The 57,671-nt window shown below is 52.1% G+C and carries 44 protein-coding genes (2 of these 44 cut by a window edge); 42 read left to right on the top strand and 2 right to left on the bottom strand.

Features of this window, described 5'->3' with window-relative positions:
• The 3 genes from PAECUDRAFT_RS20450 to murA form a co-directional block, all read left to right on the top strand.
• A protein-coding gene (locus PAECUDRAFT_RS20450; protein ID WP_006040050.1) for a S8 family peptidase crosses the window boundary here: on the top strand, positions 1-354 show its final stretch. The gene continues 2,556 nt to the left of window position 1, outside the view; only the last 354 of its 2,910 coding nucleotides appear in the window; the start codon falls outside the window, past its left edge; it ends in the stop codon at positions 352-354.
• Between the two features lie 19 nt (positions 355-373).
• On the top strand, positions 374-643 hold the full coding sequence (locus PAECUDRAFT_RS20445; RefSeq protein WP_006040049.1) for a DUF1146 family protein: 270 nt from the start codon (positions 374-376) through the stop codon (positions 641-643).
• Between the two features lie 447 nt (positions 644-1,090).
• Positions 1,091-2,485: a UDP-N-acetylglucosamine 1-carboxyvinyltransferase gene (murA, locus tag PAECUDRAFT_RS20440; RefSeq protein ID WP_006040048.1), complete on the top strand. Its 1,395-nt coding sequence runs from the start codon at positions 1,091-1,093 to the stop codon at positions 2,483-2,485.
• Positions 2,486-2,887: 402 nt separating this feature from the next.
• Here the strand turns inward: murA and PAECUDRAFT_RS24950 are convergent, their stop codons facing one another.
• Entirely contained in the window at positions 2,888-3,730 is an 843-nt protein-coding gene (locus PAECUDRAFT_RS24950) for a hypothetical protein (RefSeq protein WP_006040047.1), read from the bottom strand.
• Positions 3,731-3,882: 152 nt separating this feature from the next.
• Between PAECUDRAFT_RS24950 and PAECUDRAFT_RS20420 the strand changes: the two genes are divergently transcribed.
• The 10 genes from PAECUDRAFT_RS20420 to PAECUDRAFT_RS20375 all read left to right on the top strand — a co-directional run bounded on the left by PAECUDRAFT_RS20420 (position 3,883) and on the right by PAECUDRAFT_RS20375 (position 13,445).
• Positions 3,883-5,433, top strand: coding sequence for an efflux RND transporter periplasmic adaptor subunit (locus tag PAECUDRAFT_RS20420; protein ID WP_006040046.1), 1,551 nt, complete (start codon positions 3,883-3,885; stop codon positions 5,431-5,433).
• Positions 5,430-6,173: an ABC transporter ATP-binding protein gene (locus PAECUDRAFT_RS20415; protein WP_006040045.1), complete on the top strand. Its 744-nt coding sequence runs from the start codon at positions 5,430-5,432 to the stop codon at positions 6,171-6,173. Before PAECUDRAFT_RS20420 ends, PAECUDRAFT_RS20415 begins: the two co-directional genes overlap by 4 nt.
• Positions 6,139-7,314 (top strand): ABC transporter permease, encoded by a 1,176-nt coding sequence (locus PAECUDRAFT_RS20410; protein WP_006040044.1) that lies wholly within the window; start codon positions 6,139-6,141, stop codon positions 7,312-7,314. Before PAECUDRAFT_RS20415 ends, PAECUDRAFT_RS20410 begins: the two co-directional genes overlap by 35 nt.
• A gap of 149 nt (positions 7,315-7,463) precedes the next feature.
• Positions 7,464-8,711 (top strand): stage II sporulation protein D, encoded by a 1,248-nt coding sequence (gene spoIID, locus PAECUDRAFT_RS20405; RefSeq protein WP_006040043.1) that lies wholly within the window; start codon positions 7,464-7,466, stop codon positions 8,709-8,711.
• 108 nt (positions 8,712-8,819) lie between these two features.
• Positions 8,820-9,542: a M23 family metallopeptidase gene (locus PAECUDRAFT_RS20400; RefSeq protein ID WP_006040042.1), complete on the top strand. Its 723-nt coding sequence runs from the start codon at positions 8,820-8,822 to the stop codon at positions 9,540-9,542.
• Between the two features lie 194 nt (positions 9,543-9,736).
• Complete coding sequence (gene spoIIID, locus PAECUDRAFT_RS20395) at positions 9,737-10,021, top strand: sporulation transcriptional regulator SpoIIID (protein ID WP_006040041.1); 285 nt, start codon at positions 9,737-9,739, stop codon at positions 10,019-10,021.
• Between the two features lie 141 nt (positions 10,022-10,162).
• Entirely contained in the window at positions 10,163-11,176 is a 1,014-nt protein-coding gene (gene mreB / locus PAECUDRAFT_RS20390; protein WP_006040040.1) for a rod shape-determining protein, read from the top strand.
• Positions 11,177-11,361: 185 nt separating this feature from the next.
• On the top strand, positions 11,362-12,228 hold the full coding sequence (locus PAECUDRAFT_RS20385; RefSeq protein WP_006040039.1) for a flagellar hook-basal body protein: 867 nt from the start codon (positions 11,362-11,364) through the stop codon (positions 12,226-12,228).
• A gap of 40 nt (positions 12,229-12,268) precedes the next feature.
• Positions 12,269-13,081: a flagellar hook-basal body protein gene (locus PAECUDRAFT_RS20380; protein WP_006040038.1), complete on the top strand. Its 813-nt coding sequence runs from the start codon at positions 12,269-12,271 to the stop codon at positions 13,079-13,081.
• A gap of 19 nt (positions 13,082-13,100) precedes the next feature.
• Positions 13,101-13,445, top strand: a complete 345-nt coding sequence (locus tag PAECUDRAFT_RS20375; protein WP_006040037.1) for a DNA-directed RNA polymerase subunit beta — start codon at positions 13,101-13,103, stop codon at positions 13,443-13,445.
• A gap of 148 nt (positions 13,446-13,593) precedes the next feature.
• On the opposite strand, the gene PAECUDRAFT_RS20370 is transcribed toward PAECUDRAFT_RS20375, so the two are convergent.
• Entirely contained in the window at positions 13,594-15,768 is a 2,175-nt protein-coding gene (locus PAECUDRAFT_RS20370; RefSeq protein ID WP_006040035.1) for an Ig-like domain-containing protein, read from the bottom strand.
• Between the two features lie 203 nt (positions 15,769-15,971).
• Here PAECUDRAFT_RS20370 and PAECUDRAFT_RS20365 point away from each other — a divergent pair, with 203 nt between their 5' ends.
• From PAECUDRAFT_RS20365 to flgL, 29 genes are all read left to right on the top strand, one after another.
• Positions 15,972-16,547 carry a CDP-alcohol phosphatidyltransferase family protein gene (locus PAECUDRAFT_RS20365; protein ID WP_040713597.1) on the top strand — a complete coding sequence of 192 codons (576 nt, stop codon included), beginning with the start codon at positions 15,972-15,974 and terminating at the stop codon, positions 16,545-16,547.
• A 179-nt stretch (positions 16,548-16,726) separates the two neighbouring features.
• Positions 16,727-17,158 carry a 3-hydroxyacyl-ACP dehydratase FabZ gene (gene fabZ, locus PAECUDRAFT_RS20360; protein ID WP_006040033.1) on the top strand — a complete coding sequence of 144 codons (432 nt, stop codon included), beginning with the start codon at positions 16,727-16,729 and terminating at the stop codon, positions 17,156-17,158.
• Between the two features lie 112 nt (positions 17,159-17,270).
• Complete coding sequence (locus PAECUDRAFT_RS20355) at positions 17,271-18,983, top strand: phospho-sugar mutase (protein WP_006040032.1); 1,713 nt, start codon at positions 17,271-17,273, stop codon at positions 18,981-18,983.
• A gap of 13 nt (positions 18,984-18,996) precedes the next feature.
• Positions 18,997-21,168 carry a DUF5693 family protein gene (locus PAECUDRAFT_RS20350; RefSeq protein ID WP_006040031.1) on the top strand — a complete coding sequence of 724 codons (2,172 nt, stop codon included), beginning with the start codon at positions 18,997-18,999 and terminating at the stop codon, positions 21,166-21,168.
• Positions 21,132-22,280: a polysaccharide pyruvyl transferase CsaB gene (gene csaB / locus PAECUDRAFT_RS20345; RefSeq protein WP_006040030.1), complete on the top strand. Its 1,149-nt coding sequence runs from the start codon at positions 21,132-21,134 to the stop codon at positions 22,278-22,280. The genes PAECUDRAFT_RS20350 and csaB overlap by 37 nt, the downstream gene beginning before the upstream one ends.
• A gap of 7 nt (positions 22,281-22,287) precedes the next feature.
• Complete coding sequence (locus PAECUDRAFT_RS20340; protein ID WP_006040029.1) at positions 22,288-23,082, top strand: WecB/TagA/CpsF family glycosyltransferase; 795 nt, start codon at positions 22,288-22,290, stop codon at positions 23,080-23,082.
• A 99-nt stretch (positions 23,083-23,181) separates the two neighbouring features.
• On the top strand, positions 23,182-24,330 hold the full coding sequence (locus PAECUDRAFT_RS20335; RefSeq protein ID WP_006040028.1) for a glycosyltransferase family 4 protein: 1,149 nt from the start codon (positions 23,182-23,184) through the stop codon (positions 24,328-24,330).
• 198 nt (positions 24,331-24,528) lie between these two features.
• Positions 24,529-28,620, top strand: a complete 4,092-nt coding sequence (locus PAECUDRAFT_RS20330; protein WP_006040027.1) for an S-layer homology domain-containing protein — start codon at positions 24,529-24,531, stop codon at positions 28,618-28,620.
• Between the two features lie 613 nt (positions 28,621-29,233).
• On the top strand, positions 29,234-31,792 hold the full coding sequence (locus PAECUDRAFT_RS20325; protein WP_040713596.1) for an S-layer homology domain-containing protein: 2,559 nt from the start codon (positions 29,234-29,236) through the stop codon (positions 31,790-31,792).
• Between the two features lie 181 nt (positions 31,793-31,973).
• On the top strand, positions 31,974-34,481 hold the full coding sequence (locus tag PAECUDRAFT_RS20320) for a hypothetical protein (RefSeq protein WP_006040025.1): 2,508 nt from the start codon (positions 31,974-31,976) through the stop codon (positions 34,479-34,481).
• Positions 34,482-34,547: 66 nt separating this feature from the next.
• Positions 34,548-35,063, top strand: a complete 516-nt coding sequence (locus PAECUDRAFT_RS20315) for a hypothetical protein (RefSeq protein ID WP_006040024.1) — start codon at positions 34,548-34,550, stop codon at positions 35,061-35,063.
• 108 nt (positions 35,064-35,171) lie between these two features.
• A complete protein-coding gene (locus PAECUDRAFT_RS20310) occupies positions 35,172-35,456 on the top strand; it encodes an alpha/beta-type small acid-soluble spore protein (RefSeq protein ID WP_006040023.1) in 285 nt (94 codons plus the stop codon).
• Positions 35,457-35,602: 146 nt separating this feature from the next.
• A complete protein-coding gene (gene metK / locus PAECUDRAFT_RS20305) occupies positions 35,603-36,805 on the top strand; it encodes a methionine adenosyltransferase (protein ID WP_006040022.1) in 1,203 nt (400 codons plus the stop codon).
• A 127-nt stretch (positions 36,806-36,932) separates the two neighbouring features.
• The gene (locus PAECUDRAFT_RS20300) at positions 36,933-41,300 is read left to right on the top strand and encodes an Ig-like domain-containing protein (protein WP_006040021.1); all 4,368 of its coding nucleotides are present in this window, start codon (positions 36,933-36,935) and stop codon (positions 41,298-41,300) included.
• Positions 41,301-41,477: 177 nt separating this feature from the next.
• Positions 41,478-44,201 (top strand): stalk domain-containing protein, encoded by a 2,724-nt coding sequence (locus tag PAECUDRAFT_RS20295; RefSeq protein WP_006040020.1) that lies wholly within the window; start codon positions 41,478-41,480, stop codon positions 44,199-44,201.
• Positions 44,202-44,322: 121 nt separating this feature from the next.
• Positions 44,323-45,486: a sensor histidine kinase gene (locus tag PAECUDRAFT_RS20290; RefSeq protein ID WP_040713589.1), complete on the top strand. Its 1,164-nt coding sequence runs from the start codon at positions 44,323-44,325 to the stop codon at positions 45,484-45,486.
• Positions 45,487-45,493: 7 nt separating this feature from the next.
• A complete protein-coding gene (locus PAECUDRAFT_RS20285) occupies positions 45,494-46,222 on the top strand; it encodes a response regulator (RefSeq protein WP_006040018.1) in 729 nt (242 codons plus the stop codon).
• Positions 46,223-46,320: 98 nt separating this feature from the next.
• Positions 46,321-46,938: an RNA polymerase sigma factor gene (locus tag PAECUDRAFT_RS20280; RefSeq protein ID WP_006040017.1), complete on the top strand. Its 618-nt coding sequence runs from the start codon at positions 46,321-46,323 to the stop codon at positions 46,936-46,938.
• Positions 46,938-47,567 carry a hypothetical protein gene (locus PAECUDRAFT_RS20275; RefSeq protein WP_006040016.1) on the top strand — a complete coding sequence of 210 codons (630 nt, stop codon included), beginning with the start codon at positions 46,938-46,940 and terminating at the stop codon, positions 47,565-47,567. The genes PAECUDRAFT_RS20280 and PAECUDRAFT_RS20275 overlap by 1 nt, the downstream gene beginning before the upstream one ends.
• A gap of 3 nt (positions 47,568-47,570) precedes the next feature.
• A complete protein-coding gene (locus PAECUDRAFT_RS20270) occupies positions 47,571-48,773 on the top strand; it encodes a hypothetical protein (protein WP_006040015.1) in 1,203 nt (400 codons plus the stop codon).
• Positions 48,766-49,518: a hypothetical protein gene (locus tag PAECUDRAFT_RS20265; RefSeq protein ID WP_006040014.1), complete on the top strand. Its 753-nt coding sequence runs from the start codon at positions 48,766-48,768 to the stop codon at positions 49,516-49,518. Before PAECUDRAFT_RS20270 ends, PAECUDRAFT_RS20265 begins: the two co-directional genes overlap by 8 nt.
• 632 nt (positions 49,519-50,150) lie before the next feature.
• Positions 50,151-50,621: a glycosyltransferase family protein gene (locus tag PAECUDRAFT_RS20260; protein ID WP_006040013.1), complete on the top strand. Its 471-nt coding sequence runs from the start codon at positions 50,151-50,153 to the stop codon at positions 50,619-50,621.
• 282 nt (positions 50,622-50,903) lie between these two features.
• Positions 50,904-53,231 carry a helicase-related protein gene (locus PAECUDRAFT_RS26480; RefSeq protein WP_006040012.1) on the top strand — a complete coding sequence of 776 codons (2,328 nt, stop codon included), beginning with the start codon at positions 50,904-50,906 and terminating at the stop codon, positions 53,229-53,231.
• Positions 53,228-54,130: a ComF family protein gene (locus PAECUDRAFT_RS20250; protein WP_006040011.1), complete on the top strand. Its 903-nt coding sequence runs from the start codon at positions 53,228-53,230 to the stop codon at positions 54,128-54,130. The genes PAECUDRAFT_RS26480 and PAECUDRAFT_RS20250 overlap by 4 nt, the downstream gene beginning before the upstream one ends.
• Before the next feature lie 114 nt (positions 54,131-54,244).
• Positions 54,245-54,658: a TIGR03826 family flagellar region protein gene (locus PAECUDRAFT_RS20245; protein ID WP_006040010.1), complete on the top strand. Its 414-nt coding sequence runs from the start codon at positions 54,245-54,247 to the stop codon at positions 54,656-54,658.
• A gap of 128 nt (positions 54,659-54,786) precedes the next feature.
• Positions 54,787-55,071, top strand: a complete 285-nt coding sequence (flgM, locus tag PAECUDRAFT_RS20240) for a flagellar biosynthesis anti-sigma factor FlgM (protein ID WP_006040009.1) — start codon at positions 54,787-54,789, stop codon at positions 55,069-55,071.
• Between the two features lie 24 nt (positions 55,072-55,095).
• The gene (locus PAECUDRAFT_RS20235; RefSeq protein WP_233516797.1) at positions 55,096-55,596 is read left to right on the top strand and encodes a flagellar protein FlgN; all 501 of its coding nucleotides are present in this window, start codon (positions 55,096-55,098) and stop codon (positions 55,594-55,596) included.
• Positions 55,597-55,608: 12 nt separating this feature from the next.
• Positions 55,609-57,135 carry a flagellar hook-associated protein FlgK gene (gene flgK, locus PAECUDRAFT_RS20230; RefSeq protein ID WP_006040007.1) on the top strand — a complete coding sequence of 509 codons (1,527 nt, stop codon included), beginning with the start codon at positions 55,609-55,611 and terminating at the stop codon, positions 57,133-57,135.
• An 85-nt stretch (positions 57,136-57,220) separates the two neighbouring features.
• On the top strand, positions 57,221-57,671 hold the 5' end (the start) of the coding sequence (gene flgL / locus PAECUDRAFT_RS20225; RefSeq protein ID WP_006040006.1) for a flagellar hook-associated protein FlgL. It continues 458 nt past the right edge of the window; 451 of the gene's 909 nt are visible here — the first part of the coding sequence; the start codon lies at positions 57,221-57,223; the stop codon falls past the right edge of the window.

Genomic DNA, 57,671 nt, shown 5'->3' with positions numbered 1-57,671 from the left:
CCGGCAAAGATTGATTTTCGCGATGTGCCGTCGCGGCACTGGGCCTTTGGGGCCGTGGCTGCGGCAGTAGGCGCAGGGTATATGAACGGCTATCCAGACAATCGCTTCGGGCCAGACCAGCTATTGACGCGCGCAGAGATGGCCGTTATGCTCGGTCAGGCTGCAGGCGTGCGTCCGGTCAGAACGCAGCAGCCGCCGTTCCGCGACGTGGCAGCGGACAATTGGGCTGCGCCGATGCTGACGGCGATGCTTGCGAAGCATATGATTGGCGGCTATGCTGATAATCGGTTTATGCCGGGGCAATCGGCGAGTCGTGCCGAGTTTGCTGCGATGCTCTATCGCATCCGACATTAGTCGACAGAGGACCTAATGAATGAAGGGAATTTTACCGATGAATATGGAAGATATTCAACTGAGCTACGGGATTAATGGCCTGCTTTCAATCGTGGTCGTGATCCTTAGCATTCTGTTGGCTTGGTTTGCGCTGCAAGAGCTAAAGCTCGAGACGCTTTTCCGTAATCCGCGAAGCCCGAAAGCCCGGTTGCTGCTGCTTATTCTGGCAACCGTGATCGGCCATTCCTTCGCATCTTTTATACTGGATTACGTGCAGTGGACGACGATGCTGAAGGGATTTGTCGAATAACATTTGCGAAACGTGTCAACAATGGGTAATACATGACGGAACGAAAAATGCAACTCGAGTCGAATAGTATGAAAACGGTTGTCAAAAAGGTACGTTTTGGCAGGCGAAACAGCTTTCGATTATCGCCCGGAAAACGCGAAATGGCGGGCTTTCGCACATTGCGGAGGCAAATAGCAAAGGCAGGCGCCGGAACAAAATAACGCTTGTCGATTCGTGTAGAGGAATGGTAATATGAAGGTTGGAGTAAACGACTATTGAGCGGCAGAGTTGGAACTAATTACCATCTACAAGACGGCATGTTGAAGACGCTCGTCCCGACTAGCATCGGGAAGTAAGGCAGCCGTTATACACCGTAATTAATCGAAGTCGAATACGCAGCTATAGACGTTTAAATAAAAGAAGAAGCGGCAGAGAACAAAAATGCAGCGTGCGGAGGGAATTCATAACATGAGCAAAATTATCGTCCGCGGAGGCCGACGGCTGTCGGGTACGGTTCGGATTCATGGTGCCAAAAATGCAGTACTTCCCATTCTTGCAGCCTCAGTGCTTGCAAGCGAAGGAGAAAGCGTCATCGCCGACGTTCCCCTCCTCGACGATGTGCTGACGATCCGGGAAGTAATCGCATCGCTGGGAGCGGATGTCCAGCAGGGCCCAGAAACGATGATCATTCGGGCAAACCGCTTAACGGCGAATGAGCCGCCAAGCGAGCTGGTACGCAAAATGCGCGCATCCATTCTCGTGATGGGTCCGTTGCTCGCGCGTACCGGACAGGTACGCATTTCATTGCCTGGCGGATGCGCGATTGGCATGCGGGCGATTGACCAGCATTTAAAGGGCTTCGAGGCAATGGGCGCCGAGATCACGCTTGGTCAGGGCTTCATTGAGTCGAAGGTGAACGGCCGATTGAAGGGCGCCAAAATTTATCTCGATGTTGCAAGCGTAGGCGCAACTGAGAACATCATGATGGCAGCTTCGCTGGCAGAAGGCACGACGACGATCGAGAACGCGGCGAAGGAGCCGGAAATCGTCGATCTGGCGAATTACTTGAACGCGATGGGCGCTCATGTGCGCGGAGCGGGCACGGACGTCATTCGCATTGAAGGCGTGGAGCGGCTGCAAGGCGTTCGTCATACGGTTATTCCTGACCGCGTAGAAGCGGGTACTTACATGATTGCGACTGCGATTACGGGCGGAGATGTATTTATCGAAGGCGTCATTGCTGACCATCTTGCTCCTGTTATTTCGAAGCTGCAGGAGATGGGCGTATCTATCGTGGCGACAGACAACGGCGTGCGTGTAACAGCTGACAAACCGCTGAAGTCCGTTGACGTGAAGACGCTGCCTTATCCGGGCTTCCCAACCGATATGCAATCCCAAATGATGTCGCTTCTGCTCGTCTCTGATGGTACGAGCGTCGTGACGGAAACAATCTTCGAGAATCGCTTCATGCACGTGGAAGAGTTCGCGAAGATGAACGCTCAGATCAAGGTGGACGGCCGCGCGGCTATTATTACAGGCGGGGCGCCGCTGTCCGGTGCGAAAGTATGCGCGACGGATCTTCGCGCTGGCGCTGCACTGATTTGCGCGGCATTGGTGGCTGATGGGGAATCGGAAATTACGGGTACGCATCATATCGATCGCGGATATGTGAATATTGCGGGTAAACTTGCTGCGCTTGGCGCGCAGATCGAACGGGTTGACTCGGCAGTAGCTCCGGCACCCGCTGCTGCGGTAGCTCCGGTAGCTTCACAAGAGCCAGCGGTTGTAACCGTGGTGGAGGCTGTGCCGTTCAAACGTGAGAAAGAAGTAGCGATGATGAACGTCCAGCCTACGTGGGCGTAATAAAGGAAGGCGATGCAGAATGCTGCATCGCCTTTTTTTGTTTTGGGGCAGCCCCGCTGGCGGGTAGTCTGGGGGAATAGGGAATAGAAATCTTCCCTATTGCCCCGCTGGCGAGCAGCCTGAAGGAATAGGGAATAGAAACCTTTCCTATTGCCCCACTGGCGAGCAGCCTGAAGGAATAGGGAATAGAAACCTTCCCTATTGCCCCGCTGGCGGGTAGTCTGGGGGAATAGGGAATAGAAACCTTCCCTATTGCCCCGCTGGCGAGCAGCCTGAAGGAATAGGGAATAGAAATCTTCCCTATTGCCCCGCTGGCGGGTAGTCTGGGGGAATAGGGAATAGAAATCTTCCCTATTGCCCCGTTGGCGGGCGGTCTGAGGGAATAGGGAATAAAAACCTTCCCTATTGCCCGACTGCTTGCCCATCCGCATTGGCATTACTGCTGCCATTGTCAGCGCCTTGCTGGCCATTGCCGCGGCGCTGGCCAAAGCCGCCGCCTCCGAAGCCGCCGCCAAATCCTCCCCGCAGCGACACGTATTCCGCCTCTTTTGTTCCTGTTTTGATCCAAATGTTGACGATATCGTCGGCCGCTAAATCTGCCAATTTGATTTGCTCATAATTCATTGTGCCTTGGTCATCGCGCACAAGCTTATAAATTGCCGCGCTCTCTGGAATTGTGATGGTCTGCTGTTCGCCCGTGAACAGATTCGGCATCTGTCTCCCGCCGCCCTGCGGAGCTTGTCCGTCAGCAGGGGGCTGCCCATTAGCGTCGCCTTGTGGCGCCTGTCCGTCAGCGGGAGGCTGCCAATTTGGATCAGCCTGTGGCGCCTGTCCGTCAGCGGGAGGCTGCCAATTTGGATCAGCCTGCGGAGCTTGTCCGTCAGCAGGAGGCTGCCCATTGGCCTCGCCCTGCTGCGCTTGACGGCCTTGGCCGTTGCCGCCGCGCTGCGGCATAGCGCTCAGGTCAGCGGCTTGAACGACAACGGATGTGCCGCTGATCGAGATAATTTTGGCCATCATATCGGCTTGCCGATCGGGCTGGTTCGGTGCGGCTGCCATTTGGAAGCCGCCTTGGCGGCCTTGCCCTTGCCCCTGTCCTTGTCCTTGCTGCTGCGCATAATCGCCTTGCTGCCCGTTCGCTGCAGCCGTATCGGCGCTGTTCTTCGATCCGCAAGCAGCGAGCAAGGCAGAGGCGAGAAGCAGCGCCGTTGCTGCTTTTAATCCGTTCGACCAACGTTTATTCATAGGATTGACCACTCCATTCTTTGACTCGATAATCGACATCCTACCACACAACGATGAACGGAATATGAATAAGCCTGTTCATGTTCTGTTCACGAACTTATGGTACCTTCACTTACGAGCAGGAATAGGGGAATGGGAAGGTGGAGCGGGCAATGAAGAAGTGGATACTGGTCGGTACGGCGGTCGTGTTGATCGCGGCATCCGGCACGCTGTATTGGTACACACGGGATGGACAGACCGAAGCGGCAGCCACCGTGCAGCCGACAGCGCGAGTAACGAAGGGGAATATTTCGGTTAAAATATCCGGGTCTGGCTCGGTCAACACGGTTGAGACGGTATCTGTGAGCGCAGGCGCACAGGGCAAGGTCAGCAAAGTGAATTTCAAAGCCGGCGATAAGGTAAAGAAAGGTCAGCTCCTGATCGCATTCGAGCAAGAGGACTATACGAACCAAATCGCAAAAGCTGAGCTTAATTTGAAGAAGCAGGATCTTCAATTGGCCAGCTTAAAGAAGCAATATATTGAGGCTTACGGCGATGAAGATCGCCAGGCGGACATCAAGCTCCAAATCGATAGCCTTCGATTGGACATCGAATCGGCCAATCTGGAACTGGCTGATCTTAAGGAGCAGGAGGCCGCAATACCGAGCGTAGTCGCACCTTCGGACGGCACGGTGACGACTGCGAGCGTTGCGGTTGGCGATCAGCTGAACGAATCCAAAGTAATTGCGGAGATCGTCGATTATTCGAAACTCCAATTTACGATGAACGTCGATGAGCTGGATATTCCCAAAATAAAAGTAGGCCAAGCAGCAGACATCGTGCTAAATGCGCTGCCGACCGAAGCGTTGACGGGCAAGGTGCTTTCCATTGCGCAAGAGGGCTCCTCCTCCAATGGCTCAGCATCATACGCGGTAACCGTCTCGCTGGATAAGCTGACGGGCGTCATTGCCGGCATGTCTGGCGAAGCCTCGGTCATCACGGCATCTAGCGACAACACGCTGCTCGTGCCGATTGCTGCTGTTCGTACAGTCGGCGGCCGGAGCATCGTTCGTGTACCGGAGTCATCCACAGCGGGTACTGGCACTACTACTACTGGTACGGGTGCGCGTACGCAGACACAGGGACAGGCGCAGCAGCCTGGCACTGGCGCAACCGAAACCGGGCAAGCTGCCAGGGGAGCTGCTGGCGAAGCTGGAGCAGGAGGGGGCGCGAATGGCGGCGCCCCATCGGGCAACGCCAATGGCAATGGCGGCACTGGCGCTGGAGCGGGCACTGGCACGCCAAACGGCCAAGCCGGAGGGCAGCAAGGGTTTGGCGGCCAAGGCGGACGCACAGGCCAAGCAGGCGCTTACGGCGGTTATGGCGGACAACGCCAGGCTGGGCAATTTGGAGGTCAACGCGGAGCTGGCGGCGCCGGTGCAGGGAATGCCGCGCAGCAAGCAGGCAGAATGGTTGAGGTTACAATCGGTCTGAGCAATGAAACCTACGTAGAAATCAAATCGGGGCTTACCGAGGGTGAAACGGTTTATCTGCCGATGCCGACGGTTAGCACGGCGACAGCTTCGAGCTCGCAGCAGCAGCAAATGAACTTCGGCCAGTTCGGCGGCTTCGGCGGCGCTCAATTCGGCGGCGGCGGGTTCACTGGAGGCGGTGGAGGCGGCGGTGCTCGCTTCAGCGCAGGCGGCGGAGGCGGCAGCCGATGAGCCGGCCCTCGAATAGCTCGCTGATCGAGATCGAGAAGCTGGTCAAGACGTATCGGATGGGCCAAGAAATCGTGACGGTGCTGCAGGAAGTAAGCTTGACGGTCGAGCGCGGCGATTTTATCGCTATTGTCGGCCCCTCGGGCTCAGGCAAGTCGACGATGATGAACATTATCGGCTGCTTGGATATTCCGACCTCCGGCAGTTATCGGCTGGATGGTACAGAGGTAAAGGGACTAAGCGATAACAAGCTCGCGGCGATTCGCAACCATAAGATCGGGTTTATTTTTCAAGGCTTTCAGCTTCTCCCGCGGTTGACGGCGATCGAGAACGTAGAGCTGCCGCTCATTTACCGGGGAATGACGACGCGGGAGCGGAAAGCGAAGGCGAGCGAAGCGCTGCGCAAGGTTGGGCTGGAGGATCGGATGCACCATAAGCCGAGCGAGCTGTCCGGCGGCCAGCAGCAGCGGGTCGCCATTGCGAGGGCGCTAGCCGGCGAACCGCCGATTTTGCTGGCGGATGAGCCTACGGGCGCGCTCGATACGCGAACCGGGCAGGAAGTGCTCGCCTTGATGGAGGATTTGCATCGCCAAGGCCATACGATCGTGCTCATCACGCATGATATGGATGTAGCGAAGCGTGCTGAGCGGGTCGTTCGAATGAAGGATGGCGTGCTTACGGAGGATATGAGCGGAAGGAGGAACCGGCGTGAAGCTATCGCAAGCATTCCGAATGGCGTTTAAGAGCATTTGGTCCAATAAGCTCCGAACTGCGCTATCGATGCTTGGCATGCTGATCGGCGTTGCGACGGTTATTGCATTGGTGGCGATGAGCGAGGGCTCCTCCAGACAGGTGCAAGCGCAAGTGGAAAGCCTTGGAGCGGCCAATATGCTGCAGGTGACCATTACGGGAAGAGGACTCACAACCTCGCTGACGAAGGATGAAGCGATGGCATTCGCGGACATTGCGAATGTGGAGGGCGTCTCGCCAATCGTAAACGGGAGCGTTACCGCCAAATTCGGAACGACGAGCGAGTCGTATACAGTGGAGGGCGTTACGCCGGAATACGAAACGGTTCGGGACGTTGGCTTTACCAAAGGGCGCTTTATCGTTGATTTGGACAACGTGAATTACAGCAAGGTCGCGCTTATTGGCGCTAATGTCGCAACGGACCTGTTCGGGACGGAGGACCCTGTCGGGGAAACGATTCTGCTTAACGGCAGCCGCTATAAGGTGGTGGGTCAGCTGGAGACGAAGGGGGATTCGATCAACGGATCTGCCGACGATAAAATTCTGATCCCGCTGGCGACGGGCGAGCGAATGTTCCAGTCCAAAGGCGTAAAGTCGATCTACCTGAAGGTGAGCGACACGGATCAATCCGAGCTTGTGCAAGCACAGCTGGAGCGGAAGCTCGCGGAGAAATTCCCGAATACGACGAATGCTTACCGGGTCATTAATCAGCAGGAAGCGATGGAGACGGTAGGCTCGGTTACGCAGACGATGACGTCGATGATGGCCGGCATTGCGGCGATTTCCCTCGTGGTAGGCGGCATCGGCATTATGAACATTATGCTCGTCTCGGTAACGGAGCGGACGCGCGAAATTGGCATTCGCAAATCGCTGGGCGCGAAGCGGCGGGACATTCTCTTGCAATTCCTTATCGAAGCAGTGGCCATTAGTGGCTTAGGCGGCGCATTCGGCATCGCCATCGGCTATATTGCATCGCATGTGATTGGCGTTGTGATGAGCACGGAAACAGCGGTTTCGTTATCGATGGTCGGCTGGGCGTTCGCATTTTCCGCGGGCGTGGGCGTTATTTTTGGTATATTCCCAGCGAACAAAGCCGCTAGATTGCGTCCCGTGGATGCGCTTCGGCACGATTAACAAGCGATTATTTGGCCCATTGCCTTCTAACCTATCATTCTCGTTCATATAGTAGAGCTATAGGGACGAAAGACTTAAGTCCGCGCCCATGCGCGGGCTTTTGTTTTTCCATGAGGCTACTTTACTCTGGGGAATGAAGGGAGCAGAATATGATCGGATCAATGAATAAGCTCGGATTCAAAGGATGGCGCCGTCGCAGGGCGGTAAAAGGTCCGCATCGCGCAGCTCATGCGATAGGCGGCAGGCTATGGTGGGTGTCGTTTGCAGGGGGGATCGTGCTGGGGGTAGCGCTGCTGCTTGCAGGGATCGGCCATTCGGCTGGATCGCGCAGCAAGCTCGACATAGAGGCGGATGAAGGGGCTGCTCTTGGCTTGCAACCGGCGCCTCGAACGACAGCAACAAGCGGCAAAGCCGTGTCCGAGCTATCCAACAAGCGAGATAAGACAAGCAAGCCAAGCTCATCAACAGGGGGATTGAACCAGCCATCGGCTTCAAAGAGCACAGGCCCAACGGACAAGCCCCATACGGGTCTGGAGAAGCTGCGCGTGCATGTCTATTTGACCAAAGAAGGCAGAGTGGAGACGGTGCCGCTTGAGCTGTACGTACGCGGCGTATTGGCAGGCGAAATGCCTGTCGACTTCGAGCTCGAAGCGCTCAAAGCACAAGCGGTTGCAGCGCGCACCTACATTGTGAGGCGACTGGCCGAGAAGGATAGAAGCGGCGTGCCCGGTGGGCAAGCAGATGTTACGGATACGATCGACCATCAAGTCTATGTGCCGTTGAAGGAGCTGGTTGACCGTTGGCCGGCTGGCGAGGAGCGGGAAGCGACGCTTGGGAAGCTGACGCGGGCGGTGGAGGAGACGCAAGGCCTCGTGCTCACGTATGGAGGACAACCGATAGAGGCGGCATTTTTCTCCACAAGCAATGGCTATACCGAGAATGCGGAGGATTACTGGCAGCTGTCGGTCCCTTATTTGCGCAGCGTAGCGAGTCCTTGGGATTCGGCCATTTCCCCTCGCTATAAGCAGACGGTGCAGATGGGAGAGAAGGAGCTGTATCGAAAGCTGGGCGTGAAGGATGACGGGAAAGCTCCGCGCGTACTGGAGCTGACGGACGGCAGGCGAGTGAAGTCCGTTGTGGTCGGAGGAGAAACCTTCACCGGCAGAGAGGTGAGGGAAAAGCTCGGCCTTGCTTCTTCAGAGTTTAGCTGGACGATCCAGGACGGGGAGGTGACGATTACAACGCTTGGAATGGGACATGGCATCGGCATGAGTCAATGGGGAGCGGATGGGATGGCGAAGGAAGGCGCGAGCGCGGAGCAAATCTTGCTTCACTACTATACGGGCGTAAAGCTGGAGCAAGCTTATAAGCTACTAGCCGCTTCATCGGACTCATAACCCGCGCGGGGCTTGAAATTTGTCGAATCTAAAACTTTATGAAAATACTTTCACCTCACGTATAAACCAAGATTAACTGGCAACAATGGCTGATGAGGTGATGAGCAAATGAATGAACAAAACAACAACAAGCCAAAAGAAACTCCCAAATCGATTCCGGGAGGCGCGGCAGCAGCCAAATCGAAGGGCTGGCGGAAGGTGTTAACGAGCAAATGGGTGACACCAGCGGCTTTCATGGCAGCGGCGGCAATTATCGTAACCTTAATGTGGCTCTATCGGGGAGATCAGCCGGATCAGACAACGACGACACCTACCGATACGGAAGTCAGTCAAGGTGAAGATGTGACGACGAAGCCGGCAGACGACACGATCGCGGTTACGGCAACTGGCGAAGAGATGCAATGGCCGGTAGCCAACTTCAATGACCTGGAAGTATCGCTCCCTTATTATGATGCCGCAGGCACGAATGAGGAGAAGCAAGCAGCGTTCGTTCAGCAGGACAACAAGTTCACTCCGCATGTAGGCTTGGATCTGCAGAAGCCGGACAACACGACGTTTGATGTGCTGGCGGCCCTTAGCGGCAAAGTGACGCATGTCGAGCAGCATCCGATCAATGGAGCAACGGTAGAAATTTCGCATGGCAACGGCCTTGTGACGATCTACCAAAGCTTGAGCGACGTGACGGTCAAAGAAGGCGACGAAGTGAAGCAAGGCACGGCATTCGCCAAAGCGGGCCGCAATGATCTGGAGAAGGAAGAAGGCATTCACCTTCACTTCGAAGCGCGTCAGGACGGCAAAGTCGTTAACCCGAACGAACTGGTCCAAAAGTAAGCGTACCCCGGCACCCGCTACTCCACGAGGAGAGCGGGTGTTTTTTTGATGCCCCAATAAGGCTTTATACCCATCGAACTAACAGAAAAATGAAAATTATTAGCCGTTATGGCTTGTCACGCTTGGCCTTAGAGCATATATACCCGCACCCCTCATATAATGTACCAAACTATCTCGAGTAGGGAGGCGGGAACGTGCACGATTACATCAAAGAGCGAACCATTAAAATAGGCCGCTGCATCGTGGAAACGAAGCACACGGTTCGGACAATCGCCAAAGAGTTCGGGGTTTCCAAAAGCACGGTTCACAAGGATTTGACCGAGCGATTGCCTGAGATCAATCCCGACCTGGCGGATCAGGTGAAACACATTCTGGAATACCACAAATCGATCCGGCACCTGAGGGGAGGAGAAGCGACCAAAATCAAGTATAAGAAGAGCAGCAAGAAGCGGGAAGTGTTCGCCGCCGCTAAGAGCTGATTGCATAAATTTTTCTACAAAAATAGAGGGATTTCGAGAAATTCAGCGAATACTGATCGTAAGAAGATTCTGCGTCCGTGTACGTGGAGATCTATCGCGATCGTTGCACCTTATTTTTATTCGTTGGAGGACTCAAGCCTTATGTTCAGCAAGGATATCGGAATCGACCTAGGCACAGCCAATGTATTAATTCATGTAAAAGGGAAGGGCGTCGTTCTTGACGAGCCTTCGGTTGTAGCTATTGAAAGTGACACCAAGAAGGTGCTTGCCGTAGGAGAATCGGCACATCGGATGGTGGGTCGTACGCCAGGCAATATCGTAGCGATTCGTCCGCTGCGGGACGGCGTCATCGCGGACTTCGAAATCACGGAAGTGATGTTGAAAGCGTTCATCGATCGAGTGGGGGGCCGCAATTGGTACGGGCGGCCGCGTATTTTGATCTGCGCGCCTACGAACATTACTTCCGTTGAGCAGAAGGCTATTCGCGAGGCGGCGGAACGCAGCGGAGCTCGTGAGGTGTTCCTGGAAGAGGAGCCGAAAGCAGCAGCGATCGGTGCGGGAATGGACATTTATCAGCCAAGCGGAAATATGGTCGTTGATATCGGCGGGGGCACGACTGACGTGGCCGTCCTTTCCATGGGCGACATCGTTACGTCCTCGTCGATTAAAGTCGCGGGGGACAAGTTCGACGACGCGATTATGAAGTATATCAAAAATAAGTACAAGCTCCTGATCGGCGAACGGACGAGCGAGGATATCAAGATCAAGATCGGTACCGTGAACACGGAAGGTCGCGATGACGAGATCGACATCCGCGGACGCGATATGGTAACGGGCCTGCCGCTCACGGTGACGATTCGTTCGGCGGAAGTGCGCGAAGCGCTATGGGACTCGGTCATGTCGATCGTTTCCGCTGCAAAGTCGGTATTGGAGCGTACGCCGCCTGAACTGTCGGCAGACATTATCGACCGCGGCGTCATTCTGACCGGCGGCGGTGCATTGTTGGACGGGCTCGACACGCTGCTCTCGGAAGAGCTGATGGTGCCGGTTCTTGTGGCTGAAGATCCGATGCACTGTGTCGTCAAAGGTACTGGCATTATGCTGGATAACCTCGACAAAGTCGCTAATTCGAAGAACAAAGGCTACAAAAAATAATAGCTCCGGCAGGTAGGGCGCTCGGGGGAGCGCGCCGAAGCCGGCTATTCCTTGGGATTGGGCCATGCCTTAGACATATTAAAGGTATGGCCCGATTTGCCGATATAAAGAGTTAGTAGGTATAGAGACAGATATCGCGCACACATTCGCCGGTGTGAACCGGACAAGCCGGGAGGATTTTTTGTATGCTAAGAGGGCTGTACACGGCTGCGGCCGGATTAACGACGCAGCAGCGCCGTCACGACACGGTGACGAATAACATATCGAACATTAATACGCCGGGCTATAAGCAAACGAACGAGGTTACAAGGTCGTTCCCTGAAATGCTGTTGGCGCTTACGGGAACGAACGACAACTCCGACAAGAGGATCGGCAAGCTTGCTACGGGCGTGTTTGCTGAGGAGAGCCTGTCCTTGCAGCTGCAAGGGGACTTGACGGAAACAAAGCGTTCCGGCGATTTTGGCCTGTCGGCTAACATTCAGGTGCCGGGCATTACATTCGACGAGTCTGGCAAATATGTTTCGGATACGGGCGAAGTGACGTTCCAGCCACAAGCGTACTTTACCGTAGAAGGCCAGGATGGCCAGCCGCGCTACACGCGCAACGGACGGTTTGACTTGGATCAGAACGGCTATTTGATCATGGCGGACGGCTCGCGCGTGCTCGGCAAGAACGGACAGCCTGTACAGTTCCAAGCAGGCACCAGTATGGACGATCTGCAGCTTACGGATGATTTCCGATTCATTAATACGGTGACCGGCGCAGATACGGGGCAATCGCTCCAGTTGACGAAGATCGCTGATCCGAATGCGCTTGTGCGCGAAGGCGACGGCAAGTTCCGTCTCGTAGGCGATGCGAATCTGGCAGAAGCTGTTGCGGCTGAGGATGGCGTTGTCGTCAAGCAAGGGTATTATGAACGCTCCAACGTTGATTCTGCCCAGTCGATGGTCGATTTGATGGCTGCGCTCCGAGCTTATGAAGCGAACCAGAAGGTCGTTCAATTTTATGACAAGAGCTTGGATAAGGCGGTTAACGAAATCGGGCGAGTCTAGCGTTTGCTAGTCATCGGCTACAGGCGTAGGAGGTTCAACGATGAACGGTTCAATGATTAATGCAATGGTATCGATGAACGGGCTGCAGCAGAAGCTCGACATTTTGGCGGACAATATCGCGAATTTGAATACGGTCGGCTATAAGCGCAAGGATGCGTCCTTTGAGGATCTGCTGACGAATGCCAAGCAGCAGCCAAGCGCATTCAAGGAGCCGGGCCGCATGTCTCCGATGAACTACACACAGGGCTGGGGCGTTCGTCTGGCGACGATCGAACCGGATCTCTCGCAAGGTCCGCTGCAGCAGACAGGCAACACGCTGGACATCGCGATTGAGGGCAACGCTTTGTATGAAGTGCGGACGCCGGACGGCACCGCGTACACGCGCAACGGTTCGTTCCAGCTCTCGCCTCTCGCGAACGGTAGCTCTGTGCTGGCGACGAGTGACGGCAATCTTCTCATGGGTGAGAATGATCAGCCGATTGTAGTGCCGGCTAATCATACGATTCGTGTCGATGCGGATGGAACGGTACAAGCAGTGGCGGGAGACGGTTCTGCAAGCCCGGTCGGCAAGCTTAAGCTGCTTCAGGCAACGCGTCCTTCTTTGCTGACAACGGTAGCCGATAACTTGTATGCGGTGGCAGAAGGTGTTAATGTAGAAGATGTGTTGAGAACCGTATCAGCCGGAGCGGATAGCAAGGTTTCGCTGCGTCAGGGCTATGTGGAGCAGTCCAATGTAGACATGACAAGCGAGATGACGGATCTCATTAACGTGCAGCGTGCGTATCAGTTGAGCGCCCGGGCTTTGACCTCGAGCGATTCGATGATGGGGTTTGCCAACAACTTGCGCGCATAAACGGAGTTGATTGATAGATATGAGTAAGGATTTACAGCAAACGATCGTTCGCGATAGCGAAGTTAGCCAACTGCGGAATTCCGTCCGTTCGGAGGAAGCGAGCGAGCAATCTGCTGAGTTGAAACGTTCTGGACGCGGCAGCGCGCCTGCTGCTTCGGGCAAGAAACGCAAGTCGAAGTCTAAGCCTAAGCGTAAGGCGTGGGTGACGCTCCTTCGCTGGACAGTGGTGCCCATTCTGTTGTTCTGGTCCATCATTGCCGGTCTGTACGTTGGTTACAGCGTACTGGGCAAGCAGCCAGGCGGCGAAGTGTTCCAGGTCGAGACTTGGAAGCATCTATACGATCTGATCTTTTCGAATTCGTAATGGACGTACAGGAGAAAGCCGTTGGCAGCGATGCCGGCGGCTTTTTTCGTTTGAGCAGAGCTTGGCGGGCGGGAACAGGGGATGAAAAAAGAGCACAGCGCGCATATGAGATGCACGCTATGCTCTATGGATGAAGGCGCTCGTTCGGCTATTTCACCGTAATGTGAACCGATACGATTTTGCCCTGGAAGGTGGCCTTGATGGAAGCCGTTCCTTTGCCAGTCGCGGTTACAACGCCATTCACAACAGTTGCAACAGATGGCTTGGAGCTTGTCCAATCCGATAACGTCGTTGCATCAATCCAGCTGCCGTTATCGTAGAAGGCTTTGACCTTCAACGTATAGGCAGCGCCTACTGCCATATTAACGGACTTGTCAGAACCGACGAACGTTTTGAGCTTCGGAACGACGGTCAGGGCGATCGTTACCGTTTTTCCTTGATACTCGCCCGTAATCGTTGTTGCGCCCACGGCTAGTGCTTTAATCGTGGATGTGGTCATTCTAGCTACGCTTTCGGAGCCAACCGTCCACTTCATTTTGGTAGCCAGCTGAATCGTTTTTCCGCTCTTGTAAGTGCCCGTTACTTTAACCGCTTTTGTTTTTCCGATGTTCAGGGTAAGGGCAGCCGGATCGACCGCGAGCTTGACGATTTCCTCTTCAATGGTAATGCGGATCGTAACGGATTTATTCAAGTAGGTCGCCGTCAGGTTAACGCGGGATGCGACGAGCCCTTTCATTTTGGTCGATTGCAGCAGCAGGTTATCCGAAGTGGATTTCCATTTGACCTTGCTTGTTACGTCTTCTTCCGTTCCGTCCACATTCGTTACCTTGATTTTAGGAAGATCGGTTTCTTTGCCAATAATTAAGCTCAGATCCTCGGAATCGGTAGACAGCAGCAATGGCTTCGGATAAACGGTGACGGTAACGGTAGCCTTCAGGGACCGTGCCGTAGCTGTCAGGACAGCGGTGCCGGCTTTCTTCGCCTCCCATTTGCCATCTTTAACCGTAAGCACTTCTTCGTCGCTGGATGTCCAATGGACGAGCGAAGTCACATTCGTTTTCTCGCCGCCAAATGCTGTTCCGGTTACGGTTGGAAGCGATTTGTTGTCGCCGATGATAGCGTCTAATTCTGTTGTGCTTACTGCGATCGATACGACTGGCGGATAAACGGTTACTTGCACTTCTTTGCTTAAGCCCTTGTAAGATGCGCGAATGGTTGCCGTGCCTGCGCTCATCGGCGTTACTACGCCTTCGCTAACGGTTGCAACCATGACATTGGTGGATGTCCATACGGCATCCTTGGTTATGTCTTTCGTTGCTCCCGCAGCGTCAAGTACCGAAACGGTAAGGCTAGCAGGCGAATCTTGCACGAGCATATCCAGGTTCGCGTCTGGCGTAATTTTCATCGCTTGGAACTCGGGGCGCACGACGACTGTAACCGTATCGGATACGCCATAGCGGGAAGCGGTAATGACCGCTGTGCCAGCTGCGACGGGTTCCACTTCGCCATCGTCAGTAACAGTAGCGACGGTTTCATTGCTGGATGTCCATACCGTGTCGGTGGACGTTGTTACATTTTCCGTACTGCCAGCAGCGGTCTTCACCGAAGCTGTGAGTTTAGCTGAGCTGCCCTCAACCTTCAGCTCAATCAAGTCGTTCGGGCTAATGGTAAGCGATTGGTATGGAGATTTCACTTGCAGCGTTACGGTGCTTGATTTTCCTTTATAAGCAGCTGTGATTGTGGTTTTGCCCGCGCCAACGAGCGTGATGGCGCCTTTCTCAACCGTAGCGACTGCGGTATTGGAAGACGACCATGTTGCGGAAGAAGTCAGATCGTTGGATGCGCTGTTCTTCATGCCGCTTGCGAGCAGCTTGAGCGTACTGCCCAATGTGGCATCGAGCGTATCGCCAACTGCAGCGCCGGTATCGGATTTGCTTAAGGAGATGCTGTCATAAGCATACGTAGCATTAATTTGGACCGTTGCCGAGAATCCGGCATAGGTAGCGGATACGCGAGCGGAGCCAGCGCCTACGATACGGACGCTGCCTTGGCTGACGGTAGCAACGGAGGAATCGGTTGTTTTCCATGTTGCGCTCGCTGTGACTTCGCGTTTATTGACATAACCTTGATAGGAGGCTAACGCCGACAGCTCGGTCGAATCTCCTACGAATAACGATAGAGTGGAGGACGCAGCGTCTAGCTCCAAGCCGTTGACGATGTCATCGGCTGCATATACGGCAGGTTGAATGCATACGAAAATTAGGACGGCAGCAAGCAGCACGGTCAATCGACCGCGCATCGAATGAATCGGGTTGTGACGCATAGGGAAGAAATCAGCCTCGCTCTCAGTTAGGATTGGAAAAATTACCTCTTCATTAATAACGGCATCGAGGGGGGGAGAATGAAGAGGAAGAGCAGAAGCTGCGGGGGTGCGCGAAAGGTTTTATTTTTTAATAGGTAGAGGTATAATGAGTTGGGTAACTTTGAAGCGGCATCCAATTAGTAGCGGGAAAAGGGCGTGAACGTTTGAATCTTCCGAATCTGCTTACGATATCGCGATTTTTGTTAATACCTGTGTATATCGTCGTTTTCGCAGGCGGAGAACGGATGCTTCCAGCGTTCGCCGTTATCGTTGCCGCCGGTATAACCGACGTATTGGATGGCTATATCGCGCGCAAGCGAGGCCAGATCACAGTTGTTGGCGCCATGCTCGATCCATTAGCGGACAAGCTGATGCTTCTTACGGTTATCTTGTCGTTGTTGGCAACTGGGCATATCCCGATTGCAGCAGCCATACTGATGTTCATTCGAGACATCGGCATGATTGCAGGGTCCGCTGTGTTTCATTTTAGCGGCAGAAAGACCGTGCCGGCCAACTGGATGGGGAAATTAACGACTGTGCTCTATTACGCTGCGATCTTCTTCATCTTCATTGAGGCTTCGTTTGCCCAAATGTATTTGTGGGGAGTTGTTGTGTTCTCCTTCGTTACATCCATTATGTATATGATCCAGATTTTCGCGATTAATCGGGATCAAGTGCAGCCTATCAGCCGCAGTCGCAGCCAGTTAACAGGAAAAACCGGTCAGCATCACGAACTATAGGAAGCATACACACAAAGAAGCCCGCCAATCCCGGACAATTATGCCGATGGACAAGCGAGCTCCCTTATCTTAACCTGCGCGAACTGCAGTTTTCGCGAAGGATAGAATTAGGTTGTCACCGATCGGACGGATTATGCTCCGCGCCGGTCTTTATTTTTACTATCCGTAGGAGGGATTATATGCTGGACATTAATGAAATTCAACAAATCATTCCGCACCGCCACCCTTTTCTGCTAATTGACCGAATTATCGAGGTGGAGGAAGGCGTTCGCGCAGTAGGCATCAAGAACGTAACGATGAATGAGCCGTTTTTTGCGGGTCACTTCCCTGGATTCCCGGTTATGCCGGGCGTATTGATCGTTGAGGCATTGGCGCAGGTTGGCGCGGTCGCGATCCTGAAAATCGAGGAAAACCGCGGGAAGCTGGCTTTTTTTGCGGGCATTGATGAGTTCCGATTCCGCGGGCAAGTGACGCCAGGCGATACGCTTCGCCTTGAAGTCGAGATCACTCGCCTGAAGGGCAAGATCGGCAAAGGCCATGCTACGGCGAAGGTGAATGATAAAGTAGTGGCCGAAGGCGGCATTATGTTTGCATTGTCTGATCCATCTTAATTAATAGCAGCATGATTGCGCAATCAACCTTGAACTAGAGAGACTAACCATACAGAAGCAAGATGAGTAGAGAAGCCTTGCGGCGAGATTTTGGGGAGAGAGGATTGATGATATGTCTATTAATGAAGCGGCAATTGCAAAATATGAAGCGTGGCTGAATGATACGGCAATCGACGAGACGACGAAAGAGGAGCTTCGCGGCATCGCCGGGAACGAGAAAGAAATCGTCGACCGATTTTATCGCGATCTGGAGTTCGGCACAGGCGGTCTTCGCGGCGTCATGGGCGCGGGCACGAATCGTCTTAACGCTTACACAGTTGGTAAAGCGACGCAAGGCTTGGCCGATTGGGTGCTCTCGCAAGGAGCGGAAGCCCCTTCCGTCGTTATAGCGCATGACTCGCGCAACAACTCGCCTGAATTCGCGCTCGACGCGGCGCTCGTGCTGGCGGCGAACGGCATCACGGCTTATTTGTTCCCGTCGCTACGTCCAACGCCACAGCTCTCGTTCTCCGTACGCGCGCTGAAGGCAACGGCAGGCATCGTTATTACAGCAAGCCACAATCCCCCAGAGTACAATGGCTACAAAGCATACAACAAAGACGGCTGCCAGCTTGTGCCGCATGAAGCAGAGCAAGCGATCGCACGCATTCAAGCGGTAACAAGCTTTGAGCAAGTGCGTACGATTTCGCGTGAAGAGGCGGAGTCGAATGGGCTGCTGCTCTGGCTTGGACAAGCCGAGGATGAGCAGTTTGCGGAGACGGTTGCAGCTTGCAGCTTAAATCGGGAGCTGCTTCAAAACGGGCTTGGCGAGCGAGTTTCGGTCGTCTTCACCCCGCTGCATGGCTCGGGCAACGTGCCGGTTCGCAGCGTATTAGCTAAAGCAGGCTTCAGCAACGTACATATCGTTCCTGAGCAAGAGCAGCCGGACGGTTATTTCAGCACAGTGAAATCGCCAAACCCGGAAGAACGCGAAGCGTTCACGAAGGCGATTGCGCTGGCGAAGCAAGTCGACGCCGATATTATTATCGGTACTGACCCGGATGCTGACCGCATGGGCGCTGTCGTTAAAAACAACGAAGGCGAATACGTCGTGCTGTCGGGCAACCAGTCTGGCGCCATTATGGTATATTACACGCTCAGCCAATTGAAGGAGCAAGGGAAGCTGCCAGCCAACGGCATCGTCGTTAAGACGATCGTTACGAGCGAGATGGGGGCGGATATTGCCCAATCGTTCGGCGCGTCTGTGACGAACACGTTGACGGGCTTCAAGTATATCGGCGAAAAAATGACGCAGTATGAAGCGACGGGCGAGCATACCTTCTTGTTCGGGTACGAGGAGAGCTATGGATATTTGACGGGCACTTACGCGCGCGACAAAGATGCCGTCGTAGCTTCCTTATTGATTTGCGAAGCTGCGGCATACTATAAAAATCAAGGAAAAACCTTGTACGACGTCCTCCTTGAGCTATATGCGCAATATGGCACTTATCTCGAAGGACTGCAATCCCGCACGCTCAAAGGGCTGGACGGCGTCCAGCAAATTGCGGCGACTATGGAGCAATGGCGGGACAATCCGCCGGCCGAGGTGGCAGGCGTGAAGGTTGACCGTTTGCTGGACTACAATACGGGCCTTGACGGGCTTCCTAAAGAAAATGTATTGAAATTTATGCTCGCCGACGGCTCCTGGTTCTGCTTGCGCCCGTCCGGTACGGAGCCAAAAATCAAAGTATACTTCGCTGTGCGCGGACAGTCTCCGGATGATGCCTCAGCAGCACTAGAACGCTTGACGACCGCAGTCATGGACCGCGTCGATCAACCCGCATAAGGAGAGAACATCCGTGCTTCAATGGCAGCAATGGAATCGCAAGCTCAAAGTCGTGTTGTGGGCGCTCACGCTAATCGGCGTGATCGCCGCGCTGCCGCTTGGTGCGTTGCGATGGCAGATGGAGTCGACGTCTAAACAAGTCGAATATGTGATGGATTATAAGGATATTGTCCTCGTCGCGTCCTACCAGAATGATCCGGCGGCTTTTCTTGATCAGCAATTGGATCGGATGAAAGCGGCAGGCGTTACGACGATGGCGGTCTTTGAATCGACGTTGGACGAGTTTGTAATGGCTAAACACATCAATATTTACAACCGCGGCCAATTGGCGCTGCTCGAAGGCAAGGCGCCAGTGCCGGGACGCAACGAAACCTATGTTTTGTTTGCCGGAACAGAAGAGCAGGAGAAGCTGGGCCCGCTCATCGAGAAGGCATTTGAACGCAAGGATATTACGGTTGAGCCATGGTCCTACGACGGTCGTCCGGGCTTGAAGCTGAACACGCCGATCGAGAATGCGACGCTTGTTTCCATGAATCCGGATCCGATGGCGCTGGAGAAAATCAACGCCGCCGGCTTCCGCATTTTGCCTCGTTTATCGGACCGTATTCGTCCCTATAATCAAGAGGCGGCAGGCGAATTGGTTGCTCAGCTCAAGCAATATAACGTTGATCGTATCCTGTTCGATGGCGACGCCGTCAAGGGTTTCAATGACAATGCGGATATGAACAGCTTGTATGGCTTCGCCGAGCTGTTGAAGAATAACCATATTGGCCTCGCTGCTATTGAAGGACTCAAGTCCCCGCAGCAAGGTTTCAATACGCTCTCCTATTTAACGGATTATGACGTAGTCCGGCTGCATTCCATTCCAACTGGACTGGCGGCTACGATTACGCCCGAGACTTTAACGGACAGGTTCTTGCTAGCAGCCAAAGATCGGAATATTCGCATGTTCTATCTGAATGCGGCGCCTTCCCGCAGCTTCGATAAAGGCGGAATTTCAGATCCGCTAGAGAAGCTTGCAGATGCATTAAGCGGACCTGATGGCACGATTCAGAAGCTGGCTGATTTCGGCTTCCCTTCTGGAAATGCGGAAGCGTTCAGCTTTGATACGCCAGGCTGGGCTAAGGCGGCTAAAGCGATCGTTTGCCTTGGTGCCGTAAGCATCATCGCATTGCTGATTGGAGCGTTCGCAAGCTGGCTGACAATACCTGCCTTCGTGCTCGGCCTAATCGGCAGCGCAGGCTTGTACGTCCTATCCGCTTCGACGTTGGAGCAAGGGCTAGCGTTAGGCGCAGCGATCAGCGCGCCGTCGTTGGCATTGATTTGGGCGATGAACGTCGTGCGGAGGCGTACGGAGGGGAATCGTCGGGCGGTATCCGGCAGTGATTGGAACCATACGAGCCCCACAGGTGCCTATAGCGGCGCTGTACGCGCTGGAGACGCGCCGCGCTGGGGATCGCTGCTCGGAGATATTTTTGCAATCGGCCGGATCAAATGGATTTTTAACGGCCTAACTGCAAGCCAGCGGTTTGGCAATGCAGTTGTTTTGTTCATTGTTACCTCGCTCATTTCGCTGCTTGGCGTGCCGTTCGTATTCGGCTTGCTGAACAACATTAAGTATAGCTTGGTATTGCAGCAATTCCGCGGCGTTAGCCTGCTTCATATTGCGCCGATTGGCCTCGTTGCGCTTTATGTATTCTTGTACACGGGTACTTCTGTGCTGGCCAACCTGCGCCGACTGCTGTCGATTCAGATCACCGTATTCTGGATAGCTGTTGTGGGGATATTGGGCATTGTCGGGTTATACTACTTATCGCGGACAGGCAATGCAGGACATGCTTCATCGCTTGAGATGCTTATGCGCAATACGCTGGAGACGACGTTCGGCGTTCGTCCGAGGTCCAAGGAGTTCCTTCTTGCCCATCCGCTTCTTTTGCTTGGCTTGTTCCTGGCGCTTCGGTACCGGGCGGCGTGGGTATTAATCATTGTAGGTTCGATTGGTCAATTGTCGATGGTCGATACATTCGCACACATTCATACGCCAATGCACATTTCGCTTATTCGTGATCTGCTGGGCCTTGGCCTTGGCGCGATTATCGGCTGTGTATTGATCGCGGTATGGCAGATTGGGGAAGGGGTTTGGCATCGATGGCTTCGCACGAGAATCGTCCCATCCGCCGAGTAATCGTCTCTGGCTATTATGGATTTCGTAATAGCGGGGACGAAGCTGTGCTCAAATCGATTCTGAATGCGCTGCGTTCGGAAGGCGAGGCACAGGGGATCGAAATTCAACCGGTGGTCCTATCCGCCGATCCGGCTTGGACGACAGCGATGTACGGCTGCGAGGCTGTCCCGCGCATGAGCCCTTCTGTCTTGCTTCGCGAGCTGCGACGCTGCGACGGCTTGATTAGCGGCGGGGGCAGCTTGCTGCAAGATGCTACGGGATGGAAGACGATCCCTTACTATACGGGCGTGCTTGCTTTCGCTCAAATGCTTGGCAAGCCGACGTTTATTTATTCGCAAGGCGTTGGTCCGGTTAATCGGGGGTGGCTCTTCGCCCCCATCCGCCGCGTTATGAAACGCAGTCGCTATTTATCCGTTCGAGATCAGGAGTCAGCTGCTTTGCTTGGGCGAATGGGCGTTCCGACCGATCGCATCGAGGTCGTGCCCGATCCTGTAATGGGGCTGCCATTGCCGGAAGGCTCTGCTGCTAGTAGCCATAAGCGATCATCAGAAGAGCTTCCGGTGGTAGGCATATCCTTGCGCTATTGGCGCAAGGATGGCGCTGACCTGGAGCGTGCAGCGGAAGCCTTGGCCGTGCTAGCGAAGCGTCGCGCGGTGAAGCTGCGCTTCCTGCCTTTCCATACGCCAGATGATGCTGAGGCGTCGAATGTAGTAATGGAGCGGCTGCAAGCTATTGGGCTGGGCAACAGCGCGATGGAGCTGGCAGCTCCCGGCGATGACCCTCAGCAGATGCTGCTTGAGGTTAGTCGATGTGATGTGCTGTTCGGGATGCGCCTGCACGCGCTTATCTATGCGGCGAACCAGCGTGTTCCCATGCTTGGACTATCCTATGATCCTAAGATCGACCAGTTTTTAAAACGATTAGCCATTACAGCGATCGGAACGACGGAATCCCTATCGGCAGAGCAGTTCGCGGATCACGCCGTGGCGCTGTTGGATGGCCCTGACGCATGGCGTCAAAACCATGCCGAAGCTATTGATAGGCTTAAGCGTGAATCGCAGCGACCTGCGCAACAAATTGCCGCACTGCTGCGTCAAATGACAAGAAGGTGAGACCCCTATGATGACGAGTATGACGAAAAGCCGTCCATCTGACGCTGCGAAAGTGCCGACGGTATCCATTTATGGCCTCCCGTTCAGCAAGCTGAACATGAACGATACAGTCGCCTACCTGACGGCGGCGATTGAACAACGCCGGGTAACGCATGTGATTACGGCTAATCCGATCATGATCATGAGTGCCCAAGAGGATCCAGCTTATCACGCGATGATGCGTACAGCCGAGATGATTGTTCCGGACGGCGCAGGCGTTGTTTGGGCAGCAGGCTATGTCGGCGAGCCGGTTGCAGAGCGTGTTGCAGGCTTTGACCTGCTGCATCGCCTTATGGCAGAAGGCGAAACGCGCAATTGGAGCGTTTATCTGCTTGGTACTGATCAGCAGACGATCGATACGGCGGCTGCGAATTTGCAGCGCAAATTTCCGCGTGTACGGATTGCGGGCGTACGGAACGGCTATTTTGGCCCGGAGCAGGACGCAGAGGTGGTTGCGGCCATTCGCGAGGCTCGACCGGATCTGTTGTTTGTCGCACGGTCTGCGTCGACGCAGGAGCCTTGGATCGCCCAATACAAAGCAGAGCTGGACGTACCGTTCATTATGGGTGTAGGCGGAAGCTTTGATATCATAGCGGGCAAGCTAAAACGAGCGCCGGTGCTCTTTCAAAAATTGCGGCTTGAATGGTTTTATCGGCTGCTGCAGGAGCCATCTCGTTATAAACGCATGCTCGTTTTGCCGAAATTCGTATTGAAAGTGATTCGCGAGAAAGAAAAGGTGACGAAAACTCGTCCAATCTCGTGAAAATTGCTGAAAATCGTCTAAATCGCCCAAAAACGAGGTTGGTGTTTATTTTTCGATCAGAGTATAATCAACTCCGGTAGAAAAAAAGAGGAGATGGATATGGATATGCCTGTGGGTATTCTCTATGGAATCGCATTCGCAATTGCTTTAACACTGGCTCTCGTGATGACTCCGATTGTCAAGAAGCTTGCCTTTGCCGTGGGTGCCATTGATAAACCGAATTACCGAAAAGTTCATACGCGTATTATGCCGCGGTTAGGCGGCCTTGCTATTTATATTGCTTTTGTTGGCGCAGTGTTAGCTGTAGGTCCTTTCATACCGGAAGGGCTGCTGCGCGCATATGACTATGATATGATCCGGGCCATTCTGGTCGGGGGAACCATTATCGTAGCACTGGGTGCGCTGGACGACCGGTTCGAGCTATCGGCCAAGGTGAAACTGGTAGGCCAGATTGCTGCAGCATGCGTTGTCGTATTCGGCTTTGGCGTCAAAATCGATTTGCTGAACATTCCGTTCGGCGAAGCGATGCAGCCTATTGCTTCGTGGATTAGTATTCCGATTACGATCTTGTGGATCGTAGGGGTTACGAATGCCATTAACTTGATTGACGGGCTGGATGGCTTGGCAGCTGGCGTATCGGGTATCGCAATTGCGACCATCTTGATCATGGCGGCTATTATGGGCTTCGTTCCCGTTATCCTGCTCAGCACGATTCTACTCGGCGGCATCATCGGGTTTCTCGTGTATAATTTCCATCCGGCTAAAATATTCATGGGCGACTCTGGTGCCTTGTTCTTAGGCTTCTGCTTGGCGACGTTATCGATGCTTGGCTTCAAACAGGTTGCAATCGTATCGTTCGTAACGCCGCTCCTTATTATTGGCGTACCGCTCTCGGACACGTTCTTTGCGATCGTGCGCCGCTGGCGCAGCGGCAAGCCGATCTTCGCTCCGGACAAGGGTCACTTGCACCACTGTTTGCAGGAGCTAGGCTTCGGACACCGCCGTACGGTGCTTATCATTTGGGGCATTGCGGCATTCTTCGGTGCATGCGCAATCGTGCAGTCGACGTTTACGCAGTCGCATGCGGCAAACTGGATTACCTTTATCGTTATCTTCGTCTTGATGCTTTGCTTGCAGATCGGCGCAGAGATCATCGGCATCGTGGACAACTCCAGACGCAGGCGTCCGGTGCTTAATCTGCTGCTTCGCAATCGACTCAAAACACAAGCGGAATCGCGTTCCGAATAGACGGCAATTATCCATTCATTTAACCCTGTGGCTCTTAGGAGTCGCAGGGTTTTTTATGTTGGCCAGAGAGCGTTACTAGGCGGTGTGGTCGTTGGTTATGAATGAATTGGTCGTTTAACCTAAACTTTTCTGCGCGCAGGTCCGATAACTTAAGTACGTGAAAAAAGCGAAATACCTTGTCATTGGAGGAGGCTAATTGTGGTAAAGAAACTAGGCTTGTGGCTGATGGTGTTCGCGATGATTGTCACCTTGCTGCCGCTATCAAGCGCAAATCATGTTAATGCGGCTACCGGGAACTTTAACTTCTTGGGCGAGAGCGATGATCCATTGCAGCCGCGCGTCACTTCGGATGAACGCGTAACACTCGACGGAACGGTTACGAATGTTAATGCATCAACGATTACTTATGATGTCGTACAAGTTGTAAACACGAACGGTAATGCGGATCCCGTCGACGACCAGATTGGTCAAAAGCGGGAAGACATTACAAGCAATATCTATGTCAACGGCTTCAACATTCAAATCTATAACCTGCAGTTGTTCCCAGGCTTGAACCGGATTACGTTCAAGGGCGTACAAGGCGGCGGCTTTGTATCCAACTCGATCTACATCGATTACCGCAATGGTCCAGTTATGTACAACCTGGTAGCAAGCCTTGACGGCAACCAGTTCCCGATGAAAGAGAACGAGACGACGGTTGTCCAATCGACGACGTCGCGCGGCCGTTCCAGCGCAGACATCAGCATCAGCGGTAACGCGCCGAATGCGCAGAAGGTTACGGTTATCGTGAATAACAGCAGCCGTACTTATGAAGTAAACAGCACGAATGGCTATTCGTTCGCGGCTTCTCCAATCAACGTGCTGAAAGGCAAAAACTTGGTCACGATCAAAGTACAGAACGGCAGCCAAACGGTTGAAACGACACGTGAAATCGCGTTCTATAACGGCGATGTGACGTTCTACGATGTGAAATTGTCGGAGACAAGCACAACGACGGCAGCGGCGGAATTAGCGTACAGCCCGACTTTCTTGGCAACTACGATTAACAATCTCGTAATCAAAGGCAAAGTTATCGTACCGAATAAGTATTACGATGATACGCCGACAAACAATGTAAACGATCCAGTGCCTCATCCGGATCCAATGCAGCCAATCGCAATTAGCTATCAATTGACGGATCGCTCAGGCGGTACTGTAACGGGTTCGGTTTATACACCGCTTGCAGCGGTAGGCAACCCGACCGTTAAAGATGCATTCTTTGTATACGAATATTCATTGCCAGCTAGCACATTCGGTGCAGGCGCGCTTGCATTCGGTAAGACGTACCAGTTGGATTTGAAGGCGTTTAACCAAGAGAAAGGCTTGAACGAAGGAACGAATGCTTTGTTCTTTACGCTTGCAAACGGTACGAGCCCGTACTTCTATCAAGTTAACTACTTGCCGGGCTACAAACTGAACAGCCCTTATGAACAGCTCACGGGTAAAGCATTAGAAGGCCAGAATTTATATGAGCTTCCTTTTGCAGTTGAAATATTAGTCGGTAATGTTGGAAATGCACAACAAACAATTACGGCTACGAAAGTTCAGGATATTGTAGGCAGCACAGTGAATTTGACGGCTGCGGACTACGCTACAAAGACACTCGTTAACAACTTCGTAACAAGAACGGTTAATGGAGTGCCGCAAACGTTCCAACGTGTCGTTCTCGAATTCAAGAAGATGCCGTTCGAAGGAACGCAGACGCTTACGCTTAATCTTAATGGCAACGTTGCAACGAAAGATGTGAAGTTTACGCTTCTCTTCGGACCATATGCAACGTATAAAAAAGTGTTCGATAAGATGGAAATTCAATATGATTCGACCGACACGACGCCAGCAACGACAATTGTTCAAAATGCGCTTGGAAGCTTAGAGGGCGAATTCCTTAATATTGCGAACCCAGCCGACATCCGTTATGACTCAACAACTGCTGCACAAACGGTCTTTATGTACGTTAATAACACGCAGGTTAAGCTCAAGCAAAATGGCTCGGGTGACGCGACGAAGTTTATTGCTAACAGCACAACGGAAGTTATGAGCGCAATGTTCCCGGGAGAAAACAAAATCCGAATCGTATTCCAAGGCGCGAAAAATTCCTATGAGAAAACGATTAGCGTTTATTTGATCCCAACGAACCTGCCAATCATTCCAGTGCCAAATTCGCTCGGCGTGTTCCCTTATGGCAACCAACAGCCTAAGCCTTTGCCGAATGATCCGGACTTTACGCTTAATGGTTCTGTATACAACACAACTCGCGATAAAATGAACATTTACGGTACGTTCGACTTTATCGATCTTGGTAAGACGGTTGGCGAGGTAACAGCACGTCTTAGTACGTTGGTTACGACTGTAAACGGCGTAACGGCAGATAAGGCGAAGGATTACATTTTGAAAGTAGACAGCCCTGTACTCAAGTCTCCAGTTTACTGGGATTTGAATACTGACTTCACTGTTGTTACGAAAGATGCTAATGGTGCAGATTTGTTCACGGCAGTAGCACGTACAGGCAGACAGAACGATAATCTCTCGGTCTTTTATGATACAGATTCGCAATCCTTCTACTTCATTCTCAAAGACCAAGAATTAAACTCGGATGGTACGCCTAGCGTCTACAACTTCTACGCTTACAACAGCGGCGAGGCAGGCCCTCGTGCTTCGTATCGTTTGGAAGTGGACCCGACAGCTATTCCTTACTCCATCATTCGTCCGATTCTGCCGGCGAAGCAAATCGTGAACCAAAACTTCGTAGAGATTATTATTAGTGCACCAGGCGCGAAGACAGTCACGATTAACAAGCAAACGGCCGAAAAGCTGAAGTACGATAGCGACAATGACGGCAAAATCGATTATGAACATGCATTCCGCGTTTATGTGCAAGGCTTGAAGGCTGGTAAAAATTCGATCAAATTCGAAATTTCCAGCGGAACAGATAAAACGACGGGTACGGTAGATGTAACGTACGCGCCGACTAATGTTCCTGGTGCAGGCTTCATGGCGCCAATGTCGAACTCGCACAAAGTGTTCGACGGCGCGATTAACCTGAAGTTTGATAAAGGGACGACGCTGATCCGTACGGATTATAACGTTCCATCGCAATACAAGAACCAAGTGTTCACGGGTCACTCCCTGTTGTTCGGCATCGCGAACTCGGAAGACGGCGTTGTTGACCGTCATGAATTCGAGACGCTGCCATCCAACTTTGACGCGATCCTGCAATCGTTCGGCACGCGCTTTAAAGTATCGTTCCCAACGCGCTTCACGAAAGCCAGCCCGACTTACTGGATCGATGCAGGCATGGCGGATGATTTGACAACAGGTGCATATGATCCGCTCAAAATGGGCGCTGACCCTTATCAATTCCCAGGCGCTACAGGCCCAGGCGGCACGTCGATTCCGACGTATGATATGCGTCCTGGCGACCGTGAATTGCTCGTATCGAAGCCAGGCACTTTGACGCTGACTTTCGACAAGAGCATGGTTAAGGAAGTTGGAACGCTCGTGACGGTGTTCCGTTACGATATCGACAACAAGTACTGGGAGAACATGGGCGGAGTTGTTGACACAAGCAAGAATACGATCACGGTTCCGTTCCGTAAATTCGGTTACTACGTTGTAGGCAAGATGGTTTACTCGTTCACGGATATGACAGCACATCCTTATGCCCGTAACTACTTGGAAGCGATCTTCTCCAAAGGCGTTATGAATCCTGCCGGCTTTGACGAGTTCGGTGCAGACCTGTACGTAACGCGCGGCGAATTCGCTCGCATGGTCGTTAAGGCATTGGATATTCCGCTCAACTATGAACTTAGCAAGCCGCACTTTGATGATGTACCGGCTATCATTAACCCGGATGCGCTGTGGGATTATCGTTATGTAGAGACTGCAGCACGCGAAGGCATCATCAGAGGTACGCAGCCAAGAACGTTCGAGCCCAACTCCTACCTCACACGCGAGGAAGCGGCAGTTATTCTGGCACGTGCCCGGGAGCTGAAGCTGGAGACGGACACGAATAAAATTAACGCAACGCTTCAAAAAACATTCAAAGACTACGGCAACGTAACGTTCTACGCGCGCGCTTCTGTAATCGCGATAGCGAAGAAGGGTTACATCCAAGGCTCTTTGATTGACCCGAACAACAAAAAATCGGGTTCCGTATTCGAACCGAAGTCCAATCTGCTTCGTTCGGATGCATCCATTATTGTTGGCAAGATGTTGGCGGATCTCAAACGCCTGCCTAAGATCAACGGTTAATCGCGAGAATTCTTTAACAGATAGCTGATCGCAAAAGCTGGCCTGTGGAGCGATTCCACGGGCCAGTTTGTTTATGACAGCGCGGTAGAATATATGTCTACGATTTTCGACAAATTCTAGGATATTCACGACGGTCTCTGGAAAATGTTTTGCATATACGCGGCATGGTTCTACGGGCTATACTAGAGTCATCTTCCGGTGCTGGAACGCGAGAGACACAGCTGGAAGCGAGATCGCAGAAAAAAGATTTTGAAATGAACGCAACTTTTCCTCGCGACGTGCGTCTAATTCATTAGTAAACACAAGCGGGAAGCGGATTTATTGAGAATATTCTAATGGAACATATTCTCACCGCCCTCTTTACGGTACAGGTAGACTACTGTATAATGTTAAAGTGGTCTAGCTTCTCTACCAGAATTTTCTTCTATCGTTTACGAGTTTCTGCGACATGTTTTTACATAAAGGGTTTAACATGATTGCAGACATCATTTATAACAAATTACTGCTCAACTCTGGGAAGGGGGTGAATCGGCAAATGAGGGAAACGAGCTATTCACTATCTGAACTAAACTCTCAACAACCGAAGCAATTTAGAGGAGGAGAAAAAAAGGTTATGAAAAAAAGTTTGTCTTTGCTCGTAGCGGTAACCATGGTTGTCTCCATGTTCGCTTCCGTAGCATCCGCAGCTGATAAAGAACTTACGACACAAGAGAAATTCGACGCTCTGAAAGCACTTAATATCTTCAGTGGTTATCCACCAAACGGTGACGCGGGTCTCGACAAAAACATGACTCGTGCACAATTCGCAAAAGTTCTCGGCCTGCTCAACGAGCTGGAAGAGAATGCTGCAGCTTCGAAATACGTAGACGTTCCAGCTAACCACTGGGCAAAAGGCTTCATCGGTGCAGTAACTGAAGCTAAACTGATGAACGGCGTTGGCAACAACAAATTCGACCCTAACGGTAACGTAACGGTTGAAGCATTGGCTAAAACGCTTGTACTGACACTGGGTCTTGAGCCAGTTGAAGGTGCAAAAGTTGAAGGTACGAGCGCATGGGCAGCTGGTTATGTTCAAGCAGCACTCGACGCTAAACTGATCGACGCAGTTGCTAACTACAAAGTAGCAGCAAAACGCGCTCTTCTGGTTGAAGCATCGTACGAGTACATCCAAGCACAGAACCCACAAGTTCTGAAAGTAAGCAAAGCATCCCAAACGGGCGCTAAGAAAATTACGCTTGAGTTCAACAAACCAGTAACGAAAGATATCGCTATCGAAGCTAAATATCTGTCGACTACTGTTGCTGTAACGAAAAAATTCGCTGACGACCTGAAATCGGTAGTCCTCGAAGCTAACTACCTGCCAACTGGCGACATCGTAGTAAAAGCTGGCGATGCTGAAGCAGTAACGGTTAAAGTTGAAGCTGAAAAAGCAGCAAAAGTAAGCATCACGACTGAATCGCTGCAAAAAGCTGCAAACCAAGACCTCGGCATCAAAAAGTTCAACCAATTCAACGAAGAAACTTCGGTAGGCCAAGCGGTTTACACGAACGTTTACAACACAACTAAAGGTAAAGATCTGAAAGCAGTTCTTGCTTCGGGTAAACTTGACCTTTCGAACGACGACAACGCTAAAGTTGACGACACGATCGTAGTTTCCGTATACACGAACGACGGTCTGAATGACACGAAATCTTTCAAAGTAACAGCTGCTAGCTCCGCTACGAAAATCGAGCTGAGCGCTCCAGCTCCATTGAAAGATGCTAGCCGCATCACTGTTGAAGACAAAGGCCTTGTTCTGCCAATCAAACTGGCTGACCAATACGGTAAATCCGTAACGCTGGCTACTTACTCGACAGAAGTTGTTAACGGTCAATTCAACCTGAGCGGCATCACGTTCCTCGTGGGCGGCGACGGCGAAATCTCGACGATCAAAGTTGACGACAAAGGCGTAGTTACGTTCACAGCTAAAAAAGCAGGTAACGTAATCATCTCCGCAAGCAACCTGGCTACAGGTGCTTATGCATCGACTTCGTTCAAAATCGAAAGCAAAGCAACACTGAAAGAGTTCAAACTGCAAAACCCAATCTCGCAAGTAATTGCTAACGAAGACGTAATCATTCCGTTCACGGCTGTTGATACGTATGGCAATGCTATCGCGGGTAAAGATGTAAACCTTGCTGACGTTACGTTCGTTAAGAACGTTGACTTCGTAGGCGCTCCTTACATCAACGCTAAAGGCGAGCTCGTTGTTAAGTTTGCTAAAGAAGGTTCTGTAACGCTTCAAGCATTCGTAACTACGCCTTCCAGCATGACGAATTCGTCGGTTTCCTTCTCGGTTTCCGCAGCGAAAGAGTACAAATCGATCCAAGGTCTGAAAGATGTTGCTTCGACGTTCGAAAACGGCGCAGTAGTAACGCTTGCTGACAAAAACATTCAAATCGTTGACAACTATGGCCGCGTTAGCACGCTGGACTCGGTTACTGGCGCTACGTACTCCGTAGTTTCGGCTGATCCAACGATTCTTACTTACAACAACGGCGTTCTGGAAGCTAAAGCTGCTGGTTCGACGAAACTGACTGTTAAATTCAACGGTCTTGAGAAAGAAATCGCTGTAACAGTTGTTAAATCCGAAGATATCAAATCGTACGAAATCCAATCGGTTGGTACGGTTTATGGTAACAAGGACAACACTGCAGCAGGTCAATATGCAGTTGAAATCAAACTGAACGGTAAACTGAGCGACGGTTCCGCTGTTGCATTGGTTAACTCCGCTCCACAATTCGTGTCCAGCTCCGATGAGAGCGTAGTTGCACGCGTTGGTAACAAAATCTTCGCACTCAAAGCTGGTGAAGCTACGATCTCTGCTTCCCTGGCAAGCGGTAAAGTTGCTGAAGTGAAAGTAACGGCTTCCGATGCAGCTCCAGTTGCAACGTCCGTTAAATTCAAAGAAGCTGAATACAAAACAACTGTAGGTACTCCTGTAGCTCTTGACGTAGAAGTTAAAGACCAATACGGCGTAGAACTCGCTAAAAATGGTTTCGTATCTTCCACTGACAAAGCAGTTACGACTAACGGTACGCTGACAGTTACTGGTAAAGAGAAAGGCGTTGCGGTAGTAACTTACCAAACGTCGAACGGTAAAACGGCTACGACTACGGTTCTCGTAAACTAGTCTCTACCGGTTCAAGAAAGGCAGAAGCTTCGGCTTCTGCCTTTTTTGCGTCTTTTTGTTCATTTACTGTTCATGTAATGATGTTAGGATTAACTTATTGATAATAATTTATTCTTGTGAGGATGAAACAAAGTACGTGCTTCAACCGTCAAATGAGTAACAACAAACAGGAGGAATGACCGTGAAGAAGTGGATAAAATACGGGGTTATAACCATTACGGCTAGCAGCCTTGTACTGAATACCGCACCTTTGATTACACCCCAGTCGGTTGAAGCAGCAACAATCGAAAAAACGCTTAGCTCTCAATTCGTTGGCTTGAAAGCGAATGCGACATTGTCCATACGCGATGCACAATTTTTAATGCAGGAAAAAGGAAGGGTGCTCACCTTTACGGTAAGCATCAATAACAATGGAAATTCATCCATTGATCTGATTGATTACTGGCTGCGCGTCAAAACAAAAAGCGGAAAATCATTTAAGGCCACTGTCATTGACTCTCAGAAGGACATTACATCGATACCTGCCAAATCAAGCAAATATCTCACTTATTATGCTGTCGTCGATTCAAGCACGAAGGTATCGGATCTACAGTTTGAAATCATCAAATGGGATTTCTCTATGCCCAACTATGAACGCCAACTTGGCGTGATTAAGGCGTCCAGTAAGGAAACGAATAAAGTTGCAGCGTTTAAAGATAAAACAATGATTTATGGCAGCTCCAAAATTCGTTCAGCTATTAAACAAGCATTTATAACAAAGGACTCGACAAGCGCTTACATTACAATAAACGTACTGCTTGAAAATGCGGGTCTAAACACGACTGACCTGTCTAATATGCGATTCTATATTCAAACTGAAAGTAACTCTGTGTATAAAGTTTCAGCATCAGAATTGGAGCAAGCTACGATTCAGCCAAAAGAAAGAAAAATCGCGACATTGAACGTTAAGCTGCCTCTTCAAGTAGCAAGCAAGCCGCTCGCGCTTGTAGTGGCTTTGAATGATGATGCGTCTAAGTTGCTGCTGCCTGCAGGTGAGTTTATTCTTCCTGCGCTCACGTCCGCTCCAGTTACCGCTGTAGGCGGCAGTCGCAGCGTATATTTAAATGGACAGCCTGTGACTACCTCAGTCGCCCCAACAACCGTTGTAGATCAAGAATCTGAGTCAACGACGGATAAGAGCGTTTCACTTGAATTCCAGCTACTGAATAAAGGCTCTGAAGCGTTGAAGATGCCGGATCTAGAGTTTTATTTGAAAACGAAGTCGAACGTGAACTATCCGTTGACCTTTACGAAGGATGAAAGCAAACTGATTCCAGGCATTAAAAAAACACTTACGCTCACCGGTGAAATCCCTGGTAATGTGAAGGTTGAAGATTGTGAGCTCATCGTACGTACAGCAGCTACAGATAAAGATCTGGGCTATGTAGTTGGCAGCTATAAGACAACCTCCACCGAAGTCATTAAAGAAGGAACGATTAGCAGCACGTTTACATATGACACCACGTATTCCGTTAAGCTGAATGGCATTCAGCGAACGCCAATGGAAGATAGCGATATGCTTGTAGCGGATATAGCAGTGACGAATACAAGTAAGGTTTCCAAGAAAGTACCGACGATTAGCGGATACTTCCTTGTGAACGGTGTGCAAGTTGAAAATGAGTCCAAATTGGTCGCCTTGGATGACACAATTACAATAGGGCCAGGCGAGACCTATAATTACATTGTTTACACTAGCGTTCCGTATACGACGACGATTAGTAAAATCGGGTTTGTTGCGACAGAGCCAGTCAAGGATAAGCCAGCGAGAAAGCTTTACCAGTTCTCCGGACAGGCAGTTAATACAGTCCCTGTTTACCAGAAAAATAATCCTTATAAAATCACGAACACAGGCAAGCATGCAACTGTTCAACTGATTAGAAACTCGATATTAAAAAATGATTCATCGAGCGTCTTTTATGCGGAATTTGTTATTCAAAATAAAGAGAGCAGGCTGGCTAATTTAGCAAAGCTAGGCGCCTATTTGAAGGACAAAAATGGTCAAATCGTTCCAATTACGTTCGCTACGATGAAAGATAAGGTTATGCCAAATGGCAAAGTGCTTATGTCTGCGTGGGCGGCACTTCCTTCAGGCTTCGATCAAACCGCCTACGGATTGTTTATTGGCCAAAGTGTCGAAACAGCTCCTGCACAAGGGGCGACAACAGCGCAAAGCGTTATTATTAAGCCGGTGAACTACCAGCTTGGAAAAGAAGAAGCAACAACAAACACGACTCTGCAGCACGTGTCATTCGCATCCTATGACTTGTCTATACAAAAGGCTCGTGCAGAATTGCAGGTCAATGGCGGATTTAACGTCGAAGGCATTCAATTGAAGATGGAGTATACGTTAAGCAAGGACACGCAATATGATTTTGTTGCAGGCGAACATAAGGTTATGCTGGAATTTATCAATAATGATAACAAGAAGGCAACCTATACGAAGACGTTCAACCTTATGGCAGTAGAGGGAGCGCAAGGCGAACTACTGAAGGAAGGCACAGCAATTCCATTAACCGTCTTGTTCAACGATACACAGGTACAGAGCCAAATTAATGATTACGATTCGTACACCCTGAACGTGTATGATGTGTTCCAGAATGCGAAGATATTGGTCGGATCGAAGAAACTTTCGTGGTTTGTGGAAGGGTAATGGTGGTTTACCCTGTCGTATTCTAGTATCCTTAGAGTAGAAGAATACGAGAGTGAGGTATAATGCATGAAATATTCTTGGCAGAAACTCGCTTTAGCTGTTGTACTTCTAGGCGGCGGAGCGTTAGTTGGTTCTCAGTGGGTAAGTACAGCGCAGGGCGATGGCGAGACGGTTACTCCGGGCTCCGTAGATGATCCGGTCGTTACCAAAAGCTATGTTGATCAAGCGGTGAGCAAACAGAGCGGCGTCAGCACGGAGGACGTACAGCAGATGCTGAACGATCTGAAAGGCGAGTTAACCAAGTCCATGAATCAAGTCGTCGTTGTTGCGGTTCCTGCGGGTAAGACGCTTTTTGCGGCTGACGGCGCTGAATTCGTCGTAAGAGCGGGAAAAGCAGTTGCTTATAGCGGCGATGCGAATGGCATTTCGGATTTGACGGATGGGAAAGATATTACGAATGGCAAAGCCGTTCCGAACAATCACCTCATCTTATTCCCGCGTGGAGGACGAGGCGTATTGCCGGATCCTGCACAGAAGAACGGGCTTACCGTGATGGTTCGTGGCGGATATGAGTTGAAATAATTCATTCATAATTCTTCCCCGCCTGACAAAAGGTTATACGCTTCAGTTTCACACAAAGGACGCACTCTAATAGCACGTACCAAACAACAATTTGGAGGTGCTTCATTAATGAGTCGTTCGAATCAAAAAGTTGTACCAGCCAGTAAGCATGCGCTGAACCAAATGAAATACGAAATTGCCGCAGAATTAGGGTTAATGCAATCTACAGGGGCAGTGACTGGTGCGGATACTGAATTTGCTGGCGAGTTCGGGACGGTAAGCGCTGTTGGCGGTCATGTCCCTTGGTCGCAATTAGCAACGCGGGATGCGGGCTCAGTAGGCGGTGAAATCACGCGTCGTCTCATTAAGCAGGCGGAATCGGTATTGAATGGTTCAGGGACATCCATCCATTGACATGCTTGTCTTCTTCCGGTATCATACTGTTTTAGAAGAGTTGTAATCACAACCTTTTCCTAACGGAAAAGGTTCATTTTTTGTGTAGGCACATCGCTCTTATGCGCATAATAAAAAAAGATAAGGTTAATAGGAGGTTTGAGGAGATGTCTTTGAAAGGCAGACATTTGTTTACTTCGGAATCGGTCACAGAAGGCCATCCGGACAAAATATGCGACCAGATTTCCGATGCAGTATTGGACGCATTTTTGGAAGTTGATCCTAATGCGCGCGTAGCGTGCGAAGTTTCGGTTGCAACGGGCCTCGTGCTTGTTATCGGCGAAATCAGTAGCAGCGCAGATTATGTCGATATTCCTTCAATCGTGCGCCGTACGATAAAAGAAATCGGTTACACTCGTGCGAAGTATGGCTTTGACTCCAGCACTTGCGCAGTTCTGACATCGCTCAACGAGCAATCGGCAGACATCGCACAAGGCGTTAACGCAGCTCTCGAGTCGCGTGACGGCAAAGACGTACAACAAGAGAACGAAGACATCGGTGCAGGCGACCAAGGCCTGATGTTTGGTTTTGCAACGAACGAGACGCCAGAGCTGATGCCGCTTCCGATCGCATTGTCGCACCGGATTGCACGCCGCCTGTCGGAAGTTCGTAAGAACGGCCAACTGGATTACCTTCGTCCAGACGGCAAAACGCAAGTTACGATCGAATACGTTGACGGCAAGCCTGTACGCGTAGACACGATCGTTGTATCGACACAGCATGCCGAAGAAGTAACGCTGGAGCAAATCCAAGCAGACATTCGCGAGCATGTTATCAAACCAGTCGTTCCAACGGAATGGCTCGACGAGCAAACGAAATTCTTCATCAACCCTACGGGCCGTTTCGTAATTGGCGGACCACAAGGCGATGCAGGCTTGACAGGCCGTAAAATTATCGTTGATACGTATGGCGGTTATGCACGCCACGGCGGCGGCGCATTCTCCGGCAAAGATCCAACGAAAGTGGACCGTTCGGCAGCTTATGCAGCACGTTACGTTGCGAAAAACATCGTAGCAGCTGGTCTGGCTGACAAATGCGAAATCCAGTTGGCATATGCAATCGGCGTAGCGCAACCAGTATCGATCAACGTTGATACTTATGGAACAGGCAAAGTCGATGACGAGAAACTCGTTGAAGTCATTTCCAAAAACTTTGATCTGCGTCCAGCGGGCATCATCAAAATGCTTGATCTGCGTCGTCCGATTTACGGCAAAACAGCAGCATACGGTCACTTCGGCCGTACAGATATCGATCTTCCTTGGGAACGCGTGGACAAATCCGAACAGCTTAAAGCTGACGCGCTCGCTTAATCGAATAGAACAAAAGAAGCCTTGGACTTATTGTCCGAGGCTTCTTTTTGTTTCAACCATATTCTCTAAACATTTCCTTATCAAATGCCGTTAATAGAGGTACGAGTGACTTTTTTGAGGAGTGGTCATGTTGGTTCGGATTCGAAGAAAACTATCATTTATTGTAGCTATGGTACTCGTCCTGGAATTGGCGATAGCCGGAATTGTGGGTCGTCCGCAGCAAGCGGTGGCAGCCGCTAACGGACCTTTGCTAATTGCAATGAGTCCATCCGACAACGCGACTGGCGTTAGCCCGAGCGATAAGCTTGTGCTTACGTTTGACGAGAATGTGCAACGCGGGACAGGCTCTGCTGCTGTGTCCATCCGTAAGGTGTCTGATAACAGCGTAGCGGAATCTTATGAGATCGCTACAAGCCAGCTGGTATCGATCGGTGCGAATCGCAGTGTTGTGACGATCGATCCTACCGATAGTTTGCTTGTGGCAGGAGAAGCGTATTATGTATGGGTAGATGCGGGCGCGTTCCGCAATGACAACGGCCAGAACTTTGCAGGGCTTACGAATGCAATGTCATGGAATTTCTGGATGAGGGGCAGCAATGCAACGCCGCCGCAGCTAATGCAGCAGGTACCGGTTTCAGGAGCAGTTGCACCAATTGATACAGCGCTGTCACTGAAGTTTAATGAGCCTGTGTTCGCGGCGACGGGCATTATTACGATTCAAAATATAACGACGGGCAATGCAGCCGACACGCAGTCGATCAGCGTCGTATCGCCGAATGTACGCGGCAGCGGTACGGATACGCTGACGATTATGACTGCAGGCGCATTACTGCCAAACAATACATATGAGGTGCTCGTTCCGGGCGGAGCGTTTTCAGATGGCGATGGCAATGCTTATGTGGGTATTGGTTCAGGACAATGGCGGTTTACCACTTCTGCGCCTCCGATGGCCTACGTACCGCAGAGCCCGGCAGATAATGCAACAAATGCTGAATTAAGCGGGCAGCTGCAAATCAATTTTGGGGTGAATGTGGCAGTTGCTGATGGCAATAAGAAAATCTCGATTAATCGTGTAGCCGACAACGCGACTGTGCAGCAGCTTTCAGTTGCCTCGAGTTCGATCAATGGAGCGACCGTCAGCATTCCTTACGGAACGCTGGCAGAAGGAACGGAATATTACGTGTTAATCGATGCAGGCTCCTATAAGGATGCTGCTTCGGGCGCCGTGCTGTTCCAAGGGATTTCGTCCGCCACGGCTTGGAATTTCAGAACGAAGCCGGGAGTCGATACGGCACCGCCTGTTGTAAGCGCATTGAGCCCGCTTAATAGCAGTGTCCAAAGCACACTTCGTTTTCCGCTGACGGTTCAATTCAATGAAGCCGTATTGCCGGCAAACGGCAGTATCGTCATTCGTAACACGGATAACAACACCGTGTTTGAGACGATTCCGATTACTTCTTCCCTCGTCACAGGCGGAGGAACGAATGTGCTAACGATCAACTTGCCTGCAGGGAAGTCATTTGTGAATAACGCCTCGTACGAGGTGCAAATTGGCAACCAAGCGATCATCGACCGCAGCGGCAATCTGTTTGCCGGCATGTCGACTGGACAATGGACATTCAGAGTAACGCAGGATTCGACGCTGCCTACGCTTGCATCGGTTACGCCTGTAAGCGGGTCCAGCACAGTTCAAACGAATGCTTCGTTTATCGCGGTGTTCAGCGAGCCGATCGCACTGCCGGCTGCAACGGGTACAGTAACGATCAAACGCTCCGGCACATCCACTGGCGCACTAGCGACGCAATTGTCGATTGATCCGCAGGATAACAAGAAACTCATTATTAAGCCAATTGCAGCTGGGGCGGGAGACGCTTTAAGCGCCAATACGTCATACTATGTCGAAATGCAGGAAGGCTCGGTTACCGACCTTGCTGGCAATCGATTTGTAGGCATATTGAATGAATATCAATGGTCATTCCGTACGATTGGATCTGACGGCATGGCTCCTACGCTCATGAGCGCTGAGATGTCCAGTGGTTCGTGGATCACGCTCAAATACAATGAGGATCTTGATCCGAATTCCGTACCATCGAGCGCTAATTATTATGTAACGGTTAACGATGTCCCACGTGCCGTTGTCGGAGTTAAGATCAGCGGAGCAACCGTGAGCATTCAATTGCAAAGCTCCGTCGTATTCGGGCAAGTCGTGAAAGTGTCCTACTCCAAAGGAACAACGCCGGTACAGGATATATCGCGTAATGCTTCAACGAGCTTTACAGGCTATACTGTCACGAATACATCAGACACAACGCAGCCTCGTCCGCTATCAGGAACAGTGAACGGCAATACGCTCACTTTGCAATTCAGCGAGGATCTGGCGGCGATTAGCAGTTATGCCTATTACCAGTTCCAAGTAAAAGTGAACGGCAGCAGCTATGGGATCGTTTCAGCTATGGGCGGCGGTTCATACGTGATTTTGACGCTGTCAGGCACGGTGCCGAATGGCCAATCGGTCTCGGTCTCCTATACTGCCAGCTCCTATCCATTGAAGGATTCGGCCGGCAATGCAGTTCAATCGTTTACGGACTTCTACATCCGTAACGGCGTAGATACGAAAGCTCCTGCTCTAATGTCCGCGGCAGCTTCAGGCAACAAGCTGACCTTGACGTATGACGAAGGTTTGGATCGCAGCTCGGTACCGAGCAGCTCGCAGTTTTCCGTACTTGTTGCAGGTACGACAAGGCCAGTTCAATCGGTAGAAGTCAATAACAACCAAGTTATACTGACATTGTCCGTTGCCGTAGGCAGCACGCAAGGCGTAATCGTAAGTTATGTATCGGGCACGCCGGCGCTGAAGGACCTGGCAGGCAATGCTGCACCGACTTTTGGCGGTGTTACAGCTAATATTGTGAATGGTTCGACGCAAGTGACGGGCGCATCCGTAACCGGCGCGACGGTAACTTTGTCATTTAACGAAGTGTTGAATTCATCTTATGTACCGCTAATTACGCAATTCTCGGTCAAGGTGAACAATATCGTTCGTCCACTTTTGCAGGCGAGTATTTCAAACAATTCCGTAGTCTTGACGCTCACAAGTCCTGTGACGTTAGGCGATGTTGTTTCACTGTCTTACAGCTCTACCAATGCATTGCTTCGTACAATGTCAGGTACACTCATTGGAGACATCTCGTCCGTCTCCGTAACGAACCTGACGACTAACGGCCAGACGGGCGGAACGACAACCGATGGTAACGTTGTGCTGAAGCCGCTAGATGCAACTGCAACAAGCGATCTTTCGCCTGGCGGACGGTCGGCACAGCGGTATACGCTAACTGCTGATAAGGTGACAGCAGCCTTCAATACAGCGCGCACTAGCAGCTCGAAGCTGCCGCGCGTCACATTCGAGGTGCCACCGACGGAAGGAGCGGCGCTTGTTGCGGTACCGATCTCTGCGCTGGAGGCTGCCAAGAGCAGTGCGGCGAATGCTTCCTTCATGGTGCGATACGGTGATCTAACCTATGAAGTGCCGTTATCTTCTATTGATTGGGTAGAGCTGCGCAAGGTTGGCGGAACGTCCGGCTCGCTGCTCTTCACGATGGATAAGGGCGCTGGCTCACAGAGCTCGGCCATGCAAACTGCATTGGCAACCTCTAAAGCACAATTGATCGTAGGGCCTCTGTCGTACGAACTGTTCGTCGTGAACGGTTCGGCTACGAATTCGGTTAAACAATTCAGCGGTTATCTGACGCGTACGGTTCATACGACAACGAAGCTTGATCCGCGCCAGACGGCTGCGGTATGGCTAGATCCGGAGACGGGCGTACTGTCTTATGTCCCGACGACTGTCGCACAGGACACTACCGGCTCCACGATTACATTCAAGCGCAAAGGCAATAGCGCGTATGCGATCGTGAAGGGCGGCATCGAATTTACAGATACGAGCAAGCATTGGGCTTACAGCGACATTATGCTGCTTGCGAACAAATATATTGTAGAAGGACGCTCAACAACGAAGTTTGAGCCAACGAAGCCTGTCACTCGCGGTGAATTCGCCATGTTCATCTCGCGGGGGCTCGGCCTTTCGGGCGACAAAGCTTCGGCAGCGAAATTCAAAGACGTTAACCAGAATGCGACGCTGGCATCTTATATCGGTGCAGCGACCAAAGCGGGAATCGTGCTGGGCAACTCGGACGGAACGTTTAAGCCGAACAGCTACATTTCTCGTCAAGAAATGGCAGTCATGCTCATGAGGGCCGCTTCGGCTGCTGATGTACGCGTTGATTTGCCTCAGACCGCTTCGACGTACTTGAACAAGTTCAAAGACAAGTCGAAGATCGGCACATGGGCGCAGCAGGATGTTGCGAAGGCCGTATTCGCACAGCTGATCAACGGTCAGACATCCACGACATTCGCGCCGCAGGCGAATGCCACGCGGGCGGAAGCAGTTATTATGATTAAACGATTGCTCGTATATATTGATTTCATTGAGGCTTAACAAGCAAGGGGCTGATCTTTTTACCGTCTATCGGCGGTAAGAGATCAGCCTTTTTGTATTCATTACCATTATGAATCACCTTACAAGAGATGATAGAGTTATTCTATCGAACGTAACTTTTTACGCTGGAAGAAGTCTATTACTTATAGACTTCATAGATGGGAGAGTTGTACCAACATGTTAGATCGCTACAAGGTTCGTTTCGTACCTTTCAACCATAGCTTGACCCGTAAAGCAATCGTCGTCGTTATTGGGGGCGCGCTGCTGCTGCAGCCGCTTCAAGGGGTACTGCCATTCGCATACGAGAAAGCAGCAGCGGCATCAACGGCCGATACACTGAAAACAGCGAATATGACGATGACGGAGCAGAGCCGTCAGCCGATCGCCTCCGGCGTCAATCGAATCGATTATCGCTGGACGCCTGCGAAGGGAAATGGCACGGTCAACGTTCATGTGATCGAGGTTGACCTGACCAATCCGTATGTTCAACTAAACGCGATGAGCGGCAAAGGGAATACCGTCGCGAACTTGAGTAACGTGCTTAATTTGGCCAAAGAAAACGGTGCTGTCGCAGCTGTCAATGCGGATGTGTTCCAAACGGGCAGCTCGTCCGACAATTCGCCAATGGGCCCGCAAATTACGAGCGGCACGCTCATGTCCGGTCCGATGCAGCTGAAAGGGATGTATTCCTTTGGCGTAACGAAGAGCAAAGCGGCATCTATCGACTTGTATAGCTTCGATGGCAAGCTGACGGCGGAGGACGGCAGCGCGTTTCCAATCGCAGGCATGAACGAGTCGGCTTATCGAACAGAGCCGAACAATGGGTACAGCCATGCGAATGCGATTTATGTATACACGAGCGCCTGGACGGCTGCGACGCGTCCGAAGGACAGCAATACGACCCCGACGGAAGTGCTCGTGCGTAACGGGAAAGTCGTTCAGATTACGAAGAGCGGCGAAACGCTGCAAATGCAGCCGCCTGCGGATGGTTATATTTTGCGAGCGCATGGTACGGCGGCGAAGTTTATCAATGAGCATTTGACCGTCGGTTCCGCCGTTAATGCCGACTATTCGCTCGTATCGCAAACGACTGGACAAAAGATCGACACGGCATCCTATCAAATGATGGTAGGCGGGCATACGATTCTTGTGGAGAATGGCAAAGCGGCAGCTTTCTCGCGGGACATTAGCGGCGTCAGCGGCTCGAGCGCCGTCTATCGGACGGCAGTCGGGTATACGAAGGATGCGAAGAAGGTGCTTATGCTCACGGCTGAGGGGACATCGACGCGCAACGGGATGACGCTCAAGGAGCTGCAGGAGGCGATGGTAGCGCTCGGCGTATGGAAGGGCGTTGACCTGGATGGCGGCGGATCGACAACGATGGTAGAGCGTCCGCTTGGCGAATTCGCGCTCAAGACGGCGCATCCAACGACAGGAGGCACGTACCTCCGTCCAGTTGCCAACGGCATTGGCGTCTTCAGTACGGCGCCAAAAGGGCAATTGGCTGGCCTGATGCCAGGCGGTGCGAACACGCTGTTTATCGGACAGACCGCAGATTATAGCCTGAAGGCGTACGATACCTATTACAACCCAGTGGATGCAGGAGACTTGAAGCCGCAATGGAAGGCGACGGGCAGCATCGGCATGTTTAACGGATCGACGTTTACTGCGCTTAAGTCAGGACAGGGCGCGATCAAAGCGTCAGCAGCAGGCGTCACCGGTGAATTGCCTGTCAATGTAATTGGCGCTGATCAAATTGCGAGCATGACTATCGACGCATCGGCTGGTTCGTTGGAATCAGGAGCGCAAGTGAAGGCTACGATAAAAATTACGACAAAAGACGGACTCAATTATACGGTGCCTTCCGAATCAATTAAGTGGGAGTTCAAAGGCTTTAGCGCATCCGTTAGCGGCAATAGCTTCACGGTCGACAAAGTGAATAGTGGTGCTGCAGTCGGATATGCGATTGCCCGATATGACGGGTATCCCGCCATGCTTACGCTAACGCAAGGCTCCGCCTCTACGATGTGGGAAACATTCGAAAAGGTTGCTTACGGCATTACATTTGAATCAACCGATGGCGCATCAGGGAGCGTTCAGCTGGTGAACGGCTTGTCTGGCAAAGAATCGTCAACGGCGCTGCAGCTTCGTTACGACTTCACGTCAGGAATCGGTTCGGGCAAAACGCTCGCAGCATACGCAGCGCTTAACGGCTCAGGCCGTCAAGTAAGCGGAACGCCAAGCGGCATGGCGTTGGATGTCTATGGCGATAACAGCTTCAACTGGCTTCGTATGGAAGTGAAGGACAGTGCGGGCAAGCTGGCTTACATCGATCTGGCGAAGTCGATTAATTGGACGGGCTGGAAGACGCTAAAAATCGATTTTGCTACCTACAGCTTGAATTATCCGATCACGATCAAACGGCTCTATGTCGCGAATATCGCGCAAGATCAGGATGAACGCAGCGCGACAGGCGCGGTCGCTTTTGACGATATGACGATGCTTTATCCACCTTCTCTTCCGGCATTGGAGCGCCCATTCGTTAAGCTGACGCTGAACCAAAAAGCAGCAACAATCGGCAGCACGGCTGTTAAGCTGGATGTTGCGCCGATTGCCCTTAATGGGGTCACCTACCTTCCGCTCGTATTCATCGCCGATGCGATGGATGCGCAGGTCGGCTGGGAATCCGCTGAGAAGCGCGTAACTGTCATTCGCGGAGATCGGATCATCGATATGCAGATCGGCAGCAAGGATATTATCGTTGATGGCGTACGCCAGCCGGCAGCAGCCGCGCCGATTATTCGGGATGGGCGTACTTTAGTGCCGCTTCGTTTAATTTCGGAGCAGCTTGGCCTAAAGGTTGGGTTTGATGGCGCGACGAAGTCGGTAACGGTCGAGTAACCGCTCACAATAGGTATTCCGCATGATTGCTATTAGTCGGTAATATATGGTTTTCTAGGATGTAGGAAGTTTTGTTATAATGAAGACAGCTTCCCTACATAGAAAGGAAACCAGAGCGGATATGGATACTCGGATTCAAGACATTAATAAAGTGATTAGCAATGCGATCAGCGTCATGGAAGATAGTAAAGTTCAAATCTTTGAAATATGCGAATCGGCGCGCAAGGAGCTCCAAGCGCTGGAGCAGGAGCTCAATGAGGTGCTGCGTGAAGCAGCCGAAGTCATTGAGAAAGTGGACCAGCTGGAGCATAAGTATCGGCTTGCGCGCATTCGTTTGACAGAGGTTAGCCGTGATTTTGTCACGTTTAATGAGCAGGACATTAAGAGCGCCTATGAGAAAGCTACGCAAATTCAAGTCGACAAGCTGATGTACAGCGAGAAAGAGCAGTACTTGAAGGCGAGGCGGGACGATCTGCAGAAGCGGGTCAAAAACGTCGATCTTTCGATCGAGCGGGCGCAGACGATCCATTCCCAGATTAATGTCGTGCTCGAATATTTGTCAGGCGATTTGAACCAAGTGACACGCATTCTTGAATCCGCCAAAAACAGGCAGCTCATTGGGCTAAAGATCATTTTGGCACAGGAAGAGGAACGAAAACGGATTGCGCGCGAGATTCACGACGGCCCGGCACAAGGACTGGCGAATCTAGTTCTTAGGATGGAAATTGCAGAAAGAATGATCGTGAAGCAGGAATTTGAGATGGTGCAGCACGAATTAATAGACTTGAAGGCGCAAGTACGTACCGGTCTCGAGGAAATCCGCAAAATCATATTCAACCTGCGACCGATGGCATTGGATGATCTAGGTTTGGTGCCGACTTTACGGAAATATGTGCAGGATTTTGAAGAAAAAACACGGATTCGGACGACATTCGAGACGATCGGTCGAGAAGTTCGACTGCCCTCCGCGATGGAGGCTGGGATATATCGACTAGTTCAAGAGGCGTTTACTAATGTCATGAAGCATGCCAATGCTACGTTCGTGTCCCTCGAGATGACGTATCAGGCCCAATTGGTGAAAATCTGCGTGGTGGATAATGGGGTCGGCTTCCAAGTCGAACCGTCAGAAGCGAAAACAGAGCAGCCAGGGTCTCATTTCGGTTTAATCGGAATGAAGGAACGCGTCGAGTTACTGGAGGGGAGGATGGAGATCGAATCGGCTAAAGATCAGGGAACGAAGATCACGATCCACATTCCCGTAAACGCGAAGGAAAGAAAGGAGTAACATGACGATGGATGTAAAAACAACGGTCGATAAGAGACGAATTAAACTTCTTATTGCGGACGATCATCAGCTTTTCCGTGAAGGCTTGAAGCGGATTCTGAATATGGAAGACGATTTGGAAGTTATCGGAGAATGCCATAACGGAATTCAAGTGCTTGAATTTTGCAATCATACACAGCCGGAAATCGTGTTGATGGATATTAATATGCCAATCGAGAACGGTGTCGTTGCAACCGAGCGTCTGCGCGACATGTTCCCCGAAATAAAAGTTATTATTTTATCGATACATGATGATGAGAGTTATGTGTTCGAAACGCTCCGCAAAGGGGCGACGGGCTATCTGCTCAAGGACATGGAAGCTGAAGCTCTAATCAACGCCATTCGTTCGGTCATGACGGGGCATTCCTACATACACCCCAAAGTGACAGGCAAGCTGATTAACCAGCTCCGCCGCATGACCTATCTCGACGAGATGGGAGCGGTATCGGGCGCTGCAGCGGGCAAGGAGACCGGCGTGAAGTTCGTTGCGGGAGAGGACAATCCACTGACCCGCCGCGAAGCGGAAGTGCTGCGTCTCATGGCAGAAGGCAAAAGCAATAAGACGATCGGCGAGTTCCTGTTTATTAGCGAGAAAACAGTTAAGAATCACGTCAGCAGCATTCTTCAAAAAATGGAAGTTGACGATCGCACGCAAGCGGTTATCCATTCAATCAAGTTCGGTTGGGTAACGCTATAATTCATTCAGGCATTCTTATTTCTCATCATCCGAAGCCGTTTTTGGGCGAACCTGTCCAAAGGCGGCTTTGTTGCGTTTATGGGGGCAGAAATTATTTTTTGGCGGGATGCAGGGGTTCGCCCCTCTCGTTCGTCTATTACATAGGGAAAGGGGGGAGAGAGATTCGCGACGAGGATATTGTTCAGAAGGTGCTCAGCGGGGAAAAGGAATGGTTCCGTGTGCTAGTGGAACGCCACCGTCAATCGATGTACGCGGCTGCCTATGCCGTCCTGCGGGATGCGCAGCAGGCTGAGGATGTGATGCAGGAGGCGTTGCTGCGCATCTATCTCTCTCTCCCGACTTGCCGTTTGGATGGGCTGAAGACATGGATGACAAGAATTGTCGTCAATGCCGCTATTGATGCCCAGCGCCGAGAACGGAGGCGTCTGGAGGTAACGGAGCAAGCTGCGAAGGACGAGCAGCTGCACAACGCGGGAAGCATTGGCATTAGCCCTGAGGAAACTTGGCTGCGTAAAGAAAGCAAGTCGCAGCTGAACGGACTGCTCGAAGCCATGCCGGCAGGTCAAATGCGGGTTGTGAAGGCTTATTACATGGATGAATGCAGCCAACGCGAGATCGCTGTACAAGAGAAGGTTGAACTCAAGTCGATTGAATCAAGGCTGTACCGGGCGAGACAGTGGCTGCGGTCGCAATGGGAGAAGGGGGACGGTACCTAATGCATTGGAGCATGCAGCAATGGAAGGATTATTTTCAGGGCGCATTGACGGACATGGAGCGGGAGCAGGCAGAAGCGCATTTATACGAATGCGATGCTTGCTTGGAACGATGGATGGCAGCGATGGCCGAGGCACAGCAAGTTATGCCCATGCCGTCCCTCTCGGAGGAGACGGCGATCGCGCTGACGGATGAGATTATGGCGGGAGTTGCTGAGCTGCCTGATTACGGTCAAGCGGCTGGCTACCTAACAAGCGAGTATGAGCAGCAAGATGCGAAGGACGGGTTGTTTACGACGACGAGCATAACGAAACTTGCTGGCCAAGCCAAATCGCGTCGGGGCAGCGAGAGCCAGCGCTATCGCAGGGACCGCCGACGAACAATGGTTCATTATGCGGCTGCTGTCTGTATCACCTTTGCGCTGATGTCTACCGGAGTTCTTAAAGGGGTCCATGCCCAGCCGCCTTCGCCGCCAACAATGGAGGAGGCCGCGGTATCAGGCGCAGAGGGGCTTGAAGCGGGCAAGGCATCTTATGTCGAGCGTGTTATGAAACGGACGGTTGGCCTGCTGGATGAATGGACGGACAGGGCTGCAGGCGGCGAGCATCATCAAAATCGAGGGGAGAATTAAATCGTGAATCCAGTTGCGATTTTACTGCTGGGCTTTATCCCGGGAGTCGGACATTATTTGATTGGGCGCAAAGCACGGGCTGTTGTGTATCCCGTGCTTATTGTTGGAATTTTGGCGCTGCTGTTTATGGCGGCCATCATGGCTGAAGCGGTTGATCCGCTTGTTGTGGGGATCGTCATCGCTTTTTTCATCTGGGTAATCCAGATGATCGATTTGGTCGTTGGGCTGCTGCGCTATTCGCGTACGCAGGGTGCTTCATCGGGCTATAGCATGGCACAAGGGTTTCAAGCTGCATCCCATGCAGGCTTTGAAAGCGCGCTGGGGCAAGGAGAGATACAGCCGCGGTTTGCGGAAGCGGGGACGCAAGATTTTTATAATGGGCAAGGCCTAGCCAGCCAAGTGAAGGCTCAGCAGACGAACGAGCGCTTCTATACGATTCTCTTATCGTTCGTACCGGGCCTTGGGCATTTGCAGCTCGGCTTGCTGCAGCGAGGCATTACCTTCATGGTAGGATTCTTCGGCTTATTTATGATGATCGTATTCGTCAGCATGCTGTCGAATCAGCCAGGCTTCCTCGTTTTTCTCGGGGCATTGCCGATTATCTGGGTGTACAGCATGTTCGATGCGGTGCGGATGGTAGGCCGCAAACAAGCGGGCGAGACGCTGGTCGATCGGTCAGTGCTGGAGGATTTTGAAAGCCATAGGGAAAGCGGCAAACGCAGCCGTTGGGTAGCGATTTTACTATCGATTTTGCCGGGTGCCGGCCACATGTATCTGGGGCTGCAGCGGAGAGGGTTTCAACTGATGGCTGGGTTCTTTATCGCTTTCTACCTGCTAGATACGCTTCGGCTGTCGCTGTTCCTCGTTTTCTTGCCGTTGATCTGGTGCTACTCGCTGTTTGATGCGCTCCAGCATGTATCGCGAAGCGAGGAGAGAGGGAATGCGGCGATGGAGGATCGTCCGATCGTTGAATGGCTCGTGAATCGCCAGCGCTGGGTTGGTATCGGCCTGCTGCTGCTGGGCGGATATTATGTATTCGATCAAATCGGATTGGATCTAATCCAACGGTATTATGGCGATTTTCAGCTTACCTATGAAATTAAGCGGTATGTCCAAACAGGTGCGGTTGCATTGGCCTTCGTGATCGGGGGCGTAAAGCTGCTGCTTGGCGGCAAGCGCGGCGAGGAGGCGGCTGATCGTGGCTAATCCGGCGAATCCGCCTGTCAAGCAATGGCGTGTGGGAACATGGTCGATGGGCATAGCGCTTATTATGACGGGGGCCCTCTTGGGCGCCGCTCAGTTCAACGGAACCTCGGGCTGGATCGATCATATATGGTTATGGTGGCCGCTGCTTGCCATCGTGCTGGGTATTGAAATTATCATTCATTTGGCAATGAGTAAAGAGCAAAGCCCGATTATTCGTTATGACTTGTTCAGTATCGTCGCTTTATCGCTCGTAGGCGGATTATGCTTGTTTCTCGCTGCTGCACAGTCGACAGGCATACTGGATGAAATGAAGCAATCGTTAGATTCGGAATATCGCACGGTTTCCATCGCGCCGGTTGAGCAAGAGCTAGAATCATCGGTGAAGCGGATCGTTCTGCAGGCAGACGAGTGGCTTGGCGGTTCGATTCGCGTCGATGCCGCGCCTTCAGTCGATGGGGCTGCTTCTAGAGCAGCCGCTTTTGGCGATTGTCGCATTGCCGTTTCAAGCGGAGGAAAGGAGCCAGCAGCGATTGAAATGGCGCGTGCGCGTACGGTAGGCGGAACGATGTATATTAGCCTGCATAAGCCTGCCGAAGGCCGCGGGTTCAACGATACGAGCGCGCGATGCAACGCGACCGTCGTGTTGCCTCAGCAGATGCCAGTGGAGCTGGATACGGGCAATAATAACGTGACGCTCGCTGATGGAAAGCTGCCTCAAGGGTGGTCGCGGACGAAGCGGCAGTAGCTTAAAGCAGTAGCCGTAAGCGGGAGAGCAGGCTGGGGTGCGTTAGAATGGCGGCAGCGGGAGAGCAAGCAGAGGAGCGCTAGTATTGCCGGCAGTGGGAGAACAAGTAGAGAGCACAGCATCGTCGGCAGCACTGCGGCTAAAGGTGAAAGCGAAGCAGGATTGGCCGAGTTAACGGAGCAGAGGAGAGACTGAGGGCGTGCTTCTATAGCTTGGCGTCGTTGGGCGTCATTGTAGTTTATACAACGCCGGAAGCTTTAAATGGTTCAGATGGGCGGACTGTTGCAGATGGTACAATGAGAAATCAGACGATTTGACGGTTTAACCGCTGATTGGGTGCGGGGAGGGCGATTTCCTTGCACATACTGCAACGGGGACATCTATTGTTGTCTCGTTCTGATCATTTCATTGTACAGTGTGCAATGAGCATTAAGCTTATTGTACTGTGTGAGCTGCGTTGCGAGAAGGTGCTTGTGAACTGCAGGTGGACACGAATGCGAATGACAGGGCAGCGAAGCAAGAACAGAAGAATAGTGCCATCGTGTAAGCCGTTAACCGTAGTTTGTTGTCCTCTTCGCCCGTAACCGATGGGCGGCGCGCCGCATATAGTGTCGCATAAGGAGGTGGCCGAGATGATTTCATTGCTCGCGCTTGTACTCGGCAGCTACGTGCTTGCGGCGTTGTCGGTACACCTAATCCGTTACTATGCCAGTCGAAGGAATAAGGCTGAAAGCAGGCACTATGTGCTCTTCGCGCGCAACGATGCGCCGCGAATGGAATGGTTTATCCGCTCCATTCATTGGTTTTCTTCCCGCTCGGGCACGGACGTACGCATTACGATCGTAGATTGCGGCTCGTCTGACGAGACAGTAGCGATAGCAGGACGGTTAGCTTCTTCAGGCTTGGAATATATCGTGGATGACGCCTATGTTGACCACGGCCGACAGCTGAGGTCCAGCAGCTATGATCGTGGAACAGCTCGAACGCAGGCAGGGCTAAATGGCAGGTTTGCTGAAGCGGGTGACGGTTTGGCGCGAACCAATCAATCGGTTTTTGTCGATTTGAACCGACCGGAGGATTTGGCGAAGCTGCCGTTATTCTGATCGCTGTTCAAGGCAGCCAGCTTAGCAAACGGTCTGTATGCGTCTTGCGGCTGGCTGGATAATGATTTACAATGGATGGGAATGAGCGAAAGTAAGCTCATCCGATATTCGGAATGACGATGAATGTAAGGCAAATAGCGTTTAAGGACGTGAAGCACACTCCTTCGCCAGTAGGCGATGAGTGTGCTTTTTTTGTGTGTTCATGCAAAGACGGACCTCTGTGCGGGGATTAGTTGATCATGTCGAGGAAGTGGCTGGGTAAATAAGGGGGAGCAAGAGAATATGAAGGCGGATGTATACATGGTTTGCATTCAAAATCAATGGAAAGCGGCATGGACGCTAGAACTGCAGACAGATATGGCTTTCTGGCAGCATGAATGGCGGGAGGAGGCAGTGATGTGGCGATGGGATGCCAAGCTACCGCTTAGCCTTGCGGAAGAAGCCGTTTCGCGTTGGCACGAGGGGGAGGGGGACGAGCGGGAACAGGGGGAGTCGCTTCGGCTAATGCAGCGCTGCATCGAAGCAGCATTGTTGGCTAATGAAAAGGGGAGTTGCAAGGGCGGAGCTTTTCGGCGAGTAGATCTGCAGTTGACCGAGACGCGAGGGGCAGCCGCCGTGCCTGAGCATGTGCTTCAAGCTGTAGCGGCAAGGCTTCAAGGGCGGGCAACGCTTGCCGGCGAAGCGCTAGCGCTGCTTGCCGCTAGCAGCGAGCTCGCCTGCGTCGCAATCGCCGCAGGCGGCTGGAGCGCGCTAGCGCCTGCGCTCCAGTTGGCCTCGCTTCGCGGCCTGCTGCGCCTGCGCAGCGCGGTCGCGCCGCTGCCGCCCCCGGCTTCGCCGTGGCGCCGGCTGCTTCCCGCGCCGCTTCGGCGCGGGCGCCCATGGCGCCGCCGCTGCCTGCGATGCGGCAGCGGCGAAGCGCGGATGAACCGCACGGCATGCGCAGCGTGCGGTTCATCCGCGTGCGCGTACTGCGAGGCCTGCCTCACCATGGGTCGCAGCCGCGAATGCGGGCTGCTGATCCTTGGTGGAGGCGATAGCCGCCTCGCAGACGCGCACGGCGCCGCCTCCGCAGGCAGGCTGGCGGCGCCCGGGTTTGCCGCGGCGAGGGCGGCAGCCGCGCCTGCGCCCTCGGCGGAGCCGAGCCCGCGCTGGGGGCTCAGCCCAGCGCAGCACGCCGCCGCTTCGGCGGCGTTGCGCTATGCGCGGCCGAGGCTGGCTGCGCTGGCGGCAGCCGCGGGCACCGCGGCGCAAGACGCGCCCCGCAGCGAAGCGGGGGCGTGGCCGTCCCTGCCGGGGCGTGTGCCCGCCGCGGCAGTACAGTGGCCCATCGCGGACCGTGCGCGCCCGCCAGAGCCTGCGTGCCCGTCGCTGCCGGGGCGAGTGACCGCCACGGCAACGCAGTGGGCCACCGCGAATCGCGCGCATCCCCCACAGTCTGCCTGCCCGTCCCCGCCGGGGCACCTGCCCACCACGGCAGAATCCCCATCCCTGCCTCCAATAGCATTGGCTCCTTCATCAGCGCACAGTCCATCCCAACCCGCAGCGCCCTTCCTGCTCTGGGCCGTAACCGGCGCAGGCAAAACCGAGATGATTTTTCCGCTTATCGAAGCAGCGCTCGCAACGGGCGGAAGAGCCTTAATCGCCACCCCTCGGCGGGACGTAGTGCTGGAGCTGGATCCGCGCATTCGGCGGGCCTTTCCGGAAGCATCGGTCGCGACGCTTTACGGGGGCAGCGATCAACGCTGGGAAGATGGCCAGATTACGCTGGCAACGACCCACCAGCTGTTCAGACTTCATGAACGGTTCGAGCTCGTTGTGGTGGACGAACTTGACGCATTTCCATTCCACGGCGACCCGTTGCTTTACTACGCCGCATCTAAAGCGGGCAAGCCAGGCGGCGCCACCATTTTACTATCGGCTACGCCGCCAGCCCATTTACAACGAGCCGCTCGTAAACAGTTAATCGAATACGCCCGCGTGCCGGTACGTTTTCATCGGCATCCGTTGCCGGTTCCAGCCTACCTTCGAATGCCGAGGGTTGCCCAAGTTTTAGCTCGCCAATCCATCCCGGACCTGCTGCGACGCAAGCTGCAAGCGTCAATCGACCGCGGCGCGCAGTGTTTTATTTTCGTTCAACAGATTCGCCATGCCGAGCCGCTTGCTGCCCTGCTTCGGCGGGCAATGCCCAATTTGCCGATCGGCGCAACCTCGTCGCAGGACGCCGAGCGCTCCGAGCATGTCGTCATGTTCCGCGAGCGCAAGCTTCGCATGCTTGTGACGACGACAATTTTGGAGAGAGGGGTCACTGTGCCGAATAGCGACGTCTTTATTCTCGATGCGGACGGGAAGCTGTTTGACGAAGCATCGCTCGTTCAAATGTCCGGCAGAGCCGGCCGTTCAAAGGATGATCCGGCAGGGCGAGTCTACTTTTGCGCGTCCAATCGCAGCGAGCCTCAGCGCCGGGCGATCAAGCAAATTACGAGCATGAACAAAGAAGCATCCGTTCGCGGATTCCTGCTGCCAAGCGCTGAGCGCGCTAGGCCGCCTAAAGCTTCTCATTCTCAGCAACAGTCGACCCGCCCGATCTCAAAACGAGGACGATTACGATGATCTGGCCACTCCGTTATTTGATCACCCAATGCCGTACAGCGGCAGATCAGTTCGCTTCTCTGTTAAGCCCCTCGCCATCGCCCTGTCCGCTATGCAGCCTACCCGCTCATAAAGCAGCGCTCTTTCCGATTCAGGTCAGCGCACTCCTGCCTTCGAGCTCGATGCTCCGCCAATTGTGCAAGAGCTGCTCGGAGCAATTGCCATGGATTAACGCCATCGCATGTGCGGTATGCGGCCGTCCAGGACCATGCAATGACTGTGCGCGACGCAGCGAGGCTTATTTTATAAGCAACCGCAGTGCGGTACGTTACGATGATCGGATAAGGGAGTGCCTTGCCCTGTTCAAATATCGCGGAGACGAGAAGCTGTCCGCCCCGCTGTCCGATTTATTGGCTTATGCCTTCCGCCGATTAGAGCTGGAGCTGCTCAGCCGCAGCCAAAACTTCAGCGTGAAGTGGGAAGCTGTCGTTCCCGTGCCCGTCAGCGAGGAGCGGCTGCTGGAGCGCGGCTTTAATCAAGCGGAATTGCTTGCGAGGCAGCTTTGTACGCAGAGGAATCTGCCTCTGGTTGAGCTGCTGATTCGAACGCGCCACTCGGAGAAAAAGAGCCTGCAATCCCGTCATGCGCGCATGCAAAGCGCCGATGGCCTGTTTGCAATTGATCAGGCGGCGCTTGAGCGCCATTTTACACGCGGCTCCCTTTCAATCGCATCCGCAGCCTCCCCACAGCATCCGCGACATAACCAACAATCCATCCTTCGATTGCTAATCGTAGATGATATTTATACGACGGGAAGCACAGTCAACGCCTGCGCGCAAGTGCTGAAGGAAGCGCTGCAAGGGCATATCCCCCAAGCGGAGGTGCAAGTCTATGCAATAACCGTTGCGCGTTCGGGGTAAATCGACATATAATTTGCAGATATGATCGAAAAAGCTATGAAAAAGCGGTTCAGGTGAGGTAAAATAGCACTAATAAACAACTTGACCTAGCGTGGTCAAAGGGGGCTGCACCAAATGAATTTGGATAATTGTCCTCGCTGCGGCAAATTATATGCGAAGAACTTACGTGACCTATGTCCAGCCTGCATTAAGGATCTGGATCAACAATACGAGCTCTGCGCAACCTATCTCAGGGAAAATCGCGGCGCAACGATTTATGAAGTATCCGAGAGTACGGAAGTAAGCATCGCTCAGATTACGAGATTTATCCGTGAGGGCCGTATTTCGCTTATGGACATGCCTAATATGGGATACCCTTGCGAGATGTGCACGAATACGATCCGCGAGGGCAACCTTTGCGAGTCCTGCCGTTCGCGTCTGACGAAGGATATTAATAAATTGAATCTCAATACGGACAGACACGGATACAACACCAAGCAGGGCAACGGGGCCTATCAATCCGTTGACCGCCACCGGGATAAATATTAACGTTCAGTACTTTCGGTACATTTTTGGCATGTCAAGCTTTCCTATAAAAAAATCCAATACGCCGGCCGATAATACATGTAGATGATTATCGGCCCTTTTATTTTTGGGAACGACGAACGGAGTGGATAATGATGAAGATCAACGAAACCCAGCGGCTCGGCGCCGTCAATCCATATGCGAAGCATAACGAGCAGCGCGCAGCTGAGGCAAGCCGCAAGAAGAAAACGGACAATGTTCAAATCTCAGCCGAGGCGATGGAGATGCTGCAATCGCAGCAGAACGTCACGTCGCCAGAGCGTCAGAAGCAGATCGATGCGCTCAAGGAGCAAGTATCAACGGGTACGTACCATGTAGAGTCGGGCAAAATCGCAGAAAAGCTTCTCCCTTATTTGAAACAACAGGATCGGAACTAATCGGCGGAAGCGCGGGTGAGCAGCATGTCAGTGGCAGCAATAATCGAAACATTGGAGCAGATGGTCGTAGCGCATGAGGAATTGCTGGAGACGGCGCGGATCAAGAAGCATGCGATCATCGCGAATGATCTGGAGCAGCTGACCAAGCATATGATGACCGAGAATCGGCTTAACAAACGGATCGGGCAGCTAGAGGCCGAGCGTGGCTTGGAATCAACGAAGGTGATGGCTGCCAAAGGCGTGTACTCGCGTGTTGCGGTTACGCAGAAGCAATTGATGAGCGTCGTGTTCGAGGTAGAAGAGCGGGTGAGGCTCCAACAGCTCCACGAGCAGCTCGGCAAGGTTGTGAAGGAGCTAGTTAAAGTCAATGAGGACAACCAGCAATTGCTGAAGCAGTCGCTTGATTTTATTCAATTCTCGTTAGAGATAATCGTAAGCCCGGAGGACGAGAGCTACACCTACTCAAATCCGGCAGAGTTCAAATACGGTCCGTCCAACGCGGGACGATACAATTCGAAGTTCTAAGGAGCGTAATCGATGAGATCGACATTCCATAGCATAGAAACAGCCAAACGAAGCCTATTCACCGAACAAGCGAATATCAGCACGACGGGCCATAACATCGCGAATGCGAATACGCCGGGCTTCTCACGGCAACGCGTCAACCTCGTCGCATCCCGCCCAATCGAGGCGCCGGGCTACATGCGCAGCAACATCCCGGGGCAGCTCGGTACAGGCGTTGAGTTCACGTCGATTACGCGCGTGCGCGAGAAATTCCTCGACGACCAATTCCGCAACGCGAACCGCAGCCTCGGTGAGTGGTCGATCCAATCGGACACGCTGAGCAAGCTGGAAACGGTGTTTAATGAGCCATCGGACTCCGGTATCCGTACGGTTATGGATAATTTCTGGAAGTCGTGGACGGACCTCAGTAAAGATCCGGAGAGCATCACGGGCCGTAAAATCGTTCGCGAGAACGCGCTTGCACTAGTGGATGCGTTCAATGAGACAAGTAAACACCTGACAGATTTAGATGCGGATTTAACAACGAATATCGCGACCAAGACCGAACAAATTAACTCTATCGCAAAGTCAGTTTCGGACCTCAACTTAGAAATTAAACGTCTTGAGGCTTACGGCGATAACCCGAACGACCTGATGGATGAGCGTGATTACCTCGTCGACCAGCTTTCCAAGATGATTAACGTATCTGTTGTCAACACAGCTGATGGATATGACGTTTCGGTAGGCAACATTATGCTGGTAGACGGTTTGAATGCGCCGGGCACGACGGTTCAGGCACTCGAGACCCAATTCAACAGCGGGGGAGTAGTCGGTGGCGAAATCCAAGGCTTGCTTGTCTCACGCGACCAGATTCTAAAGGATTACGAGAGTCAGCTTGATGCAATGGCGGATACGCTTGTAAATGGAGAGATCACGATTACGATTCCAGCGGGTTCGACGTATAATGGATCACAACTAGCTGCGGATCTTACTACAACGGTTAGGGGCATTAACGGGCTGCATAACCTAGGTTATTTGTTCACGAATCCGCCGACACAAGCAGACGATATTTTCGTGACTAGTGATGGGACTCCTACTATTACAGCTGCGAACATCCGGCTGAGCCAAGATATCATTGATGATCCAATGAATATCGCAACTTCTTTGCGTACGGCAGTAACGAATGGCGTGAATGAGACGGTAAAAGGTAATAACGTCTTGGCTAATCTTATGGCAGGGCTAAAGGACACCAAGTTCCAATTCTCCCCCGTGGCCAGTCAAAACGGAATAACTAACGGCACGATTGATGAATTCTACGCTTCTATGATTGGGCAGCTTGGCTTGCAATCTCAAGAAGCAAATCGTCAAGCAACAAATCAGCAGGACATTGTTACCCAAGTCGATTCCCGACGTCAGTCGGTAAGCGGCGTTTCGCTTGATGAGGAAATGTCTGAGCTGATTAAATATCAGCATGCTTATTCAGCAGCGGCACGATTCATGACGACGATTGATGAGACGCTTGATAAAGTGATCAATGGAATGGGAATCGTCGGTCGGTAGATTGCAATTGCATTCTTAATTAGCAAATAAAGGCGGGCAAAGGCCCGCTTTCCTATTGAAAAGACTATCCGAGGGGGAATTAATCATGGCGCTACGCGTAACTCCAGGTATGATACAAGGACAACTCATGCGCAATATTAACCATAATCTAACTAGGATGCAGGGCCAACAGAATGATCTTTCAACAGGGAGAAAACTCAATAAACCGTCCGATGATCCAGTGGGCATTACCTATTCGCTCCGATACCGAAGCGAACTCTCAATGAATGAGCAATTTGACAAAAACATTGCACAGGCAAAATCGCAGTTGGAACATACTGATACAGTAGTAGGCCAGTTGAATGATATCGTACAGCGCGTTCAGGAGTTGTCTGTTCAAGCTTTGAATGGTACCAATCCGCAATCCGCATTGGATGCAATTGCTGTGGAAGTTAGCCAAATTTATGAACAGGCTATTACGATTGGCAACGATCAATTAAATGGAAAGTATATATTTAATGGACAGAAGACAGATAAAATACCATTTGATGCGGCGA

It is taken from the genome of Paenibacillus curdlanolyticus YK9, assembly GCF_000179615.1.
Classification (GTDB): domain Bacteria; phylum Bacillota; class Bacilli; order Paenibacillales; family Paenibacillaceae; genus Paenibacillus_T; species Paenibacillus_T curdlanolyticus.
This window is presented reverse-complemented; position numbering and strand designations above follow the sequence as displayed.

What these genes read in the sequence shown, in the direction of transcription:
- PAECUDRAFT_RS20445 (WP_006040049.1), top strand. Translation starts at nt 374, where the DNA reads ATGAAGGGAATTTTACCGATGAATATGGAAGATATTCAACTGAGCTAC.
- murA (WP_006040048.1), top strand. Translation starts at nt 1,091, where the DNA reads ATGAGCAAAATTATCGTCCGCGGAGGCCGACGGCTGTCGGGTACGGTT.
- PAECUDRAFT_RS24950 (WP_006040047.1), bottom strand. Translation starts at nt 3,730, where the DNA reads ATGAATAAACGTTGGTCGAACGGATTAAAAGCAGCAACGGCGCTGCTT.
- PAECUDRAFT_RS20420 (WP_006040046.1), top strand. Translation starts at nt 3,883, where the DNA reads ATGAAGAAGTGGATACTGGTCGGTACGGCGGTCGTGTTGATCGCGGCA.
- PAECUDRAFT_RS20415 (WP_006040045.1), top strand. Translation starts at nt 5,430, where the DNA reads ATGAGCCGGCCCTCGAATAGCTCGCTGATCGAGATCGAGAAGCTGGTC.
- spoIID (WP_006040043.1), top strand. Translation starts at nt 7,464, where the DNA reads ATGATCGGATCAATGAATAAGCTCGGATTCAAAGGATGGCGCCGTCGC.
- PAECUDRAFT_RS20400 (WP_006040042.1), top strand. Translation starts at nt 8,820, where the DNA reads ATGAATGAACAAAACAACAACAAGCCAAAAGAAACTCCCAAATCGATT.
- mreB (WP_006040040.1), top strand. Translation starts at nt 10,163, where the DNA reads ATGTTCAGCAAGGATATCGGAATCGACCTAGGCACAGCCAATGTATTA.
- PAECUDRAFT_RS20385 (WP_006040039.1), top strand. Translation starts at nt 11,362, where the DNA reads ATGCTAAGAGGGCTGTACACGGCTGCGGCCGGATTAACGACGCAGCAG.
- PAECUDRAFT_RS20380 (WP_006040038.1), top strand. Translation starts at nt 12,269, where the DNA reads ATGAACGGTTCAATGATTAATGCAATGGTATCGATGAACGGGCTGCAG.
- PAECUDRAFT_RS20375 (WP_006040037.1), top strand. Translation starts at nt 13,101, where the DNA reads ATGAGTAAGGATTTACAGCAAACGATCGTTCGCGATAGCGAAGTTAGC.
- PAECUDRAFT_RS20370 (WP_006040035.1), bottom strand. Translation starts at nt 15,768, where the DNA reads ATGCGTCACAACCCGATTCATTCGATGCGCGGTCGATTGACCGTGCTG.
- fabZ (WP_006040033.1), top strand. Translation starts at nt 16,727, where the DNA reads ATGCTGGACATTAATGAAATTCAACAAATCATTCCGCACCGCCACCCT.
- PAECUDRAFT_RS20355 (WP_006040032.1), top strand. Translation starts at nt 17,271, where the DNA reads ATGTCTATTAATGAAGCGGCAATTGCAAAATATGAAGCGTGGCTGAAT.
- csaB (WP_006040030.1), top strand. Translation starts at nt 21,132, where the DNA reads ATGGCTTCGCACGAGAATCGTCCCATCCGCCGAGTAATCGTCTCTGGC.
- PAECUDRAFT_RS20340 (WP_006040029.1), top strand. Translation starts at nt 22,288, where the DNA reads ATGATGACGAGTATGACGAAAAGCCGTCCATCTGACGCTGCGAAAGTG.
- PAECUDRAFT_RS20335 (WP_006040028.1), top strand. Translation starts at nt 23,182, where the DNA reads ATGGATATGCCTGTGGGTATTCTCTATGGAATCGCATTCGCAATTGCT.
- PAECUDRAFT_RS20325 (WP_040713596.1), top strand. Translation starts at nt 29,234, where the DNA reads ATGAAAAAAAGTTTGTCTTTGCTCGTAGCGGTAACCATGGTTGTCTCC.
- PAECUDRAFT_RS20315 (WP_006040024.1), top strand. Translation starts at nt 34,548, where the DNA reads ATGAAATATTCTTGGCAGAAACTCGCTTTAGCTGTTGTACTTCTAGGC.
- PAECUDRAFT_RS20310 (WP_006040023.1), top strand. Translation starts at nt 35,172, where the DNA reads ATGAGTCGTTCGAATCAAAAAGTTGTACCAGCCAGTAAGCATGCGCTG.
- metK (WP_006040022.1), top strand. Translation starts at nt 35,603, where the DNA reads ATGTCTTTGAAAGGCAGACATTTGTTTACTTCGGAATCGGTCACAGAA.
- PAECUDRAFT_RS20300 (WP_006040021.1), top strand. Translation starts at nt 36,933, where the DNA reads ATGTTGGTTCGGATTCGAAGAAAACTATCATTTATTGTAGCTATGGTA.
- PAECUDRAFT_RS20295 (WP_006040020.1), top strand. Translation starts at nt 41,478, where the DNA reads ATGTTAGATCGCTACAAGGTTCGTTTCGTACCTTTCAACCATAGCTTG.
- PAECUDRAFT_RS20290 (WP_040713589.1), top strand. Translation starts at nt 44,323, where the DNA reads ATGGATACTCGGATTCAAGACATTAATAAAGTGATTAGCAATGCGATC.
- PAECUDRAFT_RS20285 (WP_006040018.1), top strand. Translation starts at nt 45,494, where the DNA reads ATGGATGTAAAAACAACGGTCGATAAGAGACGAATTAAACTTCTTATT.
- PAECUDRAFT_RS20275 (WP_006040016.1), top strand. Translation starts at nt 46,938, where the DNA reads ATGCATTGGAGCATGCAGCAATGGAAGGATTATTTTCAGGGCGCATTG.
- PAECUDRAFT_RS20260 (WP_006040013.1), top strand. Translation starts at nt 50,151, where the DNA reads ATGATTTCATTGCTCGCGCTTGTACTCGGCAGCTACGTGCTTGCGGCG.
- PAECUDRAFT_RS26480 (WP_006040012.1), top strand. Translation starts at nt 50,904, where the DNA reads ATGAAGGCGGATGTATACATGGTTTGCATTCAAAATCAATGGAAAGCG.
- PAECUDRAFT_RS20250 (WP_006040011.1), top strand. Translation starts at nt 53,228, where the DNA reads ATGATCTGGCCACTCCGTTATTTGATCACCCAATGCCGTACAGCGGCA.
- PAECUDRAFT_RS20245 (WP_006040010.1), top strand. Translation starts at nt 54,245, where the DNA reads ATGAATTTGGATAATTGTCCTCGCTGCGGCAAATTATATGCGAAGAAC.
- flgM (WP_006040009.1), top strand. Translation starts at nt 54,787, where the DNA reads ATGATGAAGATCAACGAAACCCAGCGGCTCGGCGCCGTCAATCCATAT.
- PAECUDRAFT_RS20235 (WP_233516797.1), top strand. Translation starts at nt 55,096, where the DNA reads ATGTCAGTGGCAGCAATAATCGAAACATTGGAGCAGATGGTCGTAGCG.
- flgK (WP_006040007.1), top strand. Translation starts at nt 55,609, where the DNA reads ATGAGATCGACATTCCATAGCATAGAAACAGCCAAACGAAGCCTATTC.